General features: G+C 70.4%; 44 protein-coding genes and 1 pseudogene (1 of these 45 running past the window's edge). 23 read left to right on the top strand and 22 right to left on the bottom strand.

Annotation, left to right across the window (positions count from 1 at the left end; all coding sequences use genetic code 11):
* Positions 1 to 392: 392 nt before the first annotated feature.
* Together ACH4EW_RS27585 and ptsP are read left to right on the top strand one after the other, a co-directional pair.
* Complete coding sequence (locus ACH4EW_RS27585) at positions 393 to 842, top strand: PTS glucose transporter subunit IIA (RefSeq protein ID WP_398261406.1); 450 nt, start codon at positions 393 to 395, stop codon at positions 840 to 842.
* 76 nt (positions 843 to 918) lie between these two features.
* Positions 919 to 2,589 carry a phosphoenolpyruvate--protein phosphotransferase gene (gene ptsP / locus ACH4EW_RS27590; protein WP_398261408.1) on the top strand — a complete coding sequence of 557 codons (1,671 nt, stop codon included), beginning with the start codon at positions 919 to 921 and terminating at the stop codon, positions 2,587 to 2,589.
* A gap of 61 nt (positions 2,590 to 2,650) precedes the next feature.
* On the opposite strand, the gene ACH4EW_RS27595 is transcribed toward ptsP, so the two are convergent.
* Positions 2,651 to 3,586, bottom strand: coding sequence for a hypothetical protein (locus ACH4EW_RS27595; RefSeq protein WP_398261410.1), 936 nt, complete (start codon positions 3,584 to 3,586; stop codon positions 2,651 to 2,653).
* A gap of 67 nt (positions 3,587 to 3,653) precedes the next feature.
* Complete coding sequence (locus ACH4EW_RS27600; protein ID WP_398261412.1) at positions 3,654 to 5,630, bottom strand: acetoacetate--CoA ligase; 1,977 nt, start codon at positions 5,628 to 5,630, stop codon at positions 3,654 to 3,656.
* Between the two features lie 219 nt (positions 5,631 to 5,849).
* Here ACH4EW_RS27600 and ACH4EW_RS27605 point away from each other — a divergent pair, with 219 nt between their 5' ends.
* Positions 5,850 to 8,201 carry a glycoside hydrolase family 31 protein gene (locus ACH4EW_RS27605; protein WP_398261414.1) on the top strand — a complete coding sequence of 784 codons (2,352 nt, stop codon included), beginning with the start codon at positions 5,850 to 5,852 and terminating at the stop codon, positions 8,199 to 8,201.
* A gap of 27 nt (positions 8,202 to 8,228) precedes the next feature.
* On the opposite strand, the gene ACH4EW_RS27610 is transcribed toward ACH4EW_RS27605, so the two are convergent.
* Entirely contained in the window at positions 8,229 to 8,771 is a 543-nt protein-coding gene (locus tag ACH4EW_RS27610; RefSeq protein WP_398261416.1) for an NUDIX domain-containing protein, read from the bottom strand.
* Between the two features lie 57 nt (positions 8,772 to 8,828).
* Here ACH4EW_RS27610 and ACH4EW_RS27615 point away from each other — a divergent pair, with 57 nt between their 5' ends.
* Together ACH4EW_RS27615 and ACH4EW_RS27620 are read left to right on the top strand one after the other, a co-directional pair.
* Positions 8,829 to 9,635, top strand: a complete 807-nt coding sequence (locus tag ACH4EW_RS27615; RefSeq protein WP_398261418.1) for a M15 family metallopeptidase — start codon at positions 8,829 to 8,831, stop codon at positions 9,633 to 9,635.
* Between the two features lie 116 nt (positions 9,636 to 9,751).
* Positions 9,752 to 10,099 carry an Mpo1-like protein gene (locus ACH4EW_RS27620; RefSeq protein ID WP_398261420.1) on the top strand — a complete coding sequence of 116 codons (348 nt, stop codon included), beginning with the start codon at positions 9,752 to 9,754 and terminating at the stop codon, positions 10,097 to 10,099.
* 138 nt (positions 10,100 to 10,237) lie between these two features.
* Here the strand turns inward: ACH4EW_RS27620 and ACH4EW_RS27625 are convergent, their stop codons facing one another.
* Genes ACH4EW_RS27625 through ACH4EW_RS27640 form a run of 4 tightly spaced genes read right to left on the bottom strand, consistent with a single transcriptional unit; the run spans position 10,238 to position 14,428 of the window.
* The gene (locus ACH4EW_RS27625; RefSeq protein ID WP_398261422.1) at positions 10,238 to 10,843 is read right to left on the bottom strand and encodes a GTP-binding protein; all 606 of its coding nucleotides are present in this window, start codon (positions 10,841 to 10,843) and stop codon (positions 10,238 to 10,240) included.
* A complete protein-coding gene (locus tag ACH4EW_RS27630) occupies positions 10,824 to 11,246 on the bottom strand; it encodes a DUF742 domain-containing protein (RefSeq protein WP_398261424.1) in 423 nt (140 codons plus the stop codon). The genes ACH4EW_RS27625 and ACH4EW_RS27630 overlap by 20 nt, the downstream gene beginning before the upstream one ends.
* Positions 11,247 to 11,255: 9 nt before the next feature.
* Positions 11,256 to 11,699, bottom strand: a complete 444-nt coding sequence (locus ACH4EW_RS27635) for a roadblock/LC7 domain-containing protein (RefSeq protein WP_398261426.1) — start codon at positions 11,697 to 11,699, stop codon at positions 11,256 to 11,258.
* Positions 11,696 to 14,428, bottom strand: coding sequence for a nitrate- and nitrite sensing domain-containing protein (locus ACH4EW_RS27640; protein ID WP_398261428.1), 2,733 nt, complete (start codon positions 14,426 to 14,428; stop codon positions 11,696 to 11,698). Before ACH4EW_RS27640 ends, ACH4EW_RS27635 begins: the two co-directional genes overlap by 4 nt.
* Positions 14,429 to 14,831: 403 nt before the next feature.
* On the opposite strand from ACH4EW_RS27640, the gene ACH4EW_RS27645 reads away from it, so the two are divergent.
* Complete coding sequence (locus ACH4EW_RS27645) at positions 14,832 to 15,314, top strand: hypothetical protein (protein ID WP_398261430.1); 483 nt, start codon at positions 14,832 to 14,834, stop codon at positions 15,312 to 15,314.
* A gap of 63 nt (positions 15,315 to 15,377) precedes the next feature.
* Here the strand turns inward: ACH4EW_RS27645 and ACH4EW_RS27650 are convergent, their stop codons facing one another.
* The 6 genes from ACH4EW_RS27650 to ACH4EW_RS27675 all read right to left on the bottom strand — a co-directional run bounded on the left by ACH4EW_RS27650 (position 15,378) and on the right by ACH4EW_RS27675 (position 28,985).
* The gene (locus tag ACH4EW_RS27650; RefSeq protein WP_398261432.1) at positions 15,378 to 20,201 is read right to left on the bottom strand and encodes a hypothetical protein; all 4,824 of its coding nucleotides are present in this window, start codon (positions 20,199 to 20,201) and stop codon (positions 15,378 to 15,380) included.
* Positions 20,202 to 20,262: 61 nt separating this feature from the next.
* Positions 20,263 to 21,192: a hypothetical protein gene (locus ACH4EW_RS27655; protein ID WP_398261434.1), complete on the bottom strand. Its 930-nt coding sequence runs from the start codon at positions 21,190 to 21,192 to the stop codon at positions 20,263 to 20,265.
* Between the two features lie 172 nt (positions 21,193 to 21,364).
* Positions 21,365 to 22,891: a hypothetical protein gene (locus ACH4EW_RS27660; protein WP_398261436.1), complete on the bottom strand. Its 1,527-nt coding sequence runs from the start codon at positions 22,889 to 22,891 to the stop codon at positions 21,365 to 21,367.
* An 83-nt stretch (positions 22,892 to 22,974) separates the two neighbouring features.
* A complete protein-coding gene (locus tag ACH4EW_RS27665; protein WP_398261437.1) occupies positions 22,975 to 26,631 on the bottom strand; it encodes a hydantoinase B/oxoprolinase family protein in 3,657 nt (1,218 codons plus the stop codon).
* Positions 26,632 to 26,954: 323 nt separating this feature from the next.
* Complete coding sequence (locus ACH4EW_RS27670) at positions 26,955 to 28,373, bottom strand: HEAT repeat domain-containing protein (protein ID WP_398261439.1); 1,419 nt, start codon at positions 28,371 to 28,373, stop codon at positions 26,955 to 26,957.
* 219 nt (positions 28,374 to 28,592) lie between these two features.
* A complete protein-coding gene (locus ACH4EW_RS27675) occupies positions 28,593 to 28,985 on the bottom strand; it encodes an ankyrin repeat domain-containing protein (RefSeq protein WP_398261441.1) in 393 nt (130 codons plus the stop codon).
* A 315-nt stretch (positions 28,986 to 29,300) separates the two neighbouring features.
* On the opposite strand from ACH4EW_RS27675, the gene ACH4EW_RS27680 reads away from it, so the two are divergent.
* Complete coding sequence (locus tag ACH4EW_RS27680; RefSeq protein WP_393702356.1) at positions 29,301 to 29,495, top strand: hypothetical protein; 195 nt, start codon at positions 29,301 to 29,303, stop codon at positions 29,493 to 29,495.
* Between the two features lie 37 nt (positions 29,496 to 29,532).
* On the top strand, positions 29,533 to 31,143 hold the full coding sequence (locus ACH4EW_RS27685) for a hypothetical protein (RefSeq protein ID WP_398261443.1): 1,611 nt from the start codon (positions 29,533 to 29,535) through the stop codon (positions 31,141 to 31,143).
* Between the two features lie 59 nt (positions 31,144 to 31,202).
* Here the strand turns inward: ACH4EW_RS27685 and ACH4EW_RS27690 are convergent, their stop codons facing one another.
* A complete protein-coding gene (locus ACH4EW_RS27690) occupies positions 31,203 to 32,702 on the bottom strand; it encodes a PLP-dependent aminotransferase family protein (RefSeq protein ID WP_398261445.1) in 1,500 nt (499 codons plus the stop codon).
* Between the two features lie 824 nt (positions 32,703 to 33,526).
* On the opposite strand from ACH4EW_RS27690, the gene ACH4EW_RS27695 reads away from it, so the two are divergent.
* The 3 genes from ACH4EW_RS27695 (at position 33,527) to ACH4EW_RS27705 (ending at position 36,351) form a co-directional block, all read left to right on the top strand.
* Complete coding sequence (locus ACH4EW_RS27695; protein ID WP_398261529.1) at positions 33,527 to 34,291, top strand: glycerophosphodiester phosphodiesterase; 765 nt, start codon at positions 33,527 to 33,529, stop codon at positions 34,289 to 34,291.
* Between the two features lie 46 nt (positions 34,292 to 34,337).
* Positions 34,338 to 35,711: an MFS transporter gene (locus ACH4EW_RS27700; protein WP_398261447.1), complete on the top strand. Its 1,374-nt coding sequence runs from the start codon at positions 34,338 to 34,340 to the stop codon at positions 35,709 to 35,711.
* Between the two features lie 265 nt (positions 35,712 to 35,976).
* Positions 35,977 to 36,351 carry an RNA polymerase-binding protein RbpA gene (locus ACH4EW_RS27705; protein WP_007262928.1) on the top strand — a complete coding sequence of 125 codons (375 nt, stop codon included), beginning with the start codon at positions 35,977 to 35,979 and terminating at the stop codon, positions 36,349 to 36,351.
* Between the two features lie 258 nt (positions 36,352 to 36,609).
* Here the strand turns inward: ACH4EW_RS27705 and fxsA are convergent, their stop codons facing one another.
* From fxsA to ACH4EW_RS27725, 4 genes are all read right to left on the bottom strand, one after another.
* A complete protein-coding gene (fxsA, locus tag ACH4EW_RS27710) occupies positions 36,610 to 37,197 on the bottom strand; it encodes an FxsA family membrane protein (RefSeq protein ID WP_398261449.1) in 588 nt (195 codons plus the stop codon).
* An 85-nt stretch (positions 37,198 to 37,282) separates the two neighbouring features.
* Positions 37,283 to 38,050, bottom strand: a complete 768-nt coding sequence (locus tag ACH4EW_RS27715; protein WP_398261451.1) for a polyprenol monophosphomannose synthase — start codon at positions 38,048 to 38,050, stop codon at positions 37,283 to 37,285.
* Between the two features lie 539 nt (positions 38,051 to 38,589).
* A complete protein-coding gene (locus ACH4EW_RS27720) occupies positions 38,590 to 40,236 on the bottom strand; it encodes an amidohydrolase (protein WP_398261453.1) in 1,647 nt (548 codons plus the stop codon).
* A 46-nt stretch (positions 40,237 to 40,282) separates the two neighbouring features.
* Entirely contained in the window at positions 40,283 to 40,723 is a 441-nt protein-coding gene (locus tag ACH4EW_RS27725; protein WP_398261455.1) for an Lrp/AsnC family transcriptional regulator, read from the bottom strand.
* 203 nt (positions 40,724 to 40,926) lie between these two features.
* Between ACH4EW_RS27725 and ACH4EW_RS27730 the strand changes: the two genes are divergently transcribed.
* Positions 40,927 to 41,325, top strand: coding sequence for a hypothetical protein (locus tag ACH4EW_RS27730; protein WP_398261457.1), 399 nt, complete (start codon positions 40,927 to 40,929; stop codon positions 41,323 to 41,325).
* Positions 41,326 to 41,789: 464 nt separating this feature from the next.
* Here ACH4EW_RS27730 and ACH4EW_RS27735 read toward each other — a convergent pair whose 3' ends face one another.
* The 3 genes and pseudogenes from ACH4EW_RS27735 to ACH4EW_RS27745 all read right to left on the bottom strand — a co-directional run bounded on the left by ACH4EW_RS27735 (position 41,790) and on the right by ACH4EW_RS27745 (position 44,390).
* Positions 41,790 to 42,962, bottom strand: coding sequence for an acyl-CoA dehydrogenase family protein (locus tag ACH4EW_RS27735; protein ID WP_398261459.1), 1,173 nt, complete (start codon positions 42,960 to 42,962; stop codon positions 41,790 to 41,792).
* 381 nt (positions 42,963 to 43,343) lie between these two features.
* Positions 43,344 to 43,494 (bottom strand): annotated as a pseudogene (locus ACH4EW_RS27740) (transposase); the annotation flags it as partial.
* Between the two features lie 179 nt (positions 43,495 to 43,673).
* A complete protein-coding gene (locus ACH4EW_RS27745) occupies positions 43,674 to 44,390 on the bottom strand; it encodes a substrate-binding domain-containing protein (RefSeq protein WP_398261461.1) in 717 nt (238 codons plus the stop codon).
* Between the two features lie 118 nt (positions 44,391 to 44,508).
* On the opposite strand from ACH4EW_RS27745, the gene ACH4EW_RS27750 reads away from it, so the two are divergent.
* The 9 genes from ACH4EW_RS27750 (at position 44,509) to ACH4EW_RS27790 (ending at position 54,384) form a co-directional block, all read left to right on the top strand.
* A complete protein-coding gene (locus ACH4EW_RS27750) occupies positions 44,509 to 45,237 on the top strand; it encodes an IclR family transcriptional regulator (protein WP_398261463.1) in 729 nt (242 codons plus the stop codon).
* A gap of 97 nt (positions 45,238 to 45,334) precedes the next feature.
* Complete coding sequence (locus ACH4EW_RS27755; RefSeq protein WP_398261465.1) at positions 45,335 to 46,546, top strand: 4-hydroxybenzoate 3-monooxygenase; 1,212 nt, start codon at positions 45,335 to 45,337, stop codon at positions 46,544 to 46,546.
* A 31-nt stretch (positions 46,547 to 46,577) separates the two neighbouring features.
* Complete coding sequence (locus tag ACH4EW_RS27760; RefSeq protein WP_398261467.1) at positions 46,578 to 47,603, top strand: amidohydrolase family protein; 1,026 nt, start codon at positions 46,578 to 46,580, stop codon at positions 47,601 to 47,603.
* A gap of 17 nt (positions 47,604 to 47,620) precedes the next feature.
* On the top strand, positions 47,621 to 48,310 hold the full coding sequence (gene ligK / locus ACH4EW_RS27765) for a 4-carboxy-4-hydroxy-2-oxoadipate aldolase/oxaloacetate decarboxylase (RefSeq protein ID WP_398261469.1): 690 nt from the start codon (positions 47,621 to 47,623) through the stop codon (positions 48,308 to 48,310).
* Between the two features lie 2 nt (positions 48,311 to 48,312).
* A complete protein-coding gene (locus ACH4EW_RS27770; protein ID WP_398261471.1) occupies positions 48,313 to 49,233 on the top strand; it encodes an amidohydrolase family protein in 921 nt (306 codons plus the stop codon).
* A 25-nt stretch (positions 49,234 to 49,258) separates the two neighbouring features.
* Positions 49,259 to 50,566: a protocatechuate 4,5-dioxygenase subunit alpha gene (gene ligA / locus ACH4EW_RS27775; protein WP_398261473.1), complete on the top strand. Its 1,308-nt coding sequence runs from the start codon at positions 49,259 to 49,261 to the stop codon at positions 50,564 to 50,566.
* A gap of 1 nt (position 50,567) precedes the next feature.
* A complete protein-coding gene (locus ACH4EW_RS27780) occupies positions 50,568 to 51,542 on the top strand; it encodes a Gfo/Idh/MocA family oxidoreductase (protein WP_398261475.1) in 975 nt (324 codons plus the stop codon).
* Positions 51,543 to 51,553: 11 nt separating this feature from the next.
* Complete coding sequence (locus ACH4EW_RS27785; protein WP_398261531.1) at positions 51,554 to 52,567, top strand: aldo/keto reductase; 1,014 nt, start codon at positions 51,554 to 51,556, stop codon at positions 52,565 to 52,567.
* 560 nt (positions 52,568 to 53,127) lie between these two features.
* Entirely contained in the window at positions 53,128 to 54,384 is a 1,257-nt protein-coding gene (locus ACH4EW_RS27790) for an MFS transporter (protein WP_398261477.1), read from the top strand.
* Between the two features lie 140 nt (positions 54,385 to 54,524).
* On the opposite strand, the gene ACH4EW_RS27795 is transcribed toward ACH4EW_RS27790, so the two are convergent.
* Complete coding sequence (locus ACH4EW_RS27795; RefSeq protein ID WP_398261479.1) at positions 54,525 to 55,892, bottom strand: peptidase C39 family protein; 1,368 nt, start codon at positions 55,890 to 55,892, stop codon at positions 54,525 to 54,527.
* A gap of 177 nt (positions 55,893 to 56,069) precedes the next feature.
* On the opposite strand from ACH4EW_RS27795, the gene ACH4EW_RS27800 reads away from it, so the two are divergent.
* Both ACH4EW_RS27800 and ACH4EW_RS27805 read left to right on the top strand, forming a co-directional pair.
* Positions 56,070 to 56,699, top strand: coding sequence for a uridine kinase (locus ACH4EW_RS27800; protein ID WP_398261481.1), 630 nt, complete (start codon positions 56,070 to 56,072; stop codon positions 56,697 to 56,699).
* A gap of 370 nt (positions 56,700 to 57,069) precedes the next feature.
* Positions 57,070 to 57,671, top strand: the 5' end (the start) of a protein-coding gene (locus tag ACH4EW_RS27805) for an AAA family ATPase (RefSeq protein WP_398261534.1). Its footprint extends 1,309 nt past the window's final position; the window shows 602 of its 1,911 coding nt (coding positions 1-602); its start codon is at positions 57,070 to 57,072; its stop codon lies beyond the right edge, outside the window.

The following is a 57,671-nucleotide window of genomic DNA, read 5'->3' on the forward strand; positions in this document are numbered from 1 at the left end:
TCAGACTCTTTCGTGTCCGATTCCCGGTCGAAGCGGGGCCGCTTTCCAGTTCTTCGCTTTCGCGTTTCCCTTTCCGGCGAGTCCGACTCTATCAGGCCTTTTCTTTTTCCCTGACCAGCCTCCTGCAGGCATGCAGGTGCCGATCCGAGTTAAAGCCAGGGCTTAAAAGTCGCAGCCGACCCTCGACTCAAAGTCGCGCTGGGGTCAGGCAGGAGTACGACAGTACAGGCCTCCGGGAGTCGAGGCAAATCGTTTCCGGTGCCCTCCTAAGGCCGCGAATCGTCAAGGCTCGGGCGGAACCGGAACTTTCTATGACTTACCCTGCTGAACAGTACGTCCCCGCCCACAAGCTATGACGGCGCCGTTCAAGCTCCATCCCTGGGAGGTTCCCTGTGACCACTGTGACGTCCCCTCTTGCCGGACATGCCATCGGGCTCGCTGCGGTACCGGACCCCGTCTTCTCCGGCGCAATGGTGGGTCCTGGAACCGCCATTGATCCGGTACGCGAGCCGTCCGAGGCTGTATCGCCGGTGGACGGCATCGTGGTCTCCCTGCACCCGCACGCGTTCGTCGTCGTGGACGAGCACGGGCGCGGCGTTCTCGTGCACCTCGGTATCGACACCGTCCAGCTCAATGGTGAAGGCTTCGAACTGCTCGTGAACAAGGGGGACACAGTCACGCGCGGTCAGGGCATCGTGCGTTGGGATCCTGCGGACGTCGAGGCATCCGGCAAGTCCCCTGTGTGCCCGATCGTCGCGCTGGAGGCCACCGCTGATTCCCTCTCCGGCGTCCGCGAGGACGGGGACGTGAAGATCGGCGACACGTTGTTCGGTTGGAAGTGACGGACTCGGCGCAGTGACAGCCGACTGGATATCCACTGCGGAGGCACGGACCGCCGCATAACCGGGGACGGGTGAAATGGAGACAACGCTGCGAGGCGTCGGCGTGAGCCACGGAGTGGCGATCGGCGAGGTGCGTCATATGGGTACGGCGGTACTCGAACCGCCGGCCAAGCAGATCCCGGCCGAGGAGGCGGAGCGCGAACAGGGGCGTGCTCGCCAGGCAGTGGAGGCCGTGGCGGCCGACCTGATTGCGCGCGGCAATCTGGCCGGTGGCGAGGCTCAGCATGTGCTCGAGGCTCAGGCCATGATGGCGCAGGACCCCGAGCTGATGGCTGATGTGGACCGTCGCATTGCCGTCGGCAGCACCGCCGAGCGCGCTGTCTACGACGCGTTCGCCGCCTACCGGGCCCTGCTCACCAACGCCGGGGAATACCTGGCGGGTCGGGTTGCCGACCTCGACGACGTGCGCAACCGGATCGTGGCGCGCCTGCTCGGTGTGCCGATGCCCGGTGTGCCGGACAGCGACGAGCCCTTTGTGCTGATCGCACGGGACCTCGCGCCTGCCGACACCGCGCTGCTCGACCCGGCTCTGGTGCTCGGCTTTGTGACCGAGGAGGGCGGGCCGACCAGCCACAGCGCGATTCTGGCGCGGGCGCTCGGTGTGCCTGCCGTAGTGGCGCTCCCCGGTGCCGGTGAGCTGGCCGAAGGCACCGTCGTCGCGGTGGACGGCAGCACCGGTGAGATCTTCGTCGAGCCCAGCGCCGAGAAGCGTGCCGAGATGGAGAGCACCGCTGCAGCGCGCAAGGCCGCACTGTCCGCTTCGACCGGTCCCGGTGCGACCTCCGACGGCCACAACGTCCCGCTGCTCGCCAATGTCGGTGGGCCGGACGATGTGCAGGCGGCCGTCGATGCCGGCGCCGAGGGCGTGGGTCTGTTCCGTACCGAGTTCCTGTTCCTGGACGACAGCAGGCAGGCGCCGTCCGAGGAGAAGCAGGTTGCGGCGTACCGGGCAGTGCTCGAGGCGTTCCCCGAGGGACGTGTCGTGGTGCGGGTGCTGGACGCCGGTGCCGACAAGCCGCTGGACTTCCTGGCGCCGGCGGACGAGCCGAACCCGGCACTGGGTGTGCGCGGGCTGCGGAGCCTGCTGGACCACCCCGAGGTACTGCGGAGCCAGCTGACCGCACTGGCGAAGGCGGCCGAGGGTCTGCCCGTCTACCTTGAGGTCATGGCTCCGATGGTGGCGGACCGCAAGGATGCGAAGGCCTTTGCCGACGCCTGCCGTGAGGCAGGGCTGCGAGCGAAGTTCGGCGCGATGGTGGAGATTCCGTCCGCCGCACTGCGGGCGCGCTCGATCCTGCAGGAGGTGGAGTTCCTCTCGCTGGGCACCAATGACCTCGCGCAGTACACCTTTGCCGCCGACCGTCAGGTGGGTGCGGTGTCCCGGCTGCAGGATCCGTGGCAGCCCGCGCTGCTCGACCTGGTGGCGCTGTCGGCAGAGGCCGCCATGGCCGAGGGCAAGAGCTGTGGTGTCTGTGGTGAAGCCGCCTCCGATCCGCTGCTCGCCTGTGTCCTGACGGGGCTGGGCGTGACGTCGTTGTCGATGGGGGTCGCGTCCATTCCCTATGTCCGTGCCACGCTGGCGAAGTACACGCTTGCGCAGTGCGAGCGTGCCGCTTCCGCCGCGCGTGCGGCGGACTCCGCCGAAGAGGCGCGGGTGGCGGCTCAGGCGGTGCTGTCGGGCGAGTAGCGAAGCGGCGTCCGTGGTGAAGGGGCTCCCTGTCGATGGTGGCGGGGAGCCCCTTCGGCTGTCAGTGGTGTGATTCCGGTGCGTCGGCGCCGAGGTCGAAGCCCGCGCAGTACTCCACGTGTGATTCCGGGGCCACCGGTTCGCCGGTGTCGGCGTCGGTGCAATAGGCGCTGAAGACCTCACCGGCAGTGAGGGGGACCAGGTTGCCGCGGGCCAGCCGCCAGCCGTGGACCCGGTCCTGGGTGCCGGGGTTGCTCGTGCGGAGTACCACTCCGCCGGGCCTTTCGAGGACGATGCCGACGGCGAGCACCGTGACGAACTCGGCTCCTTCCGCTGTTTCGAGACGGGCGGGTCCCGTGGTGTCGCGCTCGGTGTGCAGGACGGCGAGCAGGCGCTCGTTCTCGGTGGGGGTGCTGCAGACGAGGTGGTGGGTGCCCGGGCCTGCCGCCTCCAGCATGCGCAGCAGCAAGTGGGAGGCCCGGTCGAAGGCGGCGTGGCCGATGTCCTGGCCGCAGTCCGCGCAGTCTCCGAGGCCGGCCAGGGTCATCGTGGCGTACTCCCAGGTGGCCCGGCGGACGGCTCGGCTGACCAGGAGCGGGATCAGCGTGTCGATGGGCTGCCCGGTGTACGCGACGGTGGCACCGGCCGAGGCGATCTCGGCGGTGAAGCGGCTGCGGCTGGCGGGAGCGTCGGGAACGACTCCTGTCTCGGTGCAGAACTCCGCGTACTCCTCCGGGTCGAAGAGAGCGACCGTGGCGTACCTACCCTGTGCGGCGAGGGCTTTGAGCAGGCCCTCGACCTGCTGCAGATAGACGGTGTAGTCGTCGAAGGTGAAGGTGCGGTAGCGCTGCATCGCCGCGAAGTCCTGCTCGTCGGCCAGGAGGCCGATGGTGCTGGGTGCTTCGCGGCGCAGCGTACGTCGCATGGAAGTGCCGAACCGGCTGTACCCGGCGGTCGCGCTGTGCTTGGCGTGCTTGGTGTTCCTGATGTGCGCCATGACTCCCCCAGTGCGCTGTCGATCATTGCTCACTCAGAGTAATCAGGGGTACTGACAATGCGGTCGGTCAGGCACGCTTGCGAGCAAGGTCCTCGTAGAAGTGGAGGAGTTCAAGGTTGTCGATCGAGCCGGGATTGACCGCTTTGGCCAGGGCTGTGCCTTGCAGGAGGCGTTTGACCGGAACCTCTATGCGCTTTCCTGTGAGGGTGTGCGGGATGCCGGGGACCTCGATGACCTCGTCCGGGACATGACGGGGGGAGAGGTTCTCGCGGATGGTCTGCTTGATGCTGTTGCGCAGGTCGTCGTCGAGCGAGGCTCCGTCGGAGAGGTGGACGAAGAGCGGCATCCAGTACCCGCCGTCGGGCTCCTCGATGCCGATGACGAGGGATTCGCGGATCTCGGGGAGCCGCTCGACGGCTTCGTAGATGTCGGCGGAGCCCATCCGTACACCCTGGCGGTTGAGGGTGGAGTCGGAGCGGCCGTGGATGACGACCGAGCCGTGCTCGGTGATCGTGATCCAGTCGCCGTGGCGCCACACGCCGGGGTACATGTCGAAGTAGCTGTCGTTGTAGCGGCTGCCGTCGGGGTCGTTCCAGAAGTGGATCGGCATGGAGGGCAGCGGCGCGGTGACAACGAGTTCGCCGACCTCGCCGATGAGCGGCTTGCCCGCGGGGTCCCAGGACTGGAGGTCCGTGCCGAGGCACGGGGCCTGGAGTTCGCCGATGTGCACGGGGAGGGTGGGGACTGCGCCGGCGAAGCAGCTGCAGACGTCCGTACCGCCACTGACGGAGGCGATCCAGAGATTGTCGGCGACTTCGTCGTGGAGCCAGCGGAAACCATCGGGCGGGAGCGGGGAACCGGTGGTGGCGACGCACTGGATGCGGGAGAGGTCGAAGTCGCGGCCGGGGTGGATACCGGCCTTGCGGCAGGCCATGACATAGGCGGCGGAGGTGCCGAAAAGGGTCGCTCCGGTCTGTTCGGCGACGCGCCACTGGGCGCTGATGTCGGGATAGCCCGGGCTTCCGTCGTACAGCACGAGCGTGGTCCCGGTGAGGAGGCCGGAGACGAGGAAGTTCCACATCATCCAGCCGGTGGAGGTGTACCAGAAGAACCGGTCGTCGGGGCCGAGGTCGCAGTGCAGGCCGAGCTGCTTGAAGTGTTCCAGCAGAATGCCGCCCTGGGACTGGACGATCGCCTTGGGGAGTCCGGTGGTGCCGGAGGAGTAGAGCACCCACAGCGGATGATCGAAGGGGACCTGTTCGAAGACGGGCTCGGTGTCCGCGGAGGTGAGGGCGGACCACTCGAGGGCGCCTTCCGGGGCCTCGGTGCCCAGCAGCGGGATGTGGACGACGGCACGCAGGGTGGGAAGTTCGCGGCGCAGCTCGGCCACCGTTTCGGCGCGGTCGTGTTCCTTACCGCCGTAGCGGTAGCCGTCGACGGCGAAGAGGACGACGGGTTCGACCTGCTGGAAGCGGTCGAGGACGCTGCGGGCGCCGAAGTCGGGGGCGCAGGAGGTCCAGACGCCGCCGACGGCCGCGGTGGCGAGGAAGGCGACAACGGCTTGGGGAATGTTGGGGAGGTAGGCGCTGACACGGTCGCCCGGTGTGACGCCGAGGGCACGGAGCTCGGCGGCGAGCGATCCGACCCGGCGGCGGAGTTCGGACCACGAAATGGGGAACTGGGTGTGGCTCTCGTCGACGTGGAGCAGAGCGGGGGCGTCCGCGCGCAGGGGGTCCTGCGCGGTGCGCAATGCGTGTTCGGCGTAGTTGAGGGTGGAGCCGGGGAACCACTGGGCGCCGGGCATGGTGCGGTCGCCGATGACGGACTCGTACGGGGTGGAGAACCGTACGTCGAACCAGTCGGCGACGGCCTGCCAGAACGTGTCGAGCTCATCGACCGACCAGCGGTGCAGTGCCGGGTAGCCGCCATCGGCCGGTGCTCCGTACCTCTCGGCCGCCCAGTTCTGGAAGCGGGTGACGGCCGCGGCCGCAATGCGGTCGGGGCCGGGCTGCCAGAGGGGGGCTTCGTTGGCTGCTGCGGTCATGGGGCGGCTCCCTGGCTGTACGGGTACGCGGGATGGGCGTGAGCCGCGCGCACCCTGGGGTGTGCGCACGAGGCGGCTTTTACGGACGATGCCATGTGATCGTCTTTCGCACCAGGGTTCACCCCCCATGGTCGCGCGTCCGGATATGTGGTCGGGCCACGGGTGAACGGAAGTTGAACGGAGCCCGCGCCCGCCCTGTCGGATGGCAGGGTGAGCTGTATGAACGGTCGTGACCTGGTGCGCTCGGTGAAAATGGTCGGTTCGGTGCAGGTGCTGCGCTCGGTGCGCTCCTCCTTGCGGCGTCGGAATGCGGATGCGCGGGCGCTGCCGCGGCGCGGTGCGGAGCGGGCGAGAGTGCCGGGACTCGTGGTGGGGGCGGAGCCGGGGCCGGGCGGGGGTGTGGTGCGCTTCACACGCTCGGAGTTGCGGATCCGGGTCGCGGTGGGCGGTTCGGTGTTCTGGGGCTGGGACGGGGCGGAGCCGTTGCCGTCGTACGCACTGGCCGGTGCGGTGCCCGAGGCGGATCCTCGGGCGCAGCTGGAACCGGACAAGGACGGCGGCTGGCAGGTGGTCTCGGAGCGGCTGACCGTTGCGGTGTCGCGGCACGGGGCCCTGGAACTGCGTACTCCTGGCGGAGTGGTGCTCCGGCGCGAGTTGCCGCCGCGCTGGTGGGAGCCGGTGGCGGGTGGTGCCGCTCGGTGGGTGCAGCGTTCCGAGGTGCCGGCGGACGCCCGGTTCTTCGGGCTCGGCGGACGGGCGTCGGGGCCGCGGCTGCGGGACGGTGCTTACGCGCTGTGGAACACCGATCCGGGCGGGCGCTTCGGGCCGGATGACGATCCTCTGTATCTGACGATGCCGGTGCAGCTGGTGGTCTCCGATGCGGGGACACATCTGATGTTCCACGACAACACCTGGTCGGGGAAGGTGACGCTGCGCGAGGGCGAGGAGGGTGCGGGGTCCGGCCATGACCGTCTGGGAATGTGTGAGGTGCGGATGGACGGGGGGCCGCTGCGCTGCTGGGTGATGGCCGGTACCCCGGCCCGGGTGCTGCAGGGCTGGACGGCGCTCACCGGTGCGCCTGCGCTGCCACCGTCGTGGGCGCTGGGTCCGCAGCATGCCCGTTGGGGGTTCGGGAGCGAGCGGGAGGTGCGGCGGATCGTTGCCGGGTACCGGGAGCGAGGGTTGCCCTTGTCGGTACTGCATCTGGACATCGACCACCACGACGCGCGTCGGGTGTTCACCGTCGACCGCGGGCGCTTTCCCGATCTGCCGGGGCTGGCTGAGGAGCTGCGGGAGGACGGGGTGCGGCTGGTGTCGATCGTCGATCCCGCGGTGAAGGCGGAGCCGGGGAACGCGGTGTTCGACTCGGGTACGGCGGTCGGGAGCAGCGGGGCGTTCGTCCGGGATGCGCGGGGGCGGGCGGTGCGCGGGGAGGTGTGGCCGGGTGAGTGCGTGTATCCGGACTTCACCGATCCGCAGGTGCGGGAGTGGTGGGGCGGTCTGTACGAGGAGCGGCTTGCGCAGGGGTTCTCCGGTGTGTGGCACGACATGAACGAGCCGGTGTCGTTCGCTGCGTTCGGGGATTCGACGCTGCCGAGGTCGGCGCGGCACTCTCTGGAGGGCCGCGGTGGTGATCACCGCGAGGCCCACAATGTGTACGGGCTGGCGATGGCGCGTGCCGGGTACGAAGGGCTTCGTCGGCTGCGGCCGGAGACACGTCCCTTTCTGTTCTCGCGTTCCGGCTGGGCGGGGATGCAGCGTTACGGGGGGACCTGGTCCGGTGATGTGGAGACCGGCTGGCCCGGGCTGCGGGCCTCGCTGGCGCTGGTGCTGGGACTGGGGCTGTGCGGGGTGCCGTATTCGGGTCCGGATGTGGGCGGGTTCGACGGGTCGCCGTCGCCGGAGTTGTATCTGCGGTGGTTCCAGCTGGGTGCGTATATGCCGTTGTTCCGTACCCATGCGGCGATCGACGCGGGGCGTCGGGAGCCGTGGGAGTTCGGCCCATACGTGCTGGAGCATGCGCGGGCCGCACTGGAGGAGCGGGAGCGGCTTCGCCCGTACTTCGTGACGCTGGCGCAGCTGGCCCGGCTGACCGGCGCGCCGTATGTGCGGCCGCTCTGGTGGGGCGCGCCCGGGGAGCGGGCGTTGCGGGAGTGCGAGGACGCGTTCTTGCTGGGTGACGCGTTGCTGGTGGCGCCGGTGCTGGAGGGCGGTGCGGATCGCCGGGCGGTGCGGTTGCCGCGGGGGCGTTGGTACGACACGGCGACGGGTGAGGTGTACGAGGGGCCGGGGCAGGTGTTGCTCGATGCTCCGTTGTCGCGGGTGCCGGTGTTGGCGCGGGCGGGTTCGGTTCTGCCGGTGCAGGGTGCGGACGGGGGTGTGGAGCTGGAGGTGTGGGCTCCGGCCGCAGGGCGCACTGGGGGCGGCCTGGTGGTCCGGGATGTGGGTGACGGCTGGGAGCGGGCAGAGGTCGAGCGGTATACGTCGCGGCTGGTGGACGGGAGGGTTCTGGTGGAGCGGGAGGGCGAGCAGGGACTGGTGAACTACCCGGTGCGCGTACGGGGGTTGTAGCTCGGGTCGCAGGAGGTTTCGGGCCGGTCAGTGGTAGCCGCCTTCGAACCACGTGCGGGCGGCCCGGGTGTGCAGGGGGAAGGCGAGCTCGGTGGGTGTGCGGAGCAACTGGAAGCCGGAGGTCTCCTGCGTCGGCACGGAGGGTGGGAGGCAGGCCGCGGAGCGTTCCGGGAGCAGACCGAAGAGGAGCAGATGGCCGTCCGGGTCGCTGAGGGCGTCGGCGAGGCGGACGTCCTGTTCGTCTGCCTCGATGCCGGTCTCCTCTCGGAGTTCACGTACGACCGCGTGTTTCCAGTCCTCGTCGTGGTCGATGAAGCCGCCGGGGAGGGCGAGACCGCCGCGCTGGGGCGGGATGGTGCGGGTGATGACGACGAGCCCGGGGCCGTCCCGGTGGGTGACGGGGAGCAGGGCAACGGCGACCGGCAGCGGGTTGCGGTAGGCGGTGTCGCCGCAGACGGTGCAGGTGCGGGGCCATGCCGTGCGGGACGCCGAGGCGGGGTACAGCTCTCCGCAGCTGCCGCAGTGGGAGTCCTTGACCGGCTTCTCGGGGTTGCTCGTGGGCGCAGACACTCGCGGACTGTATCCGATCTCCTGCCAGGCTGCCCCGCACTGGTGAATTATGTGCTCATGACAGGTCTTCTTTCAGCTCTCCGTTTCCTGCCGGCCGCTGCCGCCACCCTGCTCGCCGTCACTGCCGCAGCCCCCGTGGCGCAGGCGAGGCCCGAGCCGAAGGCCCCCGAGGAGTTCGTCGCGCTGCGTTCGGTGGATCCGACGATCATCCAGGAGATGCGTTACCCCACCGCACACAACTTCATGGGTGTGCCGGTGGACGGCTACCGTCAGCCGGTCTGCATCCTGACCCGGCCGGCGGCCCGTGCCCTGCACCGCGCGCAGACCCGACTGCTGAAGCAGGGCTATTCGCTGAAGGTGTACGACTGCTACCGGCCGCAGCGGGGAGTCGACCACTTCGTACGGTGGGCGAAGGATCTCGACGACGAGACCATGAAGGGCGAGTTCTACCCCCGGGTCGACAAGAAGCGGCTGTTCGAGGACGGTTACATCGCGGAGAAATCCGGGCACAGCCGCGGCAGCACCGTGGACCTGACGCTGGTGAAACTGCCCGTCGCGCCGGCCGGGCCGTATCTGCCGGGCCAGAAGCCGGTGCCCTGTTATGCCCCTGAGGCCAACCGCTTCCCGGACAATTCCGTGGACATGGGCACGGGATACGACTGCTTCGACACGCTCTCGCACACCGACGACCCACGCATCCAGGGGGCTCAGCGCACCAATCGGCAGTTCCTGAAGAAGACGCTCACCGACGCCGGCTTTGTGAATCTCGCCGAGGAGTGGTGGCACTACACCTTCAAGCCCGAGCTGTTCCCGGACACTTACTTCGATTTCCCGGTGGCCAGGAGGTCCGTCGCGGGACACTGACGCCCGCGCTGAGAACGGGCGGCCGGGCCCACCTCCGTGAATTCCGGCAGCCCATTCTTCCTCGCGGAGGCGGATCGGCCGTTCCCGGCCGCCGCTCAAGCCATTACGGTGCCTGCATGCCACAACAGACGTTCAATTCATATGAAGAGTTCTGGCCGTACTACGTCGCCATGCACTCGCGGGCCGCGACTCGCTGGGTCCATCTGACGGGCACCCTCACCGGGCTCGCGGTCACCGCATACGGCCTGGCACGGGGGCGCAAGAGGTACGCGGCCGCGCTGCCCCTGATCGGGTACGGGACTGCCTGGCCCGCACACTTCCTGATCGAGAAGAACAATCCGGCCACCTTCGGGCATCCTGCCTGGTCGCTGCGCGGCGACATACAGATGATCCGGATGATGCTGGCGGGCCGCGACCGGGAGCTGGCGGAGACCGCCGCCAAGTGGCTCGCCGACAACCGCTGAGCATGGCAAGGTCTTGACGTGCCGTCAGAGTAACTGCGCTTCCGGTGCTCGGCGCGACGAACCGACAACGCGCGGCCCGTACCCCGGTCGGCGGGGGTGCGGGCCGCGTTCCTTGCGCTGAGTCCGCCGGATGGGTCCCTACGTCGTTGCGGGCTCGCGGGAGCGCTCCTCGCGGGCCACCGCGTGCTCGACGACCGCCACCAGTACGTCCCGGGCGGAGGAGCGGTCGCGTGCGTCGCACATGAGTACCGGTACCTCGGGGTCGAGGTCCAGCGCCGCCTGCACCGTCTCGGTGGGGAACTTGTCTGCCCCTTCGAAGCAGTTGACGGCGACGATGAACGGAATCGCGCGGCGCTCGAAGTAGTCGACCGCCGCGAAGCAGTCCTCCAGCCGCCGGGTGTCGGCGAGTACGACCGCTCCCAGCGCGCCCTGGGCCAGCTCGTCCCACAGGAACCAGAAACGGTCCTGCCCCGGCGTACCGAAGAGATACAGCACCAGGTTCTCGCGGAGTGTGATCCGGCCGAAGTCCATGGCCACGGTGGTGGTGGTCTTCGCCTCCACGCCCGCAAGGTCGTCCACCGGGCGGCCCGCCTCGCTGAGGCTTTCCTCCGTACGCAGCGGTCTGATCTCGCTGACCGCGCCCACCAGAGTCGTCTTGCCCACTCCGAAGCCACCCGCCACCAGGACTTTCAGGGTAACGGGCTCAACGGGCCGCCTGTTGCGGCTAGAGCGCCCGAAGACCATTGATCACCTCGCGAAGAATGCTCACGTCCGGCAGCTCGGCCGGCGGAACGGGACGGGTTACGTGCACCAGCTCGTCCTCGACGAGATCACCGACCAGCACCCGGACCACCCCGACGGGGAGGTCCAGGCCGGCCGCGAGCTCGGCGATCGACTGGGGCATGTCACTGCAGAGTTCGACGATCTCCACATGTTCCGGGGAGAGCGTCTGGTCCCGGGCGGGATCGTCGGCCACGGGTTCCGGCACGACGACCGCGATCAGGTCGAGCCGATGACGGGAGGCGCTGCTGGTACGGCCCCGGGTCATCGCGTACGGACGGACCACGGGACCGGCATCGGCGTCGTACCAGCGCGATGCCTGCCGGTGCGTGGGCGTTGCCGGAGATCTGGAAGAGTCAGCGCTCATGCCGTCCACTCACCCCCCGGTGGACGGACCGGTCGTCCGGGGGGCGTTGGCCAGGTGAGCGCCGACGCGTTTGACCATCAACGTCATCTCGTACGCCACCTGGCCGACGTCGGAGTCGGAGTCGGCCAGAACGGCGAGACAGCTGCCGTCACCGGCCGCCGTGACGAAGAGGAACGCCTCGTCGAGTTCGACGACGGTCTGGCGGACCCGGCCCGCGTCGAAGTGGCGTCCCACGCCCTTGGCGAGGCTGTGGAATCCGGAGGCGACGGCCGCCAGATGTTCGCTGTCCTCGCGGGTCAGGTCCTTGGACGTGCCGGTGGCGAGGCCGTCGCTGGAGAGCACCAGCGCCTTGTGGATGCTGGCGACCCGGTCGACGAGTTCGTCGAGCAGCCAGTTGAGCCGGCCTGAGCCCTGGCGTACGGCGTCAGGTGCTGCGGCATTCGGTGCGGTCATCGACCGTCCCCTCCCGGAGTGGTTCCTTGTGCTGTTTCACCGGGACCGGTCACGTCCTCGGCGTTCTGCCGACGGCCGCGCTGCCAGCCGCGTTGGAGCGAAGCCATGCGGCTGCGTACCTCGTCCGCATCGCGCTCGAAGTCCTGAGCCGGTTCCGTCACCTCCGACTCCGCATCACGGCCGCCGGAGACTTCGCGAAGCTGCGGGGCGAGGCTGGCCTGCCGGATGCGCCGGGGCAGACCACCCACCGTCTCCCGGGCCGTGCTCGGCGCTGCCGAAGGCGCGGGCCGGGGAGGTCTGGCGGGCTCGGCGGACGTGGGGTGGGCGCGGCCCGCCTCGTCGACCCGGCGTCCGTTGTCGGCGACCAGGATCGGCGGTTTGCGGCGGGGCAGCGGTGCCGGGCCGCCGGGGCGCATCGCCCGTACGCCGGCCGGGGACCCCCCCGTCCGGTCGGACGCCTGCTGGTGCTGTTCGCGGTCACCGTCGCGCCGGAGGTCGCGGGAGCGGAAGATGCCGTCGCGTTCGCTCTCGGTGTCGTCGATGTCGCAAGCTCCGCCCAGCAGGGGGTCCAGCAGCGGATCGAGTACGGGGTCGCTCTCCAGGCCCAACGCCCCCACGGGCCCTTCGAGCTCGACGGGCCCGTCCAGGAGGGCCGGGTCCACGAGGCTGGTGGGGACCGGGGCGAGGCCGGAGGGCCTGCCGGTGGCGCGGCGGTCCGGCACGCCGTCCCTGCGGTCCTTGTCGCTGCCCGGTCCTCGGCCCGCTGTCCTTCCGCCACTGCCGACCGCCTTCTCCGACCGTCGGTCGAGGCGGAAGCCGGTGCCGTGCGTCTCCGGGGCGTCGGTGAGCAGCGTCCCCGGGATGAAGACGACGGCGGTCGTGCCACCGTAAGGAGATGTCTGCAGCGAGACGCGGACGTTCTGTCGCCGAGCGAGACGGCTGACCACGAAGAGACCGAGCCGGTCGGTGTCGGAGAGTTCGAACTCGGGGGTCTCGGCGAGTCTCAGGTTGGCGTCGAGGAGGGCATCGGGAGCCATACCGAGGCCACGGTCGTGGATTTCGAGCGTGAATCCGTTGGAGACGCGTTCGCCGTGCACCTGGACCGCGGTGTGCGGCGGCGAGAACACGGTGGCGTTCTCCAGGAGTTCGGCGATCAGATGGGTGAGGTCGGCGACGGCGGGGCCGCCCACACCTATGCGCGGCAGCCGGCGGACCTCGATCCGTTCGTAGTCCTCGACCTCGGCGACCGCTGCCCGGACGACGTCCATCAACTGGATCGGCTTGCGCCACTGACGGGACGGTGCGGCACCGGAGAGGATCACCAGGCCTTCGGCATGGCGCCGCATGCGGGTGGTCAGGTGGTCGAGGCGGAAGAGGTCCGCGAGTTCATCGGTGTTGTCGGTGCGGCGCTCCATGGTGTCAAGGAGTGTCAACTGCCGGTGCAGCAGCACCTGGTTGCGGCGGGCGAGATTGACGAAGACCTCGGACACCCCGCGGCGCATGTCCGCCTGCTTGACCGCGGCTTCGACAGCGGCCCGTTGCAGGGTGTTGAGGGCCTGGCCGACCTGGCCGATCTCGTCCCGTTCGTACTGGAGGTGCGGTGCCTCGGTCTCGACATCGATCTGTTCACCCGCGGCGAGGCGGCGCATCACGCTCGGCAGCCGTACGCCGGAGACCTCATGGGCGTCCTTGCGGAGCCGGGAGAGGTCACGGATGAGCTCACGGCCGATGCGTACGGAGACGAACACCGAGGCGAGCAGGGCGAGGAATCCGAGGACGCCTGCGATCCCGGCCTTGATCAGGACGCTGTAGCCGGCGGGCTTGCCGCGGTCCTGGAAACGGTTGTTCATCTCGGTGGAGTCGTTGGCCAGCCGGTCCAGGACCGGTGGGGCCGCCTCCTGCCAGCGCTCGGCGTCGACCGCTCGCGGGTCCTGGGTGGGACCGCCGCTGATGAGGGTGTTCTCCGCGGTCCTCAGCGATTCGCTGTCCGGGCTCGCCCAGTACTGCCTCACACGTTGGTGCTCCGACGAGGGAAGCATTTCGCCATTGATCTCGTAGAGCAGCTTGCGATTGGCGACGAGGTCGGAGATCCGGCGCAGTTCGGATGCGGTGAGCCGTCCGGCGATGAGTGACGAGGCGACCAGAGCGTCTTCGCGGGAGAGCATTTCACGGGCTTGTGAGATGCCGACGAGCGCGCGGAACTGCTTGTCCATCGACACGTTCTCCATCGTGCGCAGACCGGTCAGAAAGCGGTAGCAGGGGTCGATGAGGTGGTCGTAGAACTCCATCGCCTTGAGGCGGTCGATGGTGCGTTTCTCGACCGAATCGCGGAGTGCGCCAAGGCCCTCGACCCTGCCGAGGACCGAGTTCAGCTGCGTTTCGTCCTCGGGCCGCAGTGCGTCGCGAATGTCCTTCTGCCGTGCGCTGTCCTGGACGTCCGCCACGACACGGTCGGTGGCCGCCCGTTGGCGCTGCAGAAGAGGGAGGGCGTTGGAAGCCCGGGGGTCGGCGAGGAAGACAAGGGTCTGACGACGCTCGTCCTGAATGGCACGGACGGTGTCTTCCAGAGGATGGCCGACCTTCTCGACGACTGTGCTCGCGCTCATCAGGTGGCCGGCCTCGCGCCCCGTCAGGAAGGTGGCGAAACCCCAGAGTCCGGTGAGGGAGACGAGCGGAACCAGCAGCAACGCCACGATCTTCCTGCGGATGGACTTCCCGCGAAAGCGCATGGCCTCCTCCAGCCCGGCCCCGCAGGGCGGTGGTCGTGTTCCGTCAACAAACGGCGCGAGCCTACTACCGGGAGAGAGACAACTCGAAGGGTTGTCCGGACGATTTTCAGCCGCGCTCCCCAGCGCTGATCAGGAGTTGTCCCGGTATTCCGGGCAATGAAATTCGCGAAAGTGGCAGAAGAGGCCTGTCAGAGCATCATACTGTTCGGTAGGGCAGTTGGCTGGAATTCTTCGTTCAGTGACGGATCCAGGGAATCTTCACAGCTGATCAGTCGTCTCTACTGTACGAAGCAGAGGGAACACGGGGTGCGCTCAGGGCAGGACGGTCCGGTCCACCCGCGCAGAAACGGCACATGCCGGGCAGCAACCCTGAAGTCGGACAGTGCTGGGGAGTTGAGAGTCGTTGGATACGGTAGAGCGTCGGATTCCGGTGTCGTCGGCACCGGCTGCGACGGTGGCCTCGGCGGCGACCGGCGGGGCGAAGATCTCGCGCCAGCAGCACCGGCAGCTCTGGGTGGAAGAGCCTGCGAAACGGCGACGGATGCCGGACCCGGTCCGTGAGGCGGCCGTGCGTGCCGTGCTCATCATGTCGCTGACGATCATCCAGGCCATGGTGGCGTTCCTGTGCACGCTGACGGGGTCCTGGCTTGCCTTTCCGATGGTGCTGAGCGGTGTGGGCAGCACGGTGGCCGCGACCTGGTCGGTGCTGGACGTCTGGGTCACCCGGCAGGTCTGGAATCAGCGCAACGGCGTGGTGTCCGCGCCGAGCAGTTCGGCGCGGCAGTTGCGCCGTGAGCGGCGCAGAGCCCGGCGGGCGGAGCGGACCGCGCAGGGCGAGGATGCGCGGATACGCCGTCGTGAAGCGGGCAGCCTGTCGCGGGCCTGAGAGCCGCGCAACCTGTGCTGTGGATCGGGCCGGGCTCGCGCGACTCTCGGCCGCTCCGTCTCCCTACTCGTCGGACGTGCCCTGAGCGGGAACCTGGGCTGTGCCGGGCGGTGTCGTGGCGCGCTTGAACATGCGGGTGGCGGTGATCTCGCCGTGCACCGTCTCACCGTTCGGGTCCTGTTGCGGCAGCCCGGGACGAAGGTGCTCCTCCACACTGATGTACTTCAGCCCGGCCCGCAGGTCCGCGTCATTGCGCAACCGGATGACCAGCGGGAATTCGGCAAGCGCCGTGGTGTCGAAGAGTCCGGTCGTGTAGAGCAGCTGCACACCGAGGGCGTCCGACACCGCGCGCTGGAGCTCCAGCAGATAGGTGGCGTTGGCGCGGCCGATGGGGTTGTCCAGGAAGAGTGTGCCCGCATGCCGGTGCTGGTGCCGGTCGCGGCCCCGGTCGTTGCTGCGCAGTGCGGCCATCGTGCAGTACAGGGCGATGGCGGCGGTGAGCAGCTGGCCGCCGGAGAAGACGTCGCCCATCTGTCCGACCGGGACGCGTTCGGCACGCAGCACCGCGTCCGGCTTGAGGATCTCCACGGCGATGCCCTTGGGTTCCAGCGCTGCCTGCACACCGCGCAGCAGGAGGGACATGCCGTCCCTGCGCAGATCGGAGTTCTTCTTCAGGGCGGCGCGGGTTGCCTCGTCGATGACCTCACCGAGTCGCTCGGTGAGCGTCGCCTGATCGGGTTCCTCGAAGCGGATCCGGAGGAACTCCTGGCCTGACCACTCCCCCAGTCCTTCGGGAAGCCGGGAGAGCCGCTGGGCGGAGCGGAGGGTGGTGAGCGCGGACTCCACGAGGCCACGGAGCCTGTCGACGATGGAATCGCGGTTGCGCTCCAACTGGGCCAGCTCGTCGGTGAGGACACGGAGCCGGGGTGCGAAGGCGGCGGCCCACTTCTCGGCGTGCTCGGGCAGTGCCGCGGCCGGCAGCTCGCGGATCTGCTGGCGGGCGGGGGTGCGGACCTGTTCGTAGCGGGTGGAGTTGGCATGCCGTACGAGGACGTCGCTCGCTTCCCGAACGGCGCTCTCGGCGGCGGACAGGTCGGCGGCGCATCCTCGCAGTGAACGGCGGGCCTCTGCGGCGGACTGCCGGGCCTCGTCGAGGCTGCCCGAGTACGGCTCGGGGGCCTCGGTGTCGTCATCCGCGCCGTTGTCCCTGAGGAGGTCGCGCAGGAGTGCGGCGGTCTCGTCGAAGCCGCCTGCCGAGTCCTCGGCCGTGCGATGGGCGTGCAGCAGCTCGGCGTGGGCGGCGCGGGCGGTGTCCAGAGTTGCGGTGGCGGAGGCCAGTTCGGCCATGGCGGTACGCAGGAGGGCCTGGGCCTGCTCGGCGTCTGCGGGAACCAGCTCGTCGGGGAGTTCGGTGTGGTGGGTCTCGCCGTCGACCGGGGCCAGGCGCTCGGCCTCACCCCGCAGCCGGCCCAGCTGCTCGCTCGCGGTGGAGGCCCTGGTTTCCAGGAGCTGAACCAGGGACTCGGCGCGGGCGGCGGCCGCCTGCCTGGAGGGGCCGTCGGCGCCGTCGGTGCCTTCGAGGAGCTGGGCGGCCCGGGTGCGGACCTTGTTGGTGAGCCGGTCCAGCTCGGCGAGGGCGGCGCTCTCGTCGCTCTCCGCACGGGCCTGTTCGGCGCGCAGGTCGGCGCCGACGCCTACCTTCTCGTACAGCTGGGATGCGGCCCGGTAGGCCTCCCGCAGCGTGGGAAGCGCGGTGCGCGGGGTGTCGCCGTCCTCGGGTTCCGGGAGGTGTTCGGGGGCGCCTGCGATCTCGGCTCGCTCGACGCGCAGGGCGCGGGCGGTGCGGCGGGCGTCGTCGGCGGCGCGCTGAGCAGCCCTGCGGTCCTCGTCGGCGGCGCGTGCCCGCTCGAGGAAGACAGTGGTGCGGGCCTCGGACTCGGCTGCCTCGTCGACCAGTTCGCGCAGCTTCGCCTGCCAGCGAGCGCGTTCGCGGAGCCGGTGGGCGAGGCCGGCGAGGGCGTCAGCGGCACGGCGGGCACGCTGGGCGGCCTCCTGGCGTTCGTCGCGGACGCGGCCGGTGTCCGCAGCCGCCTCGTCGGCCTCGGCGCGCACGGTACGGGCTTCGGCAAGTGCGGCTTCTGCCGCCTCGGCGGCCGAACTGGCAGTGCGGGCTGCTTCGGCGAGCTCGGCGAGCATGCCGGGCGGGCAGTCCGCGCGCCAGGAGCCGATGCGGGCGGCGAGGGAGCGGTCGGCGGCAAGGCGGGCCGCGAGGGCACGGATGTCCTCGTCGCGGGCGGCGGCCCTGCTCCTGAGGGCCTGCCGCTCCTCGTCGGCGGCGTGTTCGTCGTGCATCGCCGGGTTCGGCGGAACGAGGAACACCCCTTCCGTACTCGCAGCCGAGCCCGTGCCGGTGGCCGGGACGGGGGCGAGCAGCGCGGCGGCGGTGCCGACGGCGACGGCGGAGCGCGGCAGCAGGGCGGCGCCGCTCAGGACGTCGCGGGCGCGGGCGTGCGAGTCGGGGTCGGTGATGACCACGCCGTCGACGAGTTCGGGACGCGCGGCGAGTACGGCCGCGTGGTCGGCGGGGTCGACGGCCTGGGCAAGGTATCGCCAGCCGGGCAGGGCGGGGATGCCGTGCTCGCCGAGGTATTCGACGGTGGCGAGGACATCGGGGCCGGGCGGCAGCAGTCCGCCGTCGCCGAGTGCGCCGAGGATGCGGGAGTCATCGGCGGCCGCGGTGCGCAGTTCGAAGAGGCGGCGCTCGGCGGAGGCGATGCCCTGGTCGAGCAGTTCCCGCAGTTCGTCGGCGCTGCGGTCCAGCTCCTGGGCGGTGAGCGGCTGTTCGTGGGCGGTGGGCTGTCCGGTGGTGACGGTATGCGCGCCGGTGGCGGTCTGGTCCGGTCGGCCTGTCGCGCCTCCCTGACTCGCCTGACCTGCCTGGTCCTGGTGCCGATCCGGGTGGTCCGCGCCGTGTGCTGCGTCCGGGTCCGTCTCCGTTGCCGCCGCTCCGCGACGGGGCCCGGGCACGCCTGTGCCGTGCGTGGCCGGCAGGCCCAGCAGGTCGGCCAGGCGGTGGTCGGCGGCGATCGACTCGGCGGCCCTGAGCTCGGCCTCGTACGCCTGTTCCGCGGCCTGTGCGGCATCGGCGGCGCGCGCCGCGGCGAGTTCGGCGCGGCTCTCGGCGGCTGCGGCTTCCCTGGCCAGGTCGGCCGCCGAGCGGGCGGCCTCCCTGGCGGTGTCCCACTCGGAGACGGCGGACTGCTCGGCATCGCTCGCGGCGAGGGCGGCGCGCGCCGGGTCGGCGTCCGGCGCGGTGTTGTCGAGCCAGCCGGCCCGTACCGCCTCTGCTGTCTCCTGTTCGACCTCGGCGAGGCGCTGGCGCAGATGTCCGGCCTCGCTGCGGGCGCGCTGGGCCTCGGTGGCTGCGGTGGTGGCGTCGCGGTGGGCGGTCTCGCCCGCCGTCTGCAGGGTGTCGGAGCGCTCCTCCTCCTCGTTGGCCAGGGTCTCGCCGGCCTCCGCCGCGGTGTGCAGGGCCCGTACGAGATCGGCGGCGGCCTTGGCGCGGGCGGCGAGCGCAGGCGCGGCGTCGCGCTCGGCCTCGCGGATGGCGACGGCTACACGGGCGGAGCGGTCGGCGGCGGCGCGGTGCCGGAGCACGGCCTCGGCGGCCTGCCAGGCGGAGTGCAGGGTGCGGGCGTCGACCAGTTCGCGGCGCTGGGCGGCCGCGCCCTTCTCAGCCGCGGTCAGGGCCAGAGAGGCATGCCGGTAGGCCAGTTCGGCCGCGATCAGGGCGCTGCGGCTGCGGGCCTGCTCGGCCGTGGTGACGGTGTGGGCGGCGCCCGTCACCTGCTGGGCGAGTTCGGCGGTCCGGCCGCGCTCCTGGCCGGCGCGGGCGGAGAGCCTGCGGGCGAGCGTACGGGTGCGGCGCTCGGCGCCCGCGTGGATGTCCCGTGCGCGGGACCGGGCGCCGGCGGCCTCGACGATCCGGCCGAGCAGATCGACCGAGCCCGCGGTGAAGTCCCGCTCCGCGGTCAGCTCGGCTCGGCGGCCCAGCTTGTTGCCGAAGCCGCTCACCAGGTCGGCGAGTCCGTCCGTGTCACGGGTGTCCGTGACGGCGCGGAGGAGGAGGTCGGTGAAGTCGGAGTCCTTCTTGACCGCGAAGAGCCCGGCCGCCTCGCCCTCGTCCGCGTTCATCTCGCGCTGGTAGCGGAAGAGTTCGGGGTCGAGACCGAGGTCTCCGAGGTGCTCGTTCCAGCGGTCGTGGATCTCTTCCCAGTGCACATCGAGGTGCTGGTAGAACTTGCCCGCCTCGGTCAGAGCGTCACGGAAACCCTTCATGGTGCGCCGTCGGCCCTGTGCACCGGAGACGCCTTCGACGGGCCGGTGCACCGAGGTGGCCTCGGCGACCGGCAGGGAGTCCAGGCTGAGACCGGGCCCGGGGCGGAAGGAGTACCAGGCCTCGGCGAACTTCCGCGGGTCGTTGGAGACCTGCCGTCCACGCCACTCGCTGACCTTGCCGACGACCACGCACTCGCCGGTGAGGGTGTGCTGCCACTCCAGGGCGACATGCCCGCAGTCGTCGGCGAGCAGGAACTTGCGCAGTACGCCGGAGCTGGCGCCGCCGAGGGTGTTGCGGTGGCCGGGCAGCATCACCGAGAAGATCAGCTTCAGCAGCACCGACTTGCCGCCGCCGTTCTCCAGGAAGAGCACACCGGCGGGGGCGGGGCGGCGCGGCGGGCCGACCGGCTCGTCCTCGAAGAACTCCGCCTGTGCCGGGGCGGGGTTGGGCACGGGCTCACCCACTCCGCGCAGGTCAAGCACGGTGTCGGCATAGCGCGCACCGGCAGGCCCGATGGAGTAGAGGCGGACCCGGGACAGCTCGTACATGGCGGCGGACTCTCGTCGTTCTGGCAGCGGGAGGCAGAGGGCGGTGGTGGGACGGGGCCGGTCAGGCGTGGAAGGGCAGACCGGCGTCGGCAGCCAGCTCCAGGTCGTCGGCGTCGGGCGGCGGCAGGAGCGTCGCCGTGCCGTCGGTGACCGGTACGACTCCGAGTTCCAGGAGTTCGGCCATGGCGGCGCTGCCGGCCATGTCGCGGACCTGGAGCTGGTAGCGGGCGGTGGTACGGAAGGCACCTCCGGCGTCGTCCCCGGCGCGCTGGAGGAAGCCGGAGTCGGTCAGGAAGGCGACGGCCTTGCCGACGATGCCGGTGGTGGACCCGGCCAGCCTTCGGGCGTCCTTCGTGGCTCCGGTGGAGCTGCGCCGGGCGTAGATCCGCCAGGCCGCCTCCAGCCCGGGGGCGTCGGTGGCCGGGTCCGTGTTGTCGCCGTGCTCCTCTGCACGCTCCTCCAGGCGCCGGCACGCCTGGCGTACGAACGAGTCGACGCCGTTGACGGTGATCCGGCCGATGTACGCGTCGTCGGCGAGGTCCTCGGGGCGGGGGAAGGCCATCGCGGCGACGGCGAGGTGTGCGAGCCCGTGCAGGAAGCGGTCGGCTGAGTCGGACGAGGCGCGGCGGGCGTAGTCGCCCATGCGGACGGCGAAGACCGAGTCCTCACCGGCGGTCACGGCCATGCCGGCGCGGGTGGACACCTCCAGGACGACCAGGCCGAGTCCGGTCGCCACGGCGTCGGCGAGCCGGGCGAAAGTGGGCTCCTCCCGGTAGCGACGCAGCAGTTCGGCGTATTCGGCGTCGCGTGCGGGCAGCAGTTTGGGCTGCAGTCCAAAGGCGACGAGCCGGGCTGCGTCGGCTGCGTCGGCCGGGGTGACGGCTGCGGTCGCGGCGGGCCCGGCCGGGTCGGCGGGCGCCGTGCTCTCGGTTGCGTACGCGGCGGTCGGCTCGCTCCACGCGTCGGCATGCTGTGCGCGGTGGTCGCTCACGACTGTCGCTCCTTGCTGCGGAAAATCTTCGGTACGGGGTGGACGGCGCCGACTTTCGCGGCATCCGTCCCGGGCTGGGTGGTGCCGGCCGGTCCGCCGGCGTGGCGATGACGCCCATGGCCGACGTGCGGCGGACCGGCCGGCACCTCGTGTGAGGCACACGAGGTGCCGCTCATGACGCCTCCGAGCGGTCCGCGGCCATTCCGGCCGCGTCCAGCAGGGCCGTCCCCACTATCAGGTCCGCACCGCCGAACTCCGGGTCGTCGAGCTGCGTCCCGTCGTCGACGGAGAACAACAGGCGCTGCTCGCCCTGCCGGTAGGCGGTGCCGACCGGTGGGCTCGCGGCGTGCACCGCCAGCAGGGCGACCAGGTAGGGCAGTTCGGGATCGCGGCGCCGGGCCTCCGCGAGGAGTCCGGAGAGCCGGCGCGGGGCGTCGTGCTCCAGATCGAGGAGTTCCATGGCGCTCGCGAGCTGCTCCTCGCTGAATCTGCTGTCGTCCGGGGTGGCGATCAGGTCGGGCTCGGGCATTTCGGCGCCCAGGTGTTCCCGTTCCAGTGGCGGGGTGAGCAGCATGTCGACGAGGTCGCCCACCCGTAGCGAGGTGGGGTTGCGCAGCCCGGTGCCGTGGGCGAAGAACGCGTCCGTGACGCGGATCGCCTCTTCGACGGGGAGCGGCAGCAGCGGGGCGACCAGCTGACCGTACAGATCGAGGCCGGTGCGGGCCGTGGGGGTGGCGAACGCCTGCCGGTCCTGTTCGGCGCGGAAGAGCGGTCCGGCTTCCAGCAGGCGGGACTGCAGCTGGGTGTGGCGGCGGATGCAGTCCTTGACGATGTCGACGAGCTCGGCGGCGCGCCGCTTGTGCTCGGGCTCCTCGGCCTCGTCGCGCGCCTTGCGGATGTTGGTGAGGATCGCGTTCTCGTGGCGGTAGCGGTCGGCGACGTGGTCGAGTGCTTCGGCGATCATGTCCGGCACGGCGTTGAGCCAGTCGACGGCCCGGACGTTGCGCCGGGTGGCCTCCAGCGTCTTGCGGAGGGTCTCCGCGTACTGCACGGTGCGGTAACGAGCCTGTTCGGCAGCGAGCTGGGCGTCCGCGAGGCGGCCTCGGCTGATGAGGACCTCCAGCTTCACCTCGGCCGCGATCTGGGCGCTGGTGACGTCCGTGTCGAGGGCACCGACCAGGACGTTGACCGCTTCGTCGGTGGTCCGGAGGTAGACGGTGCCGCCGTATCCCGGGACCTCTTCGATCAGTTTGAAGTCGTAATCGCGACGGACATATACCCCATCAGGGTCGAAGGTGCCGTATACCGCACGGAATCCGCGGTCGACGCTGCCGACATTGATCAGGTTCTCCAGCACCCAGCGGGCGACCCGCTCGTGCTCGGCGGCCGGGCGGCGCGGGGCCTGGGCGGCGACACGGGGAAGCAGCCTGGTCACTATCTGGTCGTGGTCGGCACCCGTGTCGAAGTCCATGTTGAGGGTGACGAGATCGATCGCGGCGAGTGCGACCTCGGCCATCGCGTAGACGGTGTACTCACCGGCCAGATTCGCCTTGCGCACATCGAGGTCGTGCAGCGGCGCCGTGCAGGCGAGCGCGCGCAGCCGCCGCGAGAGCCCCTCGTCGGCGGCCGGGCCCGGGGCAGGCCGCGGCCCCGCGCTGAGCTGGGGCGCAGCGTTGTCCGTGTAGGCAGGCGAAGTCACGCTGCACAGATTAGGTCCTCACACTGACAGCGGTCGAAACGACGCAGAAGCGACCCCTTGCCCGGCGCCGGCCGGCGCCGGCGTCACAGCCGTTCCCCGGTGGGGTGCTTGCGGTCGTTCCGGCCCGGCTCCGGGGGTCCGTAGCCCCCGCCGCCCGGTGTGCGGAGCACCAGTACGTCCTGCCGCTCCAGGTCGGCCATGTCGCAGCCGCGAAGTGGTGTGACCGTCCGGCCGTCCGAGCGCTCGATGTGCTGCTCGCCCAGCGCGCCGGGTCCACCGCCCGCCATGCCGTACGGACGGACCCGGCGGTGGCCGGCGAGCAGCGCCACGGTCACGGGTTCGAGGAAGCGGATTCGCCGCTCCACGCCGCAGCCGCCGTGCCAACGCCCCGTACCTCCGCTGCCGTCCCGTACCCGAAAGCTCTCCAGCAGCACGGGGTAGCGCCATTCGAGGACTTCGGGGTCAGTGAGGCGGGAGTTGGTCATGTGGGTCTGTACGGCGTCGGCGCCGTCGAAGCCGTCGCCCGCGCCCGAACCGCTCGCCACGGTCTCGTAGTACTGGACCCGTTCGTTGCCGAAGGTGAGGTTGTTCATGGTGCCCGAGCCCTCGGCCTGGATGCCGAGCGCCGCGTAGAGGGCGCCCGTGACGGCCTGGGACGTCTCCACGTTTCCCGCGACGGTGGCCGCCGGATGGACGGGGGCCAGCATGGAGCCCTCCGGAATCCTGACCTCCAGGGGCTTGAGGCAGCCACTGTTGAGCGGGATGTCGTCGGCGACCAGGGTCCGGAAGACATACAGGACAGCGGCCATCACCACGGATTTCGGCGCGTTGAAGTTTCCCGGCTGCTGCGGTGAGGTGCCGGTGAAGTCGACGACTGCGCTGCGGTTGGCCTTGTCCACGGTGAGGGCGACCTCGATGACCGCGCCGTTGTCGGTCTCGTAGCGGTAGGCGCCGTCGTGCAGTTCGGCGATGATCCGGCGGACGGACTCCTCGGCGTTGTCCTGCACGTGCCCCATGTATGCGGCTACGACCTCGGGGCCGAACTGCTCGACCATGCGGCGGAGTTCGGCGATTCCCTTCTCATTGGCGGCGATCTGGGCGCGCAGATCGGCAAGGTTGGTGTCCGGGTCGCGGGAAGGGTACGCGGCGGCGGTGAGCAGCTTGCGCGTCTCGGCCTCGCGAAGTCTGCCGTCCCGCACCAGCAGCCAGTTGTCGAACAGCACTCCTTCCTCATGGATGGTGCGACTGAAGGCGGGCATGGAGCCGGGGGTGATGCCGCCGATCTCGGCGTGGTGTCCGCGTGAGGCCACGAGGAAGCGCAGCTCCGGCCGCCCGCTACCGGTCTCGTCGAACACGGGTGTCACAACGGTGACATCGGGCAGGTGTGTGCCCCCGTGGTACGGATCGTTGATGGCGTACACATCGCCGGGCCGCATCGCTCCGCTGTTGCGCCGCAGTACCTCCTTGATGGACTCCCCCATCGAGCCGAGATGCACGGGAATGTGCGGGGCGTTGGCGATCAGATTGCCGTCCGCGTCGAAAAGGGCGCAGGAGAAGTCGAGCCGCTCCTTGATGTTGACGGAGTGGGCCGTGTTCTCCAGGCGCACGCCCATCTGTTCGGCGATCGACATGAACAGGTTGTTGAAGACCTCCAGCATGACGGGGTCGACCCGAGTGCCGACGGCCGTGCGGTCCGGGCGCGGGCGGACCCTGGTGAGCAGGAGATGGCCGGCGTCGGTGAGAGCGGCCTGCCAGCCCGGGTCGACGACAGTGGTGGCATCCGCCTCGGCGATCACGCCGGGGCCGGTCACGGTGTCCGCAGGGTGCAGTTCCTCGCGCCGGTGGAGCGGGGTGTCCTGCCATCGGCCGCCGGTGAACATCCTTACGGTGTCGTGCGGTTGAGGTTCTGTGCTCCCACGGGGTGCGCGGGCGGCCGGGCGCGGTTCGTGCTGTCCCGCCGTTCCGATCGCCTCGACCGAAACCGCCTCGACGACCAGGGGTTTTTCCATGGTGAACGCGTAGCGTGCGCGGTGCTCTGCGGTGAACGCCTCGGCCATGGCGGGTGCGCTGTCCAGGCCGACGGGCAGGCTCGAGTCCGTACCGGCGTAGCGCAGGAACACCCGGGCGCGCGTGCTGATCGCGTTGTCGGGGATGGCGTCGGCGCGCAGTTCGGCGCGGGTGCGGGCGGCGAGTTCGTCGCAGAGGTCGCCCACCGTGGTCCGGGTCGCCTCGTTCAGTTCCGCCTCGACGGACTGTTCGCGCATCGCGGTGGCGTCAGCGAGACCGATGCCGTACGCGGACAGCACGCCGGCCAGGGGCGGTACGAGGACCGTGTCGATACCGAGGGCGTCGGCGACGGCGCAGACGTGCTGGCCTCCGGCGCCGCCGAAGCCGGTCAGGGCGTAGCGGGTGATGTCGTGTCCGCGCTGCACAGAGATCTTCTTGACCGCGTTCGCCATGTTGAGCACGGCGATCTCCAGGAACCCGGCGGCGACCTCGGCCGCCGTGTGCCGCGTTCCGGTGGCGCGCGTCACGTCCTGCGCGAGCGCGTCGAAACGTTCGCGTACGAGGTCCGCGTCGAGCGGGAGGTCGCCGCCGGGTCCGAAGACGGCCGGGAAGTGCGCGGGCTGGACCCGTCCGAGCATCACATTGGCGTCGGTGACGGTCAGCGGACCGCCGCGGCGGTAGCAGGCCGGGCCGGGGATCGCGCCCGCCGAGTCGGGGCCGACGCGGTAGCGGTGGCCGTCGAAGTGCAGGACGGAGCCGCCGCCGGCGGCGACGGTGTGGATGTTCATCATGGGGGCGCGCATCCGCACACCGGCCACCTGCGTGCCCAGCTCGCGCTCGAACTCGCCCGCGTAGTGCGACACATCGGTGGAGGTGCCGCCCATGTCGAAACCGATGACCCGGTCGAATCCGGCCTGCCCGGACGTACGGGCCATGCCGACCACGCCACCGGCGGGGCCGGAGAGCACCGCGTCCTTGCCCCGGAAGTGCGACGCCTCGCGCAGCCCGCCGTTGGACTGCATGAACATCAGCCGGATTCCGTCGAGTTCGCGAGCGACCTCGTCGACGTACCGGCGCAGGATCGGCGAGAGGTAGGCGTCGACGACGGTGGTGTCGCCGCGCGGTACGAGCTTGATCAGCGGGCTCACCTCGTGCGAACAGCTGACCTGGGTGAAGCCTGCCTCGCGGGCCGCGGCGGCCACGGCGCTCTCGTGTACGGGGTGGCGGTAGCCGTGCATCAGGACGACCGCCGCGCTGCGCAGTCCGTCGGCCCGGGCCGCCTGCAGCCGCTCGGCGACCGCGTCCCGGTCGAGTGGTGTCACGACCCGGCCTCGGGCGTCGATCCGCTCGGGGACCTCGATGACCTGCTCGTACACGGCCTCGGGCAGCAGGATGCGGCGGTCGAAGAGTCTCGGCCGGTTCTGGTACGCGATGCGCAGCGCGTCGCGGAAGCCTTCCGTGATGACCAGGACGGTCGGCTCACCGCGCCGCTCCAGCAGGGCGTTGGTGGCGACCGTCGTGCCGATCTTCACCGTGCCGACCTGGTCGGCCGGGACCGGGTCGGTGGGGCCGAGGCCCAGCAGCTCCCGGATTCCGGCCACGGCGGCGTCGCGGTAGCGGTCCGGGTCGTGGGAGAGCAGCTTGCGGGTGACCAGGTGCCCATCGGGATCCCGGCCCACGACATCGGTGAACGTCCCGCCACGGTCGATCCAGAACTCCCAGCGTCCGGTCACCCCTCCATACTGACGCGCAGCAAGGACAACGGCCCCGACGGTGCGGCCTGCTCCACGGCGGCCGGCGCACCGATCGGCTCCACGGCGGCCGGCGCACCGATCGGCTCCACGGCGGCCGACGCGCTCCGCAGCGCCGCCTCGGCCCGCCGTTCCAGCAGCCCGGTCCGTCCGTGATCGACGAGGTCGAGCGGTCCACCCGCCGCCGGGCGAAGCCGGGAACTCGGGGAAGCGCCGGGCGCCGCGGGCCGGGCGGGGCTTCGCGGACACGGCCCGGCCCGTTCGCGCGGCGCGCCCCCCGACGCGCGCCGCTGTGCGTACTGCGGTCAGACCGCGGGGGTGTCGGGCCCGATCCTGCTGCGTACCGCTGTCTGCACTTCGGCCTCCTCGGCCGGGTCCGCGGCGAGTCGGCGCAGTCGCTCGGCGACTCTGATGTCGCCGGTCTCGGCGTGGAGTGCGGCGACCTCACGGGTGGTCTCCTCGCAGTCCCACAGGCATTCGACGGCGAATCCGGTGGCGAAGGAGGGGTCGGTTGCGGCCAGTGCGCAGGCCGCTCGGCCGCGCAGGTGCGAGGAGGACGTCTCCCGGTAGACATGGCGCAGCACGGGAGCCGCGCAGGCGATGCCCAGCCGGCCCGCGCCGTCGACGAGGGTCCACAGGCGTGGTGCGTCCGGCCCTTCGCCCCGTACGGCCTCGCGGAGTGCGCCGAGGACCAGTGGGGCGTCCTGGGCGCCCCCCCGGCAGGCGAGCACACCGGCCGCGGAGGCGCCGAGGGCGTCGGGCCGCCGGGCCCAGCGCCTGGCGCGCTCCACCGCCGCTTCGCCGCACATCCGCTCGAAGGCGGCGACGCCCGCGTCGGCAACGGTGCGGGAGTCGCTGACCGCGGCGGTCTCGATCAGGTCGAGCACGGCCGGGTCCCTGGCCTCTGCCAGATAGTGCAGAGCGGCGCAGCGTGCGCCCTCGGGGCCGCTGCGGGCGGCCTCGAGGATCGTGGAGCGGTCCTCGGGGCCGGCGACTGCGGTGAGACACCGGGCGGCCGGGACGTGGAGAAGGCTGCCGCGTTCGAGTCCCTGCTGGGCCCAGTCGAGGACGGCCCGGACACTCCAGCCGGGGCGGGGGCCGCCGGGCCGCATCTGCCGCTGCCAGCGGTCGAAGGAGCCCTGTTCCGAGGCGGCCCTGATCCTGGCACCGACGTCCTCGCGCGGGTCGTCCGCCCAGAGCCGCCAGGGGCGGGGTTCGAAGGCGTCCCGTACGGCGGCGGCCAGTTCGGCGGCGCCCTCCTCGGTCGCCGGGAATCGGCTGAGCACGGGTACGGCCAGCGCGCCGAGCCCCGCGTCGTCGTCACGCAGGGCGAGCTCGTCCAGGGCCCAGGCCCAGTTGGCTCCGGTCGCGGCGTACCGCCGCAGCAGGGCCAGGGCGTCGTCCCGTCCGTACGAGGCGAGGTGGCCGAGGACTGCGAGGGCCAGCCCGGTGCGTGAGTCGTCGGTGTCGAGGTGGTCGTCGGGATCGCACAGGTGACGCTCGATCTCTTCGATACCGCCGTCGAGGTCGAGATACAGGCGCGCGTAGTAGAGCGAGCGGTTCTCCACCTGCCAGTCGTGACGCGGATCGCTCAGGACGCAGTGGTTGAGAGCCGCCAAGGCCTCGGGGCGCGGCGCGGCGAGCGCGTGGAGCGTGCCGTCGCCCCGGCCCCTCTGCAGCAGGCCGAGCAGGGTGCCGCTCGGCGCTATGAACGGATCAAACATGGAAAAAGCCTCACATCAAGCTGTCGACGCAACCGGGACTGTGCAGTTCCAAGTGCCGGGTGGGGCACTACGCCGCGCAGCAACATGATCGGCCGACCGCCGTCTTCTGCTTGGTGTAGACCATCTTCCTCTGCCTCTCGTCGGTGGCCCGGACCGGGCCCGCGACGTCATGATGACCCAGTCATTTCGCCACCGCGACCACATTTACGGCGTACCCGGTCAGCGGGAGCCGAAGAGTTCCAGCAGGTCGGCCTTGCCGAACATGCGCGCAGTGTCCAGTGCGGAGGGTGTTCCGGCCGCCGGGTCGGCCCCTGCGGCGAGCAGCGCCTCGATCACCGCATCCTCGCCCTTGAAGACGGCTCCGGCGAGCGGTGTCTGTCCGCGGTCGTTGGCCCGGTCCGGGTCGGCGCCGCGGCCGACGAGGGCGGTGACCGCGGCGGCATGCCCGTGATAAGCGGCGAGCATCAGCAGTGAATCGCCCCGGTCGTTGGTGAGGTTCGCGGGGACCCCCGCGTCTACATAGGCGGCGAGGGTGTCGGTCTCACCGCGGCGGGCCAGGTCGAAGACCTTCGTCGCCAGCTCGACCACCTCGGGATCGGGGGTTTCGCTCATCGGACGGGCCGCCTTCCATTGACCGGTTTCACCACTGTCGACCTGCGGGGTGTACGCCGTGGGGGCCGTACGAGTGAATCGACAGGGTACTGCTCGAACGCGCACATGCCCCTGGCCCACCCACGGCAAAAGATCAGGTCCGGTGACGACGGAACAGCGCGTGACATCGAGTTTCCCGTCCCTCCGGCACTCCCACGTCAGCCAAACAAGTGAAAATACAGACTTTTAACCCAAATGCCGCTTTTATCGTATAGATACTTCCAGTGAACCTGGAAGGACTCATGGTGACTGTCCCCCTATCCAGGAGAACCTCTCATGATCCTGTCCATGTCAGGCGTAGTCATCCTCGGCGTCATCGTCTTCCTGTTCTTCAGGAAGGACGGCCTCAAGGCATCGCACGCCGTCGTCACCGCCATGTTCGGCTTCTATCTGGCAGGCACCGCCATCGCACCGAGCATCACCGCGGGCGGCGCGAGTCTCGCCGGCCTCTTGGGCGGGATCAAGTTCTGACCGTCCGCGACCACTTCCACCCCTTCAGGAGACCGACGTGGCCCGGCGACCACTCCCCCGCATTCTGAGCAGCGGCAGCGCCTCGATCACTCGCAGTCGCGAGTTCGCGCGCACGGCCGCCGACAACGCCACCGACGTCCTCCATCCGTTGATCACGGTCACTCGCGGTCTGCGGTTGCTGGCCGGAGCCGGACGGCAGAAGTGGGCCGCGACGCCCAAGGACAAGCGTGGTCCGACGCTGTTCTCTGTCGCGGCCTGCGTACTCCTGGTCGCGCTCATCCCGTACGGGTCCGTGATCGCCCTGGTCACGGTGATGGGCGCCGCCGCGTGGAAGGGCCGGGACCGGACCCCCGTGAAGACCGGCCCCGACGAGGCGGAGGCCGGGCGGCTGCGGTGCCTGTACGAGGCGCTCGTGCCGTACTTCTCCGTGGCCGACGACCCCAGTGCGCTGTTCGCCCACGGCGGCGACTGGGACAAGGTCTTCAGCGGTTACGAGTTCGACGGCAACGGACGCCTGACACGTCTCCAGGTGACGTACCCCGCTTACTTCACCGACAGCGAGGCCGCCTCCCGCATCCGGATCGAGCGGCTGCTGCATACCAAGTCCGGCCGTGGCCGCGAGTACCACTTCGCCTGGGACGAGGAGGGCAATCAGCTCGTCATGAACGTGCTCGATGCCCTGCCCACCTCGATCGGGGCCCAGCGCTTCGTCACCGCCCCCGGCGAGACCGTGCTGGGTTTCACCGACGGCGAAGCGGTGCAGCGCACCGTCCCCGTGACCGACGGCGACGCGACCCGCGACGCACCTCCGGTCGTCTGGCGGACCGGCGCCCGCTCCACCGAGCCGCATCTGCTGGCCGTCGGACAGCCCGGCAGCGGCACCACCACGCTGATGCGCTCCATCGCCCTGCAGGCGCTCCAGCACGGCGACATCCTGATCATCGAAGGCAGCGGAACCGGCGAGTACGCCTGCCTGACCGGGCGCGACGGCGTCCTGGCCGTGGAGTGCGGCCTGGCCGGCGCGCTGGCGACCCTGGAGTGGGCGTCCCACGAGACGGAGCGACGGCTGATCGCGGCGAACCGGGCCCGGCAGTCCGGCCACCCCGCCCCCGACGACGTCAAGCGCCCGCTCTGGATCCTGCTGGACCGGCCCAGCGTCCTCGGCCATCTGGCGGCCGCCGACGGCAGGACCGACCCCCGGGAACTGCTCCAGGTGCCGCTGCGGCACGGCAGGGCGGCCAATGTCACCGTGGTCATGACCGATCAGTTCGACAGCCTGGACACCCTCGGCGAGACCGTACGGACCCATACCCGGGCCAGGATCGTGCTCGGCGACTTCTCCCGCGAGCAGGTCGAGTCGGTGCTCGGCACGGAGCCGCACACGACGCCGATATTGAACGTCCCTCCCGGCCGGGGGTACGCACGGCTCGGCACCGGCCCCGTGATGCGGCTCCAGGTCCCGGCCACACCCGATCCGTACGACGAGGCGACCAGCGAGGCGCAGCGGCAGGCCGTCCTCGGTCTGCTCCCCCGGCGGCAGGCCCCGGCCGAGGAGACCGCACCGGTCGGGGCGTGCGTCCCGGACCCGGCGATGCCGCGCACCGTGACCGCGGCCGTGGCCGTCGAAGGCATGGCGGTCAGCGACTGAACGGGGCGGCGCGGGGGTGATGCATCGGCTGATCCGTCACCCCCGCGCCGCCCTGCCGATCAGGCGACGAACGTCCGCGGCGCCTCGACCCCCGCGCCCGCCCCCGAACCCACCAGCTGCGCCGCCGCCGCGAGCCGTACCGCCGCCTCGTCCGCGACCGGCCCCGCGACCGTGAACGGCAGCCGTACGTACCCCTCGAAGGCGCCGTCGACGCCGAACCGGGGGCCGGAGGGAACGCGAACACCGACCCTCTCCCCCGCCACCGCGAGCCTGGAGCCGGAGAGGCCGCCGGTACGCACCCAGAGGGTCAGACCACCACGCGGAACCGAGAACTCCCAGTCCGGCAGCTCCCGGCGGACCGCGGCGACGAGCGAGTCCCGGTTCTCCCGCGCCTGTTCGCGCCGGACCCGCACGGCCTGTTCCCAGCCGCCGGTACGCATCAGCCAGTTGAGGGCGAGCTGCTCAAGGACGGGCGTCCCCATGTCGGCGTAGGCGCGGGCGGCCACCAGGCTGCGGATCACGTCCGGGGCGGCGCGCACCCAGCCGATCCGCATGCCGGCCCAGAAGGCCTTGCTCGCCGATCCGACAGTGAGCACGGTGGAGCCCGCCGGATCGAAGGCACAGACCCGGCGCGGCATCTGCACATCGGCGTCGAGATACAGCTCGTTCATGGTCTCGTCGACGACCAGGACCGTGCCGGCGGAGCGGGCGGCGTCCACCAGGTCACGTCGCCGGTCCTCGTCGGCCAGCGCGCCGGTGGGGTTGTGGAAGTCGGCGACGACGTAGGCGAGCCGGGGCGCCGCCTCCCGCAGTACCTGCCGCCACCGGTTCATGTCCCAGCCGCCGAGCCCTTCCTCCATCGCCACCGGCACCAGCCGCACGCCGGCCTCCCGCATCAGTTGCAGGATGTTGGCGTAGCTCGGGGACTCCACCGCGATCCGTTCGCCACGGCCGGCGAAGAGGTGGCAGATCGCGTCGATCGCGCCCATCGCCCCGGTGGTGACCATGATCTGTTCGGGCATGGTCGGGATGCCCCGCCCGGTGTAACGGTCGGCGATCATCTGCCGCAGCACGGGCAGACCGGCCGGGTAGTCGCCATGGGTGTGGGCGTACGGTGCCAGCTCCTCCAGGGCGCCCTGGACCGCCCGGGTCAGCCACGGTTCGGGGGCGGGCAGCGAGGCGCATCCCAGGTCGATCATCGAGCCGAGCGACTCCGGGGGAAGCGGTTCCAGACCGCGTGCGGGCAGCGGATTGCCCGCCGGTACGGCGGTCCAGCTGCCTGCGCCCCGACGGGACTCCAGGAACCCCTCTGCCCGCAGCGCCTCGTACGCGGCGGCGACGGTGGTCCGGCTGACGGACAGGGCGAGCGCGAGTTCACGCTCGGCGGGGAGCCGGGCGGCCACGGGCACCCGGCCTTCGAGGACGAGCAGACGGACCCCGTCGGCCAGTGCGCGATAGGCGGGCGGCCTGCGGGCGCCCGGTCCGGCGGGCCGGGGCTGTTGGGCCTGGAGCTGCCGCGCGAGCTGTGCCGCACCGACTGCCGAAGTCCACTGCGCCATCGAAATCAGTCCACCTTCCCGGGATTGGCCATAGTTGGCGGCCAATCCCCTGCCACAGGGTGACATGCGGCAGTCCACTACCACCACTCCAGGGGGACCTCTTGTCCATCACTCCTGCCCCTCGCGGGGCGCACCTCGTGCGAAGGCTGATTCAGCTGTACGCCGGCCTTGCGCTGTACGGGGCGAGCTCGGCGCTCCTGGTCCGCGCCGGCCTCGGCCTCGAACCCTGGGGCGTGCTGCATCAGGGGCTCGCCGAGCGGACCGGAGTGTCCATCGGGGTCGTCTCGATCATCGTCGGCGCCGCCGTTCTGCTGCTGTGGATACCGATCAGGCAGCGTCCCGGTCTCGGCACCGTCTCCAATGTCTTCGTCATCGGCATCGTCATGGACGGCACGCTGGCGCTCGTGCCCGACGTGCACGCAGTCGCAGCGCAGATCGCCGTGATGGTCGCCGGTGTCGTGGTCAACGGTGTCGCGACGGGGCTGTACATCGCGGCGCGGTTCGGCCCGGGCCCGCGCGACGGGCTCATGACCGGTCTTCATCTGCGTACCGGCCGCTCCATCCGGCTCGTCCGCACACTGATCGAGGTGGCGGTCGTGGTGACCGGCTTCGTGCTCGGCGGCTCGCTCGGCGCGGGCACGGTGTTCTACGCCCTGGCCATCGGCCCGCTCGCCCAGTTCTTCCTGCGCTTCTTCGCGATCGGCGGCAGGCCGGCGGCAGAGGCCGCCGCCGGGCCCGATGAGGAGGCGCCCGTCGCACCCGGGCCGGGCGGCGGCGAGAGCGCCGTCACCGCCCGGACTCCGAAAGCAGGCCATACTGCCGCAGTGACCTCCGAACGCCACCCCTATCTCGATCACCCCTCGACGATCCCCTTCGCCCATCGAGGGGGTACCGCGGACGGGATCGAGAACACCACGGCCGCGTTCCGGCGGGCCGCCGATGCCGGGTACCGCTACTTCGAGACCGATGTGCACACCACGGCGGACGGTCGTCTGGTGGCCTTCCACGACACCACTCTGGACCGGGTGACGGACGCCCGGGGCCGGATAGCCGAGCTGCCGTGGAACGAGGTGCGGCAGGCCAGGGTGGCGGGCCGGGAGCCGCTGCCACTGTTCGAGGAGCTGCTGGAGACGTTCCCCGAAGCCCGTTGGAACGTCGACATCAAGGCCGAGTCCGCCCTGGCCCCGCTGGTCGATCTGATCCGCCGGGCGGATGCCTGGGACCGGGTGTGCGTCGGCTCGTTCTCGGAGGCCCGCGTCGCCAGGGCCCACCGTCTCGCGGGGCCCCGGCTCGCCACCTCCTACGGCGTCCGCGGCGTACTGGGCCTGCGGCTGCGCTCGTACGGCATACCGGCGGCGCTGCGGGCCGGCGCGGTGTGCGCGCAGGTACCGGAGAGCCAGAACGGCGTCCGGGTGGTCGACCGGCGCTTCGTACGCGAGGCGCACGCACGGGGACTCCAGGTGCACGTCTGGACGGTGAACGAACCCGAGCGGATGGCTGCGCTCCTCGATCTCGGTGTGGATGGCATCATGACCGATCACATCGAGACGCTGCGTACGGTGCTGAGCGAGCGGGGGGCCTGGGCCTGACGCCGGTCGTGCGAGGTCTCCACGGGGAGAGACAAGGGGGTGCGGGTTGAGCGCCGAGACCACGGACAGCGCTGGGCCGACTGGACTCACGACGGGTTCCGCCGACGCTGCGAGCCGCAGACGCGAACAACGCGGCTGGTATTTCTACGACTTCGCCTGCTCCGTCTACTCGACGAGCGTCCTGACGGTCTTCCTCGGCCCCTATCTGACGTCGGTCGCCAAGGCGGCCGCCGACACCGACGGTTTCGTGCATCCGCTCGGGATACCGGTGCGCGCCGGGTCGCTGTTCGCCTACGCGGTCTCCGTGTCCGTCGTGGTCGCGGTGATAGTGATGCCGATCGTGGGGGCCGCCGCGGACCGTACGGGGCGGAAGAAGCCGCTGCTGGCGGCCGCGGCCTATGTGGGGGCTGCCGCGACCACCGGCATGTTCTTCCTGGACGGCCAGCGCTATCTGCTGGGCGCGTTCCTGCTGATCGTGGCGAACGCCTCGGTCTCGGTGTCGATGGTGCTCTACAACGCCTATCTGCCGCAGATCGCAGGACCGGACGAGCGGGATGCGGTCTCGTCGCGCGGCTGGGCGTTCGGATACACCTCGGGTGCGTTCGTCCTCATCCTGAATCTGGTGCTGTACACGGGTCACGACTCCTTCGGCCTCTCCGAGTCCGACGCGGTGCGGATCTGTCTCGCATCGGCCGGTGTCTGGTGGGGCGCCTTCACCCTCGTGCCGCTGCGACGGCTGCGCGACCGGCGGGTGACGCCGGATGGCGAGGGTGCGGTCGGCTCGGGATGGCGGCAACTGATGGCCACCCTGCGCGACATGCGCAGCCATCCGCTGACGCTCTCCTTCCTGCTGGCGTACCTCGTCTACAACGACGGCGTACAGACGGTGATCTCCCAGGCCTCGGTGTACGGCTCCGAGGAACTGGGCCTCGACCAGACGACGCTGATCACGGCCGTGCTGCTGGTGCAGGTGCTCGCGGTGGCCGGAGCGCTGGGGATGGGCCGGCTGGCGCGGGTGTACGGCGCGAAGCGCACGATCCTCGGCTCGCTCGTCGTCTGGACGCTGATTCTCGTCGCAGGCTATTTCCTGCCCTCCGAAGCGCCGGTCTTCTTCTATGTGCTGGCCTCGGCGATCGGTCTGGTGCTCGGCGGCAGCCAGGCGCTGTCGCGCTCGCTGTTCTCCCATCTGGTGCCGCACGGCAAGGAGGCCGAGTACTTCTCCGCGTACGAGATGAGCGACCGCGGACTGAGCTGGCTCGGGCCGCTGGTGTTCGGTCTCGCATATCAGCTGACCGGGAGTTATCGGGATGCGATCATCTCGTTGGTGATCTTCTTCGTGGTCGGTTCCGTATTGCTCGCGAGAGTGCCTGTCCGGCAGGCCGTGGCGGCAGCGGGGAATCCCGTTCCGAAACGGATTTAGACGTTGAAGTGAAAGGCCGGTAGTGTACGCGTTTGGCCTGCCCGGAGGACCGTTACTGCGAGCGGAAGAAGCCAAACCGTTGGGTGACAACTTCCGCCAGATGTGACAAACCGGGCATTGGCGGGTACCCCAACCCTGAAGAAGCAGCGGCACGACGGGCGACGCATGACCGGCAACGGGAATCTTTACCGCCGACCGGACGTTGACCGGATGACGACGACAGCGACACCTGTCCTGTGGGCGACAAGCCCGGGAGGCACGATTCATGAGTGAGCGAGCTCTCCGCGGCACGCGACTCGTGGTTACCAGCTACGAGACGGACCGCGGCATCGATCTGGCCCCGCGCCAGGCGGTGGAGTACGCATGCCAGAACGGACATCGATTCGAGATGCCGTTCTCGGTAGAGGCGGAAATTCCGCCGGAGTGGGAGTGCAAGGCGTGCGGCGCCATGGCACTCCTGGTGGACGGGGATGGCCCCGAGGAGAAGAAGGGCAAGCCTGCGCGTACGCACTGGGACATGCTCATGGAGCGGCGCACACGCGAGGAGCTGGAGGAGGTGCTGGCCGAGAGGCTGGCGGTTCTGCGCTCCGGAGCCATGAACATCGCCGTACATCCGCGGGACAGCAGGAAGTCTGCCTGACCGCGTAGCACCGCAATACGACAGAGCCGCGGGGGGGGGGCGGGACGGCGGCGTGGCCAGCCCCCCGCGGGGGGGGGTGGGGGGGCGGGGGGGGAGGCGGGACCCGCGGCGCGGGGCCCTCCCGCCACGCCCCGCCGGGCCCCCGCGGGGGGTGCTCGTTGGCGTGGGCCGGGGCCGCCCGGGGGTTGCGGGGGCGGGTGCCCCGGGCCCGCGGGCGGGCCCCCCCCCCCGCGGCTCTGTCGTGTCGCGGTCCGGCTGTCAAGGAGTCAGCGGCGGCCGGGGCCCCTCGTCGGGCCGGGAGCCCGGCTGTGTGCCGTCCTGGCGGATGACCTCACCCTGCACGATCTTTCCGTCCGGCCGGTGAATGCGGGCCTGCTGGAAGGCGTCGGAGAGGCTGCCGGGGCGGGCTGCACGCATCCGGCGTTCCACCGAGCGCTCCGCGTAGCGTCCCAGCATCGAACGGACCGGCGGCGCGAGCAGCACAAGCCCCGCCACGTCCGAGATGACCCCCGGGATCATCAGCAGCAGCCCGGCCAGCATCAGGAAGCCATTGCCCTTGCTGCCCTCAGGTGCGGCGTGCGGAGCGGCAGCCCCGGGCTGCCCCGGCATCTGCTGGAGCGTCTCGGTGAGATTGCGGAAGGCCCGGCGGCCGGCCAGCTTCATCACCGCCGCGCCGAGCACGATCCCCGCCACCAGGAGCAGCAGCACGGTGAACCCGCCCGCCGTGTCGGCCACGACGGTGAGCAGCCAGATCTCCAGCACCGCCCAGGCGGCAATGGCGAGGGGGACGAAGGTACGGGCGCGTGAGCGCCTCGGGGCGGTCGGGGGCGGTGTGCCGGTCGTCATGCTCCCCAGTGTGCCCGTACGGGCCTCCGATCGGCGTATGGGGGTGATCACGATCGGCGGACCGGCGCCCGCCGCCCTCGATGGCTCAGGTCGCCTTGCGGCCGAGGACCCGGTTCGTACGGGAGGTGACACCCCAGGAGGTGACCCTCCAGAGCGCCTCGACCAGGATGTCGCGGCTCATCTTCGAGTCGCCGATCTCGCGGTCCACGAAGGTGATCGGGACCTCGACGACGTGATATCCGGCGCCGATGGCGCGACGGGCCAGGTCGACCTGGAAGCAGTAGCCCTGTGAGGCGACCCGGTCGAGGCCGATTCCCTCCAGGGTCTCGGCGCGAAAGGCCCGGTAGCCGCCCGTGACGTCCCTGGTCGGCAGCCCGAGAAGGAGCCGGGAGTACGTGCTGCCGCCGCGGGAGATCATTTCCCGGGACTTGGGCCAGTTGACCACCCGCCCGCCCGGCACCCAGCGGGAGCCGAGCACCAGGTCGGCGCCCTTGAGCGCGGTGAGCAGCCGGGGCAGTTCCTCGGGCTGGTGAGAGCCGTCGGCGTCCATCTCCACGAGCACGCCGTAACCGTGCTCGATGCCCCAGTCGAAGCCCGCGAGGTACGCCGCGCCCAGCCCTTCCTTGCTCTTGCGGTGCAGCACCTGGACCTGGTCGTCGGCCGAAGCGAGCTCGTCGGCGACCTTGCCGGTGCCGTCGGGGCTGTTGTCGTCGGCGACCAGGATGTCGGCTTCCGGCACAGCGGCGCGCACCCGGCTCACGATCGGCTTGATGTTCTCGGCCTCGTTGTAGGTCGGAATGATCACCAAGATTCTGCCGAGCGGGCCGTATCGCCTCTGACCGCCGTCGTTCACTTACCGCCCCTTAAGTCCGTACGCAGGTGCACACCATATCCAGCGGGCAGGGGCCCGAACCGACGCGGTCGGACGGGGCGGGGAACCGCCCCGGACAGAAGGAGGGAAGTACGGACAGAACCACGGACGGGAACTACGGATGGGGGCCCAGCGCCCTTCGGGCCGACCTGGAACCCGCTGGCTGCGGGTCGCCCTAGAGCCGTTGTCTACTGAACGTCCGGGCCCCACCCGGGTCGCACCTACCATCCGGCTGAAACCTTCCCTCGCCCCCGAGGCGCGGGCACTGAACCTGGCTGCCAGTGGTGGTGCACCGGTGCGGCACACCACCCCATGACCCAGCGGCGTTCGACGACTGCGTGGAGGTTTAACCGGTCGGATGTCCTGTGGTGGACCCGGCCGAACCTACCGGCCGGTGGGCGCTTTCTGTCAATAGCCGCCTGACCTGCAATGTTTGCGGAACTCGCCTGGTCAGTGGCGAAGATCCGCAGGTCGCGACGGAGCAGGGACGTCTTCGACCGGCGGTACGAAATGTCCGGACGTCACTCGTTCGGCCGTACGTAAACAGTTTGTCCGAAGACCGCGGTGCTCAGGCAGACCGGGAGCTCGGCGCCCGGGGTGAGATCCGGCAGGCCGGGCGTTCCCGACCTCGGGTCGGTCGACCAGCGGGCGACCCGGTCGTCCGGGGCCTGGACCACCAGGTCAGCGGTGCGCCAGATCGCGTAGTCGGCCAAGGCTCCGGGTACCAGGGTCCCCGCGTCGTCGCGGCCGACGGCCCGCCAGCCACCCCTGGTGTGGGCGGTGAAGCCGGCCCGCACGGAGATCCGGTGCTCGGGCGTGCGATGGAAGGCGGCGGCCCGTACGGCCCCCCACGGGTCCAGCGGGGTCACGGGGCTGTCCGAGCCGAAGGCCAGGGGCACACCGGCCCGCAGGAGCGCCGCGTACGGGTTGAGGGCCCTGGCCCGCTCGACGCCGAGCCGCTGCGCGTACATGCCCTCCTCGCCACCCCAGGCCGCGTCGAAGGCAGGCTGCACGGAGGCGGTGAGACCCAGCTCCGCGAAGGCGGCGACGGTCTCGGGGGTGAGCATCTCGGCATGCTCGATACGGTGCCTGGCGGCCCGGATCCGGGCCAGGCCGAGCCTGTCGGAGGCGGCCCGTACGCCCTCCACCACGGCGGAGACCGCTGCGTCGCCGATGGCGTGGAAGCCGGCCTGCAGCCCGGCCTCGGTGCAGGCGGTGACATGGGCGGCGATCTGTGCCGCGTCCAGGTGGGCGGTGCCCGTGTGTCCGGGCGGACCATCGGCGTACGGCTCGTGCAGGCAGGCGGTGTGCGAGCCGAGCGAGCCGTCGACGAAGAGGTCCCCGGCCGCGCCGATCGCACCGAGTTCCCGGATGCGGCGGGCGTCCTTCTCGTCGCCGACCTGCTCGGCCCAGTAGCCGAAGACCCGCGGTCCGCTCTCCGCGGCGGCGAGCTCGAGCAGCGCGACGAAGTCCTCCTCGTCGGAGATGTCGGGGCCGCCGCACTCGTGGACGGTGCCGATGCCGAGCGACGCGGCGTGGCGCAGGGCGGCGCGCCGGGCGTCGGTGCGCTGCTGCGGCGAGACGGCGCCGTGTGCCGCGGAGCGCACCGCGTGGTGGGCGGCGCCGGTCAGCGGGGCGTCGGGGTGGTACCCGGTCAGCCCGGTGACGCCCGGGACCAGGTCGAGCAGGGCGGTGGTGACGACCGCGGAGTGCACATCGATTCGGGGCAGGTAGACCGGCCGTCCACCGGCGGCCGCGTCGAGCTCGGCGCGCGACGGCGGGCGTTGCTCCGGCCAGCGTGTGGCGTCCCAGCCGTGGCCGAGGACGACCCGGTCCGCAGGGTGCTCCGCCACGTACGCGCGCAGCAGTGCGAGTGCCTCGTCGAGGTTCCGGGCGCCGGCCAGGTCGAGGCCGGTGAGGGCCAGGCCGGTCGACGTGGTGTGGACGTGGGCGTCGGTGAACGCGGGGGTGACCAGCGCGCCTTCGAGGTCGATCACTTCGTCGACGCCGCTCGCGAAGGCGTCGGCGGCCCCTTCCGAGCCCACCCAGGCGACATGGCCGCGTTCGACCACCATGGCGGTGGCGAAGGGGTCGGCGGGGCTGTGGACGTCTCCACCGCGCAGCAGCACGGTGCGGTGTTCGCTCTGGGGGGCGGCGCTCTCGGTCATGGGACCAGTCTCGCGCCTGCCCGGACCCGCGCGTTCCGCGCCCCCCTCAGATCCGCGGGGGCCGGGCCTCGTACGGCGTGGAGAGCACGACGGTGGTCCGGGTGGAGACACCGGCCAGCGAACGGATCCGGGTGAGCAGGTGCTCCAGCCCCAGCGGGGTCGCGACACGCACCTTCAGGATGTAGTTCTCGTCACCCGCGACGCTGTGACACGCCTCCAGCTCCGGGACGCCCGCGAGCCGCTCCGCGATGTCGTCCGGCGCGCTCGGGTCGAAAGGTTTCACCGAGATGAACGCGGTGAGCGGCAGGCCGACGGCCTCGGGGTCGACGACCGCGGCATAGCCCCGGATCACCCCGCGCTGCTCCAGCCTGCGGACACGCTGATGAACCGCCGAGGTGGACAGGCCCGTGGCCTTGCCCAGGTCGGTGTAGCTCATCCGCCCGTCCTTGACGAGCAACTCCACGATCTGCCGGTCCAGCTCCTCCATGCGGATCAACCTATTGCCCCGGGCCCCTCCAGGCACAGCTGTGAGGGCTCCGGAAGGGCACCCTCGGCGGACATGTGACGAATGCCACAGGTTTACGGGTGGGTAGCCGACTCTCTCGTGGTTACGGCCGATGGGCGAAGGGAAGTGCTTGCTGTGGTCGAGGCCGTGGCGCCTTGCCGGCCCACCCGAGGGGGGAATTTCCCATGCAGAGCCTGAAGCTCACCGAACGTACCGAACCGGAGCCCGTTGATCCGGTCGAGGACACCGCTCCCGACGCGTACGACATGTTCGAGATGTACCGGGTGATCTGCCCGGACTGCGCGCAGCCGATCGCGCTGCTGGCGGACGAGGACGTACTGCCGGAGCACGCGCTGTGCCCGACTCCGTGGAACCCGTTCGTTCTGACGGTCTGCGCCGGTACCGGCCGCACGGTGTCCCAGGCACGGCCCGCCGACGAGTCGCTCGACCTGCAGGAGCAGGAGACGGCCCTGCTCTTGACGCTCCCTCAGGGGCTCGACTGGAGAACGCAGCCGTTCTCGCACGCCGGCGGCCCCGGCTCGCGCCCGCTGCGGGTGCCGCAGATGCGGCGCGACGCCGCCTGAGGGCCTTTCCCGCACCTGCGCGGGACGGCCCGGACGCGTCCGGGCCCATCCGGCACATCTGCGCTGCACCACGACGGCCCGGCCGCCGTGGTGCCCGGTGTCGAAGAAACCCGCCGCCCGGGGACCCTGCGAACGGGCTCTCGAATCGGCCGGGCAGTGACCCCGGCCCGCCACGCACCGTTGGCCAGGCATGACCCTGCTGCACTCAACGGCCGGTCCCGGTCGACGACTTCTCGCCGTTCCGACCGCCGAAGAATCGGTTCCGCAGCCCGGTTCACAGCCGGTGCCGCAGCCCATGCCTCCCCGGCCCACGCCGCGACCGACGCCGCACTCCACCGATCCGCCCATCTACCGGTCCCTGCTGCGTCATTGGGAGAGCACGGGACAGACCCTGCCGGGCCGCCATGACCAGGAGCGGAACCGGATCATGACAACGCCCGTATGGTCGGAGCGGCCGCTGCGGGTCACCGTGTCTCAGGACCCGCGAGGTGGCGCGCGATGACCATCCGCTGGATCTGATTGGTGCCTTCGACGATCTGCAGCACCTTGGCCTCGCGCATCAGCCGCTCGACGGGGAAGTCGAGGGTATAGCCGTATCCGCCGAGCACCTGGACCGCGTCGGTGGTCACCCGCATGGCCGCGTCCGTACAGAACAGCTTGGCCATGGCCGCCTGGCGCGAGAAGGGCTTGCCCTCGTCGCGCAGTCGTGCCGCCTCCAGGTAGAGCGCCCGGCCCGCCTCGATCTGGGTGGCCATGTCGGCGAGCATGAAGCGCAGGCCCTGGAAGTCCGCGATGGGCCGGCCGAACTGCTGCCGCCCGGTGGCGTAGGCGACGGCCTCGCTCAGGGCGGCCTGGGCGACGCCTATCGCGCAGGCGGCGATGCCCAGACGCCCGGAGTCCAGCGCGGACAGGGCGATCGCGAAGCCCTGCCCCTCCTCACCGATCCGGCGGGCGTCGGCGACCCGTACGCCGTCAAAGTTCAGCTGGGCGGTGGGCGAACCCTTCATGCCCATCTTCTTCTCGGGGGCGGCCGCGTTCAGCCCCTCGGCGTTGCCGGGGACCAGGAAGGCGGTGATACCGCGGGCGCCCTCGGCCCCGGTGCGGGCCAGGACCGTGTAGAAGTCGGCGATGCCGCCGTGGGTGATCCATGCCTTGGTGCCGGTGATGACCCAGTCGTCGCCGTCCCGTACGGCCTTCGTCCGGAGCGAGGCGGCATCGGATCCCGAGGCGGGCTCCGAGAGGCAGTAGGCGCCCAGCAGGCCCCCTCCCAGCATCGCCGGGAGGTGTTCGGCCTGCTGCTCCTCGGTGCCGTACCCGGCGAGCGCGTGGCAGGCGAGGGAGTGGACGCTGACACCGAGACCGACGGTGAGCCGGGCGGCCGCGAGCTCTTCGAGGACCTGGAGGTAGACCTCGTACGGCTGGTCACCACCGCCGTGGGCGGAGTCGTAGGGCAGCCCGAGCAGTCCGGACTCGGAGAGCAGAGTGAAGACTTCGCGCGGGAACCGGCCCGCGTCCTCTTCCTCGGCCGCGCGCGGCGCGATCTCTCGCTGGGCGATGTCGCGGACGAGCGCGACGAGCTCCCTGGACTCCTCGGTGGGCAGACGACGTTCCACCAATTGCAAGGCACGGTCGGTCATGACGGCGCTCTCCTCCCTGTCGGGCGTTGTGGCGGTCGCGCGCTCGGGGTGTGGGCGGCGCCGCCGGGGGCTTCCGGGCACGGCCCGCAGAAGCACTGCTTGCCCAACCGATACCGGACTCCCGGATTACGAGAGTCGCTGGCCAGCGGCTGTAGCGGCTTGAGTATGCCTGATCGGACGATATCCGTCACGGGGTGAGGGAGCGACTCGGCAGCGAGCGCAGCGATCACCGGAGCCGGCCCGAACCATTTGTCCCACTGGTCTAGTCCATCTATGGTTCCGCCGTGACCGGCCCTTCTTGCGTTCATGCCAAGTCCACGAAGGCCGCGTGGCCCGATGTCCACACCGGTCGGCGCCGCACGGCCCGGGAACGGCCCAATGCGGCAGGTCGTGCGGGAGGCGGGCCCACTGGCAACCGGTCCGGCCCTGGCAGAGGATCGCGTTCACGATCTCCCGCATCTCGTAAGCGTCCTGATGGCCGCTCACCGAGCGGTGCCGGTCCTTCCACGCGATGATCACCGAGCTCGATCAACGACCACCGCTCGTCCGGTCAAGTCACTCGGACGCCACAGGACGACGGCGTCACCGATGAGTGGCACGAAGACGGGGACGGCCCATCGCGGCTATCAGGGCGCCAACTCGACCCTGGCGAAGGGGATCCACGGCCTGCGGCCCCACTGCAACATCCGCCACGCCCCCTTTCGCCACGGGCTACTGTCCGGGACAGCCGGGGTCGGCCCAGGGGGCCCGCATGCCTCTGGCACGGGCGGTCTTCAATGCTGCATCGGAGCCGAGAATGTCAAGGAATTCGCAGGCACGACGTGGCTGGTTCGACGAAGCCAGTACGCCTGCGCTGAACGTCGAGTTGATAGCGGCGTTGCCGGGCAGCGGGCCGATGATGACAACGCCTGGCAGGTCCATCAGTTCGCTGTTCTGTTGAAAGGCCAGGTCTGCTTCACCGGATGTGAGCAGGCTGCCGACAGGCACCCCCGGTGGAGCTTGGACAAGCCGGTTTCGGAGCGTGTCGGCGAGATGCAGCCTGGTGATCAGATCGACGAGGGCGGTACCGCTGGGTCCGGTGGAGTAGGCGATCTTCTTCGCCGCCAGTAGAGCGGCTTGCAGGTCGGACTCCGAGCCGAGAGCTGGAACCGGTGATCCTTCCGGCACGGCGGCAACGACTTGGGAGATCCATAGCGGGCGCACCGTGTCCCTGACGAGGTGTCCTTCGCTCTCCAGCTCGGCCAATGCTCCGTCGGCAAGCACGAGCACGTCGGCCTCGGCGCCCTCGCGCACCCGCCGAGCGATCTCGACCCCGCCGGCCGACTCGAAGCGCACCGGAATCCCGTGGGCGAGTCGGATGTGTTCGGAAAGATCGGCCAGAATCAGCCGCGTCGCCATCGAGGACAGCCCACAGATCTGTTGGTCCACGTCGTCTCCTTGTGTCTGGTCGATGGTACGACGAACGTGTCGGCGCGCCTCGGCGAACGGGGGCTGGGAGACTGGCCACATGAGCACAACCGGGAGCACAGCGGCGGGAAAAGTCCTCATGGTCCTCTCGGCATTCGATCGCGAGCACCAGACGCAAACGCTGTCACAGATCGCCCAGCGCACGGGCTTGGCCTTGAGTACCACGCACCGAGTGGTCATGGAACTGGCAGAGCGGGGAGCGCTCGAGCGCGGGGAGGACGGGGCGTGGCATGTCGGGCTGCGGCTGTGGGAAATTGCCTCAGGGTGCCCCCGTACCCAGATTCTGCGCGATGTGGCTCTGCCGTTCATGCAGGACCTCTACGAGGCGACGCACGAGAACATTCAGCTCGCGGTGCGTGAGGGAACCGAGCTTGTCTTCGTCGAACGGATCGCCGGGCACCGCTCGGTGGAGTTGTTGACGATGGTCGGGTCCCGGTTCCCCATGGGCTCGACCGGGATGGGGCGCGTGCTGTTGGCGCATGCACCCCTGGACATTCAAGAGGCGGTTCTCGAATCGCCGCTGCGAGCCTGGACCCCGCACACCGTCACCGACCCGAAGACGTTGCGCGCGCAGTTGGGCCGTATTCGCCGCGAGCAGATCTTCGTCAGTGACCGGCAGCTCTCGGAGAACACGGTCGCGGTGGCCGCGCCTGTGCGGATCGGCGGGACGGGGCCGGTCAGCGCTGCTTTGGGGATCGTCATAGCGGCGCGTACCGCGAGCCGTGCGCGCGGGCTGCGGGAGCCACTCCTGAGAGCTGCTTACGGGATCTCCGACGAGCTGGGCCGCCGTGCCCACACGACGGTCTGAGCAGGCTTCCGCCTGACGGAAACACTACTGACCGGTCGCGGTCCCGGGTGTCAGCGTTCGGGGTGTTCGAGCCGTTCGCAGTTGCTCAGGAGAGGCCATGGCCGATACCGCCATCGACACCGTCACCTCAGTTCCAGTCGCTATCGTCGGGGCCGGTCCGGCCGGCCTGATGCTGGCGCACCTGCTCGGCCGCGCGGGGGTCGAGGCGATCGCGGTCGACACTCGCACCCGGCACGAGATCGAGGCGACGCATCGGGCCGGCATCCTCGAGGCTGACGCGGCCCGGGACCTGATCGAGACCGGCGTCTCCGACCGGATCCTGCGCGAGGGCTACGAGCACGAGGGCGTCGAGCTCCGATTCGGCGGCCGGGCGCACCGCATCCACTTCAAGGAGCTGGTGGGCGAGTCGGTGTGGCTCTACCCGCAGACCGACGTGTTCATCGACCTGGCTGACGCCCGGGACCGCGACGGCGGCACGGTGCACTTCGGCATCAAGGACACCGAGGTCCTCGACATCACGACCGACAGCCCCCGGGTCCGCTACACCGCGCCGGACGGGACGCGCCACGAGATCCGGGCGCGGTACGTGGTCGGTGCGGACGGGTCGCGCAGCATGTGCCGCGACCTGCTGCCCGAGGACCGGCGGGTGCGCTACGGCAAGGAGTATCCCTTCGCGTGGTTCGGCATCATGACCGAGGCGCCGATGAGCGCGCCCGAGCTGATCTACGCCCACTCCGAGCACGGGTTCGCGCTGATCAGCCAGCGCACCGAAACCGTACAGCGGATGTACTTCCAGTGCGCCTCTGACGAGTCCGTCGATGCCTGGCCGGACGACCGCATCTGGCAGACGCTCCAGGCCCGGGTGGCCGGCGGGGACGGCTTCCAGCTCAAGGAGGGGCCGATCTTCGAGAAGACGGTGCTGCGGTTCCGCTCGTTCGTGCAGGAGCCGATGCGCTGGGGCTCGATGGCACTGGCGGGCGACGCCGCGCACACCGTGCCGCCGACCGGCGCCCGCGGGCTCAATCTCGCGCTGCACGACGTCAAGGTGCTTGCCGACGTCCTGCTGCGGGCACTGGGCCGCGAGGGCGAGGCCGCGCTGAACGACTACCAGCCGCGCGCCCTGCGGCGGGTCTGGCGGGCACAGAACTTCTCCCACTGGATGACCCAGCTGCTGCACACCGCGCCGGGCGGCTCGCCGTTCGACCTCCAGCGCCAGCTCGGCGAGCTCGACAACGTCGTGGGCACCCGCGCCGGCCGCAGCTACCTCGCCGAGCAGTACACCGGCTGGCCCACCAGCACCCTGCACTGACAGTCCCCAGACGACCACCAGGAGAGAAAGCATGATCATCGACTGCCACGGTCACTTCACCACGGCGCCGCCGCAGCTGGCGCAGTGGCGGGACCGGCAGGCGGCGGCTGTCGGCCACCCCGGCAACGCGCCCGACCCCGACGACCTGGTCATCACCGACGACGACCTGCGCCGGGCGATCGAGAGCAACCAGCTGCAGCTCATGGACGAGCGCGGCATCGACCTGACGATCTTCTCCCCGCGGGCCAGCTTCATGGCCCACCACATCGGCGACTTCCAGGTCTCCTCGGTCTGGGCGCGGATCTGCAACGACCTGGTCCACCGCGTGAGCACGCTCTACCCGGACCGGTTCGCGATGGGCGCGATGCTGCCGCAGTCGCCGGGCGTCGACCCTGCGACATGCCTCCCAGAGCTGCGCCGTGCGGTCGAGGAGCTCGGTGCGGTGACCATCAACCTCAACCCCGACCCGTCGGGCGGCCGGTGGACCGCTCCGCCGCTGACCGACCGCAGCTGGTACCCGATCTACGAGGCGATGGTCGGTTACGACATCCCCGCCATGATCCACGTCAGTACGTCGTGCAACCCGGCATTCCACACCACCGGCGCCCACTACCTCAACGCCGACACCACGGCGTTCATGCAGCTGATCCAGGGCGACCTGTTCGCCGATTTCCCGACGCTGCGTTTCGTGATCCCGCACGGCGGCGGTGCGGTGCCCTACCACTGGGGCCGGTTCCGCGGCCTGGCGATGGCGCTGGGCAAGCCGGACCCCGAGACGCTGCTGGACAACGTCTTCTTCGACACCTGCGTCTACCACCAGCCCGGCATCGACCTGCTCACCCAGGTGATCCCCAGCCGGTCCGTCCTCTTCGCCAGCGAGATGATCGGCGCGGTCCGCGACATCGACCCGCGCACCGGTCACTACTTCGACGACACGAAGCGGTACGTCGAGGCCACCTCGAACCTCTCCGACGAGGAACGGGCCGCCGTCTGCTCCGGCAACGCCCTCCGCGTCTACCCCCGACTCGCCGCCCGCCTCGCCGCGGCCGGCCACTGATCCCAGGAGAAGAACGCATGGAGCACACCGAGATCGGCGTCGTCCACACGGCGATCACCCGCGCCGATCCCGAGGCTGTCGCCGCACTGTCGGCGTTCGGCGTGGCGACGATCCACGAGGCCATGGGCCGGGTGGGGCTGATGCGCCCCTACATGCGCGGGGTCTACCCGAAGGCCCGCCTGTGCGGCACGGCGGTGACCGTGCTGCTGCAGCCCGGCGACAACTGGATGATGCACGTCGCCGCCGAGCAGATCCGGGAAGGCGACGTCGTGGTCGCGGCCTGCACGACCGAGAGCGAGGACGGCTTCTTCGGCGAACTGCTCGCCACCTCGTTCCGCGCCCGCGGCTGCAAGGGCCTGGTCATCGACGGCGGCGTGCGCGACGTGGCCGACCTGGAGGACATGGACTTCCCGGTCTTCTCGCGGGCGGTCAACGCCAAGGGCACCGTCAAGGCCACGCTCGGCTCGGTCAACGTGCCGGTGGTCTGCGCCAACGCCCTGGTCCGGCCCGGCGACGTCGTCGTGGCGGACATCGACGGTGTCGTCGTGGTGCCGCGCGAGCGGGCCGCCGAGGTCGCCGAGGCGTCGGCCAAGCGCGAGGCCAACGAAGAGGGCAAGCGCGCGCAGTTCCGCGCGGGCGATCTCGGCCTGGACATGTATGGCATGCGCGGCCCGCTGGCCGAGCTCGGCCTGCGCTACGAGGACTGAGGATGACCGAGATCATCGAGAAGACCCCCGGCTGGCTGGACTGGTACGCCGGCCCGACCCGGCCGCGGTTTGTGCTGCCCGAGGGCGCCGTCGACGCGCACTGCCACGTCTTCGGCCCGGGGGCCGAGTTCCCGTTCGCCCCCGAACGCAAGTACACCCCGTGCGACGCGTCCAAGGACCAGCTCTTCGAGTTGCGGGACCACCTGGGCTTCGCCCGCAACGTCGTGGTCCAGGCGACCTGCCACGGCGCCGACAACAGCGCCATGGCCGACGCCCTGCGGGCCTCGGGATGCCTGGCCCGGGGCGTCGCGACGGTGCGGCCGGGGATCTCGGACGCGGAGTTGCGGGAGCTGCACGAGGCCGGCGTCCGCGGCGTGCGGTTCAACTTCGTCAAGCGGCTCGTAGACGCGGCACCGCGGCAGGACCTGTGGGACGTCGTCGAGCGGATCAAGCCGTACGGCTGGCACGTCGTCGTCTACTTCGAGGCGGCCGACCTCGCCGACCTGCGCGACTTCTTCCTCGCGATCCCGGTGCCGCTGGTCATCGACCACATGGGCCGGCCCGATGTCGACAAGGCCCCGGACGGCCCGGAGTTCGAGGCGTTCCTGGACTTCATGCGGGCGAGGCCCGACATCTGGTGCAAGGTGACCTGCCCGGAACGGCTGTCCGTGAGCGGCCCTCCGGCCCTCGTCGGGGAGCGGGAGGCCTACCGCGACGTCGTCCCGTTCGCCCGGCGCGTGGTCGAGGAATTCCCCGACCGGGTGCTGTGGGGCACGGACTGGCCGCACCCGAACCTCACCGACCACATGCCCGACGACGGCCTGCTCGTCGACTTCATCCCGCACATCGCACCGACGCCGGAGCTGCGGCACAAGCTCCTCGTCGACAACCCGATGCGCCTCTACTGGCCGGACACCGACTGACCCGCCATACGATTGGAGGCCCACCATGGCACTGGACAAGAGCTACAAACTGGTCCCGGGGACGACCATCTTCGACGCCGAGCAGTCCGCCAAGGGGTACCACCTCAACCAGTTCTGCATGTCGCTGATGAAGGCGGAGAACCGCGAGCGTTTCCTCGCGGACCAGCGCGCCTACCTGGATGAGTGGCCCCTGCGCGAAGCGCAGAAGCAGGCGCTGCTCGACGGCGACCTCAACGCCGCGATGCGCGAGGGCGGCAACATCTACTTCCTCGCGAAGTGGGGCGCGACGCTGGGGCTGTCGTTCCAGCAGATGGCGGGCTCGATGACCGGCATGTCCGAGCAGGAATACCGGGACATGATGATCGGCGGCGGCCGGTCCGTCGAGGGCAACCGGATCGACCATGCCGTCCTCGACGCGGCGTACGCCGACCCGACGCCGCCGGCCGAGCACGCCGCGATCACCGGCGCGGTCTTCACCTCGCACGTGCCGGCGATCGGCGCGGCGCTGGACCACGGCAAGACCGACGAGCCGTACTGGAAGCCGCTCTTCGAGGGGTACGAGTTCTCCAAGCAGTGGGAGAAGGAGAACATCCCCGACGTGGTGTTCCTGGTCTACAACGACCACGCCACCTCGTTCGACCTGTCGCTGATCCCGACCTTCGTGCTCGGCACCGGCGCGGCCTACCCCACCGCCGACGAGGGCTACGGGCCCCGGCCGGTGCCGGGCATCGAGGGCGACCCCGACCTGGCCGCGCACATCGCGCACTCGCTCATCCAGGACGAATTCGACCTCACCCTCGTCAACGAGATGACCGTCGACCACGGCCTGACCGTCCCCCTGTCGCTGATGTTCGGGGACGTCGAGAAGTGGCCGTGCAAGGTCATCCCGTTCCACGTCAACGTGGTGCAGTACCCGGTGCCCTCGGGCGCCAGGTGCTTCAGGCTCGGCCAGTCGCTGCGCAAGGCGATCGAGTCCTACGACAAGCCGTTGAACGTCCAGGTGTGGGGTACCGGTGGCATGAGCCACCAGTTGCAGGGTCCCCGCGCCGGCCTCATCAACCGCGAGTGGGACAACGCCTTCCTCGACAAGCTGATCGAGGACCCGGCCGGGCTGTCGCAGGTGCCGCACCTGGAGTACGTCGAGGAGGCGGGCTCGGAGGGCATCGAGCTGGTCATGTGGCTGATCGCCCGCGGGGCGATGAGCGACATCGACGGCTCCGGCGAGGTCGAAGTCAAGCACCGCTTCTACCATGTGCCGGCGTCCAACACCGCCGTCGGCCACCTGATCCTCGAGAACCACCCGCGGGCCGAGGCGCCCGCCGCTAAGGAGTGACATGACTGACGAGCAGACCGTCCGGATCGCCCTGGCCGGGGGCGGCGCCTTCGGTGCCAAGCACGCGGCCGCGCTCAAGCGGATCAAGGGCGTCGAGGTGACCGCTGTGGTGAGCAGCACCCTCGAAAGGGCCCAGAGGTTCGCCGAGGAGCAGGGCGTGGGGCGCGGCGTCGCGACCCTCGACGAGGTGCTGGCGATGGACGACGTCGACGCCGTCATCCTCGCCACGCCCACGCACATGCACGCCGCGCAGACGATCGCCTGTCTGGAGGCGGGCAAGCACGTCCAGGTCGAAATCCCGCTGGCCGACTCGCTGGCCGACGCCGAAGCCTGCCTGGAGGCGCAGCAGCGCACCGGACTCGTCGCGATGGTGGGGCACACGCGCCGCTTCAACCCGAGCCACCAGTGGGTGCGGCAGCGGATCGAGGCCGGCGAGTACAACATCCAGCAGATGGATGTGCAGACGTACTTCTTCCGCCGCAAGAACCTCAACGCCCTCGGCCAGCCGCGGTCGTGGACCGACCACCTGCTGTGGCACCACGCCGCGCACACCGTCGACCTGTTCGCCTACCAGACCGGGTCGCCGGTCGTGCAGGCCAACGCGATCCAGGGGCCGATCCACCCCGAACTCGGCATCGCCATGGACATGTCGATTCAGCTGCGCGCGGAGAACGGCGCGATCTGCACGCTGTCGCTGTCGTTCAACAACGACGGGCCGCTCGGCACGTTCTTCCGCTACATCGGCGACACCGGCACCTACCTCGCCCGGTACGACGACCTGGTCACCGGCAAGGACGAGCCGATCGACGTGAGCGGGGTCGACGTGTCCATGGACGGCATCGAGCTCCAGGACCGCGAGTTCGTCGCCGCCATCCGCGAGGGCCGCGAGCCGAACTCCTCCATCGCCGCGGTGATGCCCTGCTACCGGACGCTGGCGGCCCTCGAGGAGCAGCTCGCCGCTGCCTCGAGCGCGTGACCGCGGTGGAAATGGCGAGCCCGGGCCGCGCGCCGCGCCGGATCGGGCCGTTCGAGGTCCCGGCGATCGGGCTGGGCTGCATGAACGTCAGCCACGCCTACGGTGTCCCGCCCACGCGGAAGGCCGCCGAGCATCTGCTGCGCACGGCTGTGGAGGAGGGCGTCACGCTCTTCGACACGGCCGCGCTCTACGGCTTCGGCGCCAACGAGGAGCTGGTCGGCCATGTGCTCGCCGGCCACCGGGACCGGATCGTGCTGGCCAGCAAGTGCGGGATGACCGGCGTCGACGGGCAGCGCGTCATCGACGGCCGCCCCGAGACCATCCGGCGTACCGCCGACGAGGCACTGGCCCGGCTGAAGACCGATGTCATCGACCTCTACTATCTGCACCGCCTCGACCGGAAGGTCCCGGTCGAGGAGAGCGTCGGGGCGATGGCCGAACTCGTCGAGGCCGGGAAGGTACGCACGCTCGGGCTTTCCGAGGTCTCCGCCGAGACGCTGCGCCGGGCGCACGCCGTACATCCCATCGCGGCACTGCAGAACGAGTACAGCCTCTGGTCGCGCAACCCCGAGCAGGGGACGCTCGCTGCGGCGGCCGAGCTCGGCGTGGCGCTGGTGGCTTTCAGCCCGCTGGCCCGCGGCTTCCTCACCACCTTGCCGCCCGACCCCGCGGCACTGGTGGACAAGGACATCCGGCGGAACATGCCCCGCTTCGGCGGGGCGAACTATCCCGCGAACCTGGGTCTGCGAACCCAGCTCGAAGTGATCGCCCGCGACGCCGGCTGCACGCTGACCCAGCTGGCGCTCGCGTGGGTGCTGTCGCGTGGCGAGCACGTCCTGGCCATCCCGGGCACCAGGTCGGTCGAACACCTGCGGGAGAACATGTCCGTCCTCGACCTCGGCATACCCGGCGACGTTCTCGATCGGGCAGGACAGGTGCTGAACGCCGCGACCGTACACGGGGCCCGTTACAACGAGACCACCCTGGCGGAGATCAACACGGAGCGCTGCGGGAGGGCGGGCTGAACTCAACCTTCGATTCGAATGAGTCGCGCGGAGATTCACCGCCCATCGGAGCAACAGGACCGGAGGTGAAGGCGATTTCGCTCGGCTCGCAAACGGAGCGGCGGGCCAGGACCCCTGTGCCCGCTCTCCCCCATCGGAATCGCGGCCCGGCCTGAGCCGTGGATCCGCCTGCGGTGCGCGCCCTGCCCGCAGACGAGCGCTTCCACGCCTGCCGAGCAGCGACGCAACGGGACGTACGGGGCATGGTTCAGCGGCTCCTCGGCGTGCCGGACGTCCCCGGCCCGGACATCCCGGGCTGGACTTCACCCGCATCGCGGGGCTATGGCATCCGCTCCCACCATGTCACCGGTGTCGAGGAGTTGCGTGCCCTGCTCTCTCAGCGCCCGGACCGACGGCTCGGTCGGCCAGGCCGTCGTCGAGGCCCCCGAGACCCAGTGGGTCACGGTCCGCCCGTACATCGCCGACTACCCGTTCCGACCCCGCTCTTCCGCACCCCGACCCTCTATCGCGCACCCACCCCCTGGAGCTGTCGCGCACCCGTCCCCTGGAGGAATCTCACGATGCCACCCGTCACCTCGTCCCACACGCCGACGCAGACCGGCGCCGCCAAACGCGATGCCTGGACGGTGATCCTGTGCTGGATCACGGTCATGCTCGAGGGCTACGACCTCGTGGTTCTCGGCGCCATCATCCCAACCCTGCTCAAGACCCACCACCTCGGTATGACCGCGGGCGACGCGACCACCATCGCCACGCTCTCACTCGTCGGCGTGGCCATCGGCGCGGTCTGCGTCGGCCCGCTGGCCGACCGGCTGGGGCGACGCTATCTGCTCATCGGGTCCGTGTTGCTGTTCTCGCTCTTCACCATCCTGGTGCCACTGGCCGGCTCCGTCGCGATGTTCGCCGTACTCCGCCTCATCGCCGGCGTGGGCCTCGGTGCCTGCATGCCGGTTTCGCTCACGATGATGGCCGAGCACATGCCGACCAAGCAGCGAGCGCGAGCCAGCACGCTGACGATGACGGGCTACCACACCGGTGCCGTGATCACCTCGCTTCTGGCCCTGCAGGTGACCGACAACTGGGAGATTCTCTTCTACATCCTCGGCGCCGCCGGCTTCGTCGTTGCAGCCATCCAGTGGTTCCGCCTGCCGGAGTCGGAGGCCTTCGTCCGCGCCAAGGACGCACACGGGTCCCAGCGCGTTCCGTTCACCGAACTGTTCAAGTCCGCCTACCTCCGCGCGAGCATCGGCATCTGGGTCGCCTCCTTCATGGGGCTGCTGCTGGTCTACGGCCTCAACACCTGGCTGCCCAAGCTCATGAACGACGCCGGCTACCCCGTCTCCACGGCCGTCACCCAGCTCCTCGTACTCAACATCGGCGGCGTCGTCGGCCTGCTCATCGGCGGCTTCGTCGCCGACCGGCGAGGCATCAAAGGCACCACACTGGGCTGGTTCGGGGTCTCGGCGGTCATGCTCACGTGTCTGAGCTTCAAAGTGGAGAGCGACACCCTGCTCAACCTCGTCGTCTTCCTCACCGGCATGTTCGTCTTCTCGGCCCAGGTGCTCGTCTACGCCTACGTGACGAACTTCTACCCGGCCTCCATCCGCGGCACCGCCCTCGGCTCCGCCTCGGGCATAGGCCGGATCGGCTCGATCGTCGGCCCGTCGATCACCGGTGCCCTGGTCACGGCCGGCATTGGCCACCCGTGGGGCTTCTACTTCTTCGCCGTGGTCGCGGTCCTCGGTTTCCTGGCCGTACTCACCCTGCCGCGCCGAGCAGCGAACCCACAGGCGGAGGCCGTCGCGCCCGCCGCCTGACGCACCCCTGACCAGCGCCACCCCCGTGCAGCGGTACGGGCTCCCCTTCGGGGTCCGTACCGCTGCCGTGGTGCGCCCAGCACGGGCGATTGCCTGCGCACGTCGTGGGATCGCGCCATCAGGCGGCTCGGTCCATATGCTCACACCAGGCCCAGCGACCGCAGTGCGCGGTGCTGACTTGGTGCTGACTTGACCGGCCAGAAGATGTAGCAGACACCGCCCGTACCGCTTCTGACCTTGCCGTTTGCGTCGTACCGCTTGGTGCGGAGCCAGATCGTCTCCCACTCGTGGCGCTTGTAGACCCGGCGCACCGCCTCGTTGCTCGGCGAGGCCGGGTCGTTCGCGATCACGTCGCCGTCCGCGGTGAACCCGATCACGGCCATCAGATGGCCGGAGGTCCCGTACCCCGCGCCGGTCAGCTCCTCCTTGCGGAAGGACTGCGAAGTTATGACCGGGATGCCTGCCCGGATCAGCGTCTCCAGGTCCGTCAGCGAGCCGAGCCGTGTCACCACCGCGCTCATGCCGTCGTACGTCGCGGCGTACGCGGCATTGAACGGCCAGTTGCCGCAGCCCTCGTACTGGTAGTCGTACGTGAACCGGGCGGCGTGGCAGACCTGCGGGTCGGCCAGGCCCGGCTCGACCCAGGCGAGTTCCTCGGCGGTGGGCCCGCGCCCCCAGTACTCGATGATCATCTGCGAGGAGGTGGGGCTGCACCAGGCCTCGCCGCCGTTGTCGTACTCCGGGTACTGGCCCACGTGCACATTCTGCGAGTAGCGCGGCACCGGCAGCTCCCGGACGAGACCGGGGGTGCTGGCGGGCACGGTGAAGCGGTCGGGGATGTCGGACGCCATCGCGCCGAGCCGCCGGACCGTGGGCGTGAGGCGGCTGCCCGGGCGGCGGTGGAGGACGAGCCGCAGCCGGTAGGAGACCAGCCGCAGCCCGCTCGCCGCGTCGTCCACCGAGAAGGTGTCGGTCCAGATGGAGCTCTTGCCGTCGGTCTGGTCGTCGACGGACGTCCGGCGGATGTCGCCGTCGCCCGCGGCCCAGCGGCCCATCACGTACCAGGGTGTCGAGGTGGCGTCCGAGTAGCGGCCCTGCAGCTCGATCTGGATCCAGGTGCCCGCCGGGGTGTCGGCGTTCCACGAGGCGATCACCTCGGTCGCCGGGACGGCGGACCGGTGGACCGGCGAGGTCCAGGTCGCGTACTCCCAGTCGGCGGTCCGACCGGTGTGCGGATCGGTGTAGTCGACGAGCCCCACGGCGTGGCCGATCACCAGACCGGGCCGACGCCCCGCGACGGCGCGCGTCCCCGCGCCAGAACCGCTGCGCCAGTCGGTGTACGTGTGCCAGGAATGGTTGTCCACGAGTGAAGCGGTTGCCGAGGGGGCGAGGGGCGGGACGGTGGAGGGAACGGCGGCGGTTGCGGAGCCGGCGGACGAAACCGAGCCGGTGGCCGCTGCCGCGAGCGCGGCGGTCAGCACGGTTCTGCGCGAGGTCGGTCTGTTCATCTGGGCAAAACCCCCGGTCGTAAGCGGAGTGGGGCAGCAGGTGCACGACAGTGGGCCAACTATCGCGGGTCGTAGCCGGATTCGGCCAGCGGTTCGACTTGGGCCAATAAACCAATATTGGTCTGGTCCACTGGCGTGACCTGCGACTCCTCCGGATCGGCTCGTAGGCTGGGGCGCATGAACGACCTCTCGCTCCTCGCCGCGCGACTGCGCACCCTGGCGCCGTCCTGCGGACCGGTGCGGCTGATCGCCGTCGACGGCCATGCGGGATCGGGGAAGAGCACCTTCGCGTCCCGCCTCGCTGCCGCGCTCGACGACGCCCCCGTACTGCATCTGGACGACCTGGCCACCCATGAGTCCTTCTTCACCTGGGTGGACCGGCTGCGGGAGCAGGTGATCGGGCCACTGTCACGTGGTGAGTGCGCGCGCTATGCGCCGTACGACTGGACCGCGCGGACTTTCGCGGCACCGCGCAGCCTGGAGCCCGCACCAGTCGTCCTGATCGAGGGAGTCGGGGCGGGCCGCCGGGCGCTGCGGCCCCATCTGGCGGGGCTGTTGTGGATGGATCTCGCTGCCGCGGAGTCCTGGGAGCGGGGCCGCCGTCGGGACGGGCCGGCCCTTTCGGCCTTCTGGGACGGGTGGACAGCGGCCGAGAGGGAACATTTCTCGGCCGATCCCGCGCGCTCTCACGCGGACGCTCTGGTACGGCAGTTGCCCGTGGGTTACGAGTGGCGGGAGGGGCCTGGTACGGCAGCAAGAGTGAACCACTACATCACGGAACGTGATCGCATTGCGTCGCCGTTCTGAGTAGTGCGAAATCGGCCTGGAAGTACCCCAACTCTGCTTGACCCGAGGGCGGTACAGGTCTTACGTTCTCAATGTGCGGCTTTTCGGAGCCCTCGCAGACACGAAGCCCCCGGTTGTTCCCCCGTGATCGGGGGCTTCGTTCTGCCCTCGCGCCCTTATTCCCATGTCGGTTCGGCAGATTTCGCTCACCCTCGGTCACGATCTTTCTCCCACCCGCCATTTGCCGGTCGGTCTTAGTCGCGCACTCCCTGCGCAGGTACGATGCCTCTCGGTGCGGTCAATTCCCGTCCGTGGCACAGCGATTCAGCGCGCCCCGGGCGGGCAGGTCGTGCGGCGGGACATCCTGGGGGCATGGTTTGTGGGGGACCAGATGGACATCGGCACGCAGGGCGCACAGGCCCCGGCCGACCTCGCCTGGCTGCGCGGCGTGGACGCCTACACCATGGGCGCCTACCCACAGGCCGAAGAGGAGTTCAGGGCTGCGGTACGGATCGATCCCGGCATGGCGGACGGCTGGCTCGGCCTCCATGCGCTGAGGGTCGACACCACGACGGCGCTGCTGCGCATGTACCGCCACCGCGAACGCTTCGGCGAACAACGCACCCGCCATCGGCGCACGCTCAACTCCTGGTACTGGCTTGGCTGGTGGGTGCAACCGGTGCTGGAGAGCCGGCGCGATCTGCTCCTCGCGCACGCCTCGCACTGGCTGGACGGGCGCCATGTCCCCGAGCTGGACCGTGCGCTGGCGGGCCTGCCGCCGGTGGAAGCGGATCCGCAGGTGCGTTTCCTGCACGCATGCCGCTCCTATCTGGTCAAGGACTGGGAGCAGCTGTTACGCAACACCGAGCAGCTGGTCGACGATCCGATGCTCGGTATCGAGGCGGGACTGTTCGGCGGAATGGCGCGGGTGCGGCTGGAGATGTACGGGCAGGCCGAGCCGCTGCTCTCCGCCGCGTTGATGCGCTGCCGCAG

Origin of the sequence: Streptomyces sp. NPDC018000 (genome assembly GCF_044328025.1) — a bacterium.
Lineage (GTDB): Bacteria > Actinomycetota > Actinomycetes > Streptomycetales > Streptomycetaceae > Streptomyces.

Coding starts and splice junctions, on each gene's coding strand:
- ptsP (WP_398261408.1), top strand. CDS start 919: ATGGAGACAACGCTGCGAGGCGTCGGCGTGAGCCACGGAGTGGCGATC.
- ACH4EW_RS27595 (WP_398261410.1), bottom strand. CDS start 3,586: ATGGCGCACATCAGGAACACCAAGCACGCCAAGCACAGCGCGACCGCC.
- ACH4EW_RS27600 (WP_398261412.1), bottom strand. CDS start 5,630: ATGACCGCAGCAGCCAACGAAGCCCCCCTCTGGCAGCCCGGCCCCGAC.
- ACH4EW_RS27605 (WP_398261414.1), top strand. CDS start 5,850: ATGAACGGTCGTGACCTGGTGCGCTCGGTGAAAATGGTCGGTTCGGTG.
- ACH4EW_RS27615 (WP_398261418.1), top strand. CDS start 8,829: ATGACAGGTCTTCTTTCAGCTCTCCGTTTCCTGCCGGCCGCTGCCGCC.
- ACH4EW_RS27620 (WP_398261420.1), top strand. CDS start 9,752: ATGCCACAACAGACGTTCAATTCATATGAAGAGTTCTGGCCGTACTAC.
- ACH4EW_RS27625 (WP_398261422.1), bottom strand. CDS start 10,843: ATGGTCTTCGGGCGCTCTAGCCGCAACAGGCGGCCCGTTGAGCCCGTT.
- ACH4EW_RS27630 (WP_398261424.1), bottom strand. CDS start 11,246: ATGAGCGCTGACTCTTCCAGATCTCCGGCAACGCCCACGCACCGGCAG.
- ACH4EW_RS27635 (WP_398261426.1), bottom strand. CDS start 11,699: ATGACCGCACCGAATGCCGCAGCACCTGACGCCGTACGCCAGGGCTCA.
- ACH4EW_RS27640 (WP_398261428.1), bottom strand. CDS start 14,428: ATGCGCTTTCGCGGGAAGTCCATCCGCAGGAAGATCGTGGCGTTGCTG.
- ACH4EW_RS27650 (WP_398261432.1), bottom strand. CDS start 20,201: ATGTACGAGCTGTCCCGGGTCCGCCTCTACTCCATCGGGCCTGCCGGT.
- ACH4EW_RS27670 (WP_398261439.1), bottom strand. CDS start 28,373: ATGTTTGATCCGTTCATAGCGCCGAGCGGCACCCTGCTCGGCCTGCTG.
- ACH4EW_RS27675 (WP_398261441.1), bottom strand. CDS start 28,985: ATGAGCGAAACCCCCGATCCCGAGGTGGTCGAGCTGGCGACGAAGGTC.
- ACH4EW_RS27680 (WP_393702356.1), top strand. CDS start 29,301: ATGATCCTGTCCATGTCAGGCGTAGTCATCCTCGGCGTCATCGTCTTC.
- ACH4EW_RS27690 (WP_398261445.1), bottom strand. CDS start 32,702: ATGGCGCAGTGGACTTCGGCAGTCGGTGCGGCACAGCTCGCGCGGCAG.
- ACH4EW_RS27705 (WP_007262928.1), top strand. CDS start 35,977: ATGAGTGAGCGAGCTCTCCGCGGCACGCGACTCGTGGTTACCAGCTAC.
- fxsA (WP_398261449.1), bottom strand. CDS start 37,197: ATGACGACCGGCACACCGCCCCCGACCGCCCCGAGGCGCTCACGCGCC.
- ACH4EW_RS27720 (WP_398261453.1), bottom strand. CDS start 40,236: ATGACCGAGAGCGCCGCCCCCCAGAGCGAACACCGCACCGTGCTGCTG.
- ACH4EW_RS27725 (WP_398261455.1), bottom strand. CDS start 40,723: ATGGAGGAGCTGGACCGGCAGATCGTGGAGTTGCTCGTCAAGGACGGG.
- ACH4EW_RS27730 (WP_398261457.1), top strand. CDS start 40,927: ATGCAGAGCCTGAAGCTCACCGAACGTACCGAACCGGAGCCCGTTGAT.
- ACH4EW_RS27735 (WP_398261459.1), bottom strand. CDS start 42,962: ATGACCGACCGTGCCTTGCAATTGGTGGAACGTCGTCTGCCCACCGAG.
- ACH4EW_RS27750 (WP_398261463.1), top strand. CDS start 44,509: ATGGTCCTCTCGGCATTCGATCGCGAGCACCAGACGCAAACGCTGTCA.
- ACH4EW_RS27755 (WP_398261465.1), top strand. CDS start 45,335: ATGGCCGATACCGCCATCGACACCGTCACCTCAGTTCCAGTCGCTATC.
- ACH4EW_RS27760 (WP_398261467.1), top strand. CDS start 46,578: ATGATCATCGACTGCCACGGTCACTTCACCACGGCGCCGCCGCAGCTG.
- ligK (WP_398261469.1), top strand. CDS start 47,621: ATGGAGCACACCGAGATCGGCGTCGTCCACACGGCGATCACCCGCGCC.
- ACH4EW_RS27770 (WP_398261471.1), top strand. CDS start 48,313: ATGACCGAGATCATCGAGAAGACCCCCGGCTGGCTGGACTGGTACGCC.
- ligA (WP_398261473.1), top strand. CDS start 49,259: ATGGCACTGGACAAGAGCTACAAACTGGTCCCGGGGACGACCATCTTC.
- ACH4EW_RS27780 (WP_398261475.1), top strand. CDS start 50,568: ATGACTGACGAGCAGACCGTCCGGATCGCCCTGGCCGGGGGCGGCGCC.
- ACH4EW_RS27785 (WP_398261531.1), top strand. CDS start 51,554: ATGGCGAGCCCGGGCCGCGCGCCGCGCCGGATCGGGCCGTTCGAGGTC.
- ACH4EW_RS27790 (WP_398261477.1), top strand. CDS start 53,128: ATGCCACCCGTCACCTCGTCCCACACGCCGACGCAGACCGGCGCCGCC.
- ACH4EW_RS27795 (WP_398261479.1), bottom strand. CDS start 55,892: ATGAACAGACCGACCTCGCGCAGAACCGTGCTGACCGCCGCGCTCGCG.
- ACH4EW_RS27800 (WP_398261481.1), top strand. CDS start 56,070: ATGAACGACCTCTCGCTCCTCGCCGCGCGACTGCGCACCCTGGCGCCG.